We start from the raw sequence: 48,462 nt of genomic DNA on the forward strand, positions 1-48,462 counted from the left end.
CGAATGCGGCTGGCCATTCAACATCTACTCTGACTGATCCACCGCTTTCGCGAGCAGGCTCGCTCCCACGGTGGCCCAAAGCCCGACTGACAGACAGCAAAAAGGCGCCAAACTGGCGCCTTTTTGCTTTGTCGCGATTTAACGTCAGGCCATTTCGGCCGTGGTCTCGAACTCGAAGGTCAGTTCGCCGTCCTTGATGTCGATGTGCACTACACCGCCATGCTCGGCCAGTTCGCCAAAGAGAATCTCCTCCGCCAGCGGACGCTTGATCTTGTCCTGGATCAGGCGAGCCATGGGTCGAGCCCCCATCATTGCGTCGTAACCACCGGCCGCCAGCCAGCTGCGGGCAGCATCGGTGACTTCCAGCAGTACACGCTTGTCTTCCAGCTGCGCCTGAAGCTCGATAAGGAACTTGTCCACCACACTTTTGATAACTTCGTGACTGAGGCGACCAAACTGGATGATGGTGTCCAGACGGTTGCGGAACTCAGGCGTGAAGCTCTTCTTGATCACTTCCATCGCATCGGAAGAGTGATCCTGCAAGGTGAAGCCGATCGACGCACGCGCTGCGGTTTCGGCACCGGCGTTGGTCGTCATGATGACGATCACGTTACGGAAGTCCGCCTTGCGCCCGTTGTTATCGGTCAGCGTACCGTGGTCCATGACCTGCAACAGCAGGTTGAAGACTTCCGGATGCGCCTTCTCGATTTCATCGAGCAACAGCACACAATGCGGTTGCTTGGTGATGGCTTCGGTCAGCAGACCACCTTGGTCGAATCCGACATAACCTGGAGGCGCACCGATCAGACGCGACACTGTGTGGCGCTCCATGTACTCGGACATGTCGAATCGAACCAGCTCGACACCCAGCGCCTTGGCCAGCTGCCGCGCTGCTTCAGTCTTGCCGACACCGGTAGGACCGGCGAACAGGAACGAACCGACCGGCTTGTCTGGTGATTTGAGGCCGGCGCGGGACAGCTTGATTGCGGTCGCCAGGGAGTCAATTGCCGCATCCTGACCGAACACCGTCAGTTTCAGGTCACGCTCAAGGTTACGCAGCAGCTCCTTGTCGGAACTGGTGACGTGTTTTGGTGGAATCCGCGCAATTTTCGCGACGATATCCTCGACCTGAGCCACCTCGATGCGTTTTACGCGCTTCTCGATCGGTTGCAGACGCTGGAAGGCGCCCGCCTCGTCGATGACATCGATGGCCTTGTCCGGCATGTGCCGGTCATTGATGTAGCGCGAGGCCAGCTCGGCGGCGGCACGCAGGGCTTCGTCGCTGTATTCGATGTTGTGATGGGTCTCGAACCGCCCCTTCAGGCCGCGCAGAATACCGATGGTGTCTTCCACCGAAGGCTCTGTCACATCGACCTTCTGGAAGCGTCGGGCCAACGCACGATCCTTCTCGAAGATCCCGCGGAATTCCTGGAAGGTAGTCGAGCCGATGCAACGGATGTCGCCGGAGGACAGCAGCGGCTTGAGCAGGTTCGAGGCATCCATGACGCCACCGGACGCAGCACCCGCACCAATGATGGTGTGGATCTCGTCAATGAACAGAATCGCCTGCGGACGTTTTTTCAGCTCATTGAGCAACGCCTTGAAGCGCTTCTCGAAATCACCGCGATACTTGGTACCTGCAAGCAACGCCCCCAGATCCAAGGAGTAAACGACACTGTTGGACAGCAAGTCCGGCACCTGATTGTCGACAATGCGCTTGGCCAGGCCTTCGGCAATCGCGGTCTTACCCACGCCCGCCTCACCCACCAGCAGCGGATTGTTTTTGCGACGACGCGCCAGGATCTGCGCGACTCGCTCGACTTCCAGCTCGCGACCTACCAATGGGTCGATGCGACCCTGGCGCGCGAGTTCGTTGAGGTTACTGGCATATGCATCCAGAGGATTGCCTGAAGAAGAAGACTCACCGCCCTCGTCGTCCTGCATATCTTGCTCACCCTCGGAGTGATCACCGTGCCCAGGCACCTTGGAGATACCGTGGGCGATGTAATTGACGACATCGATACGGGCAACGCTCTGCTGTTTCAGCAGGAACACTGCCTGACTCTCTTGCTCACTGAAGATCGCGACCAGCACATTGGCACCAGTCACTTCGCGCTTGCCCGAGCTCTGTACATGAAACACAGCACGTTGCAGGACACGCTGGAAGCCCAGGGTTGGCTGGGTTTCACGATCCTCGTCATGCACGGGGATCAATGGCGTGGTGGAGTCAATGAACTCCTGCAGGTCATGCTTGAGTTTGTCGAGGTTGGCGCCGCACGCACGCAAAACGGTGGCGGCAGCCTCATTGTCCAATAGGGCCAGCAGGAGATGTTCGACGGTCATGAACTCATGACGCTTCGAACGGGCCTCCTTGAAGGCAAGATTGAGGGTGACTTCGAGCTCGCGGTTTAACATAGCTTCACCTCATACCCAAGTGTCCGGCGATTAACCGTCCTTCTCGATTTCACAGAGTAGCGGATGCTGGCTTTCCCTGGCGTACTGGTTGACCTGCATGGCCTTGGTCTCGGCGATGTCGCGGGTAAACACTCCACATACTGCCCGTCCTTCAGTGTGGACGGCCAGCATGACCTTGGTCGCCAGCTCGCGATTCAGGTTAAAAAACACCTCGAGCACTTCGACGACGAAATCCATCGGTGTGTAGTCATCATTAAACAAAACCACCTTGTACATCGGCGGCGCCTGTAAAGCAGGCTTAGCCTCCTGAACAGCAATGCCTGCGGAATCGTCGTCGTGTAAATCAGGGCGATCCTGATTGAATGTTAGTCGAATCTGGCTGATTGCATGCATGGAAAGAAAGGTTCGTCAGTTGTGCAAATACAGGGTGGGGGCGCTTCTTAACGATTTCAACTCCGACCGCCGGGTCACCTTGACTATCGGCAAAACGGTGTTACAACCAATAGAGCCCACAGTGGGTAAAAAAGGTCCGCGGAGTCAACTTTTTTCGAAGAAGTGGCTGCGGATGAACTGGATGATACTCCAGTGATGGAGTCTGTTGCAGAGGGAGTTGGGTATGTCATGCGGCAAGGTCAGCGGCAAGGTGAAATGGTTCAACAACGCCAAGGGTTACGGTTTCATCAATGAGGACGGCAAGACAGAAGACTTGTTTGCTCATTACTCGGCCATTCAAATGGAGGGTTATAAAACCCTGAAGGCCGGACAAGTTGTCGTATTCGAGATCATCCAGGGGCCAAAAGGCCTGCACGCCGTCAACATCGGCTCCCCTGTGGATGCTTCGAAAGCCACGACACCTGCCACGCAGCAGACCGTGACGGTTTAAACCGCACCGTCATCCAGTCATAAAAAAACCGCCCGACTCAATGATTTGAATCGGGCGGTTTTTGTACGGCTGTCGCTTGCTTACATGTGCTTGATCAACGCCTCACCGAACCCGGAAGACGAGACCAGCGTGGCGCCTTCCATCAGACGCTCGAAGTCATAGGTCACGGTCTTGGCCTTGATCGCGCCATTGGTGCCCTTGATGATCAGGTCCGCCGCCTCGGTCCAGCCCAGGTGACGCAACATCATCTCCGCCGAAAGAATCACCGACCCCGGGTTCACCTGGTCCTTGCCGGCATATTTCGGCGCGGTGCCATGGGTCGCCTCGAACATGGCCACAGTGTCGGACAGGTTGGCGCCTGGCGCGATACCGATACCGCCCACCTCGGCCGCCAGGGCGTCGGAAAGGTAGTCACCGTTGAGGTTCAGGGTTGCAATCACATCGTATTCGGCCGGGCGCAGCAGGATTTGCTGAAGCATGGCGTCGGCGATGGCGTCCTTGACGATGACTTCGCGACCGGTTTTCGGGTTTTTGAATTTCATCCATGGGCCGCCATCGAGCAGCTCGGCGCCGAATTCGTTCTTCGCCACTTCATAGCCCCAGTCCTTGAAGGCACCTTCGGTGAATTTCATGATGTTGCCCTTGTGTACGATGGTCAGCGACTTGCGGTCGTTGTCCACCACGTACTGCAGAGCCTTGCGCACAAGACGCTGGGTGCCTTCTTTCGAGACCGGCTTGATGCCGATGCCGCAGTCCTGATCGAAACGGATCTTGGTGACGCCCATTTCTTCTTTCAGGAACTTGATGACTTTATTGGCCTCAGGCGAGCCGGCTTTCCACTCGATACCGGCATAGATGTCTTCGGAGTTCTCGCGGAAGATCACCATGTCGACGTCGCCAGGCTTCTTCACCGGACTCGGCACACCGTCGAACCACACCACCGGACGCAGGCAAACATACAGGTCCAGCTGCTGGCGCAGGGCAACGTTGAGCGAACGGATACCGCCACCGACCGGGGTGGTCAGCGGCCCCTTGATGGAGACGACGTAATCTTTCACGGCATCCAGGGTTTCCTGAGGCAGCCAGGTGTCCTGGTCATAGACCTGGGTAGCCTTCTCACCGGCATAGACTTCCATCCAGGAAATCTTGCGCTTGCCCCCATAGGCCTTCTGTACAGCAGCATCAACCACTTTGATCATTACGGGACTGACGTCGACGCCAATGCCGTCGCCTTCGATGAACGGGATGATCGGATTGTCAGGAACATTGAGAGAATGGTCTGCATTGACGGTGATTTTGTCGCCGACGGCTGGAACCTGAATCTTCTTGTAACCCATGCTGAACTCCATCGATTGGATTGAACATCTGGCTTGGTTCGAGCGTAACCCAGTTAAATCAACGCGCAAACCCTATGTTCCATTCATCTGCCGCAAAGCCGTGAAACAGCTGCGCTACAAGCCTGAAAGCAAAGGGAAAAACGCCAAACTCCAGCACGACGAATGACCCTGCCCTCTCCTCGCCCCTGCGACCTTTAGACCAATGGACGAGAATCGAATCACATGAACCATCGGCAGATTGCCAGCTACCTATGTATAATGCCGCCCGCTGACCACAGGGTCACGACGGCCGACCTCTCCCTGCTACACAAATGTAGCCCGAGACTTTCCGCCCAAAAGCCGGCCTGTTATCGCAGTCCGACTGCTTGACGCTCTACTGATGCACCCAACATCACCGCGAAGAAACCTCGACATTCGGCTCATGGATGACTTTGAACGAACGCGCTTACCCGGCGCCCCTCGAGTTTCTGCGCACGCTTTAGCAAAGAAGAGAGAGTTAATCCGAATATGCCCAACCGCTCGAAGATCATCTATACCTTCACCGACGAAGCCCCAGCCCTCGCCACCTATTCACTGTTGCCTATCGTAGAGGCCTTCACCGCCTCGGCTGATATCGCCGTTGAAACCCGCGATATCTCTCTTGCAGGGCGCATCCTGGCCAGCTTCCCCGAGCAACTGGGCGACAAAGCCGTAGCCGACCACCTCGCCGAACTGGGCGACCTGGCCGTTACGCCTGAAGCCAACATCATCAAACTGCCGAACATCAGCGCCTCGGTTCCGCAACTGCAAGCCGCGATCAAAGAACTGCAAGCCCAGGGCTATGCACTGCCGGACTACCCGGAAACCGTGACCTGCGACACCGACAAAGAAGCCAAGGCCCGTTATGACAAGGTCAAGGGCAGCGCCGTAAACCCGGTTCTGCGTGAAGGCAACTCCGACCGCCGCGCCCCGCTGTCGGTCAAGAACTACGCGCGCAAGCACCCGCACAAAATGGGCGCCTGGGCTGCAGACTCCAAGTCCCACGTTGCGCACATGAGCACCGGCGACTTCTATGGCAGTGAAAAAGCCGCCCTGATCGACGCCGCTGGCGCCGTGAAGATCGAGCTGATCGCTAAAGACGGCACCGCTGCCGTCCTTAAAGAAAAAACCAGCGTTCAGGCCGGCGAGATCCTCGACTGCGCCGTGATGAGCAAAAACGCCCTGCGCGCCTTCATCGCCGCTGAAATCGAAAGCGCCAAGCAACAAGGCGTGCTGCTGTCGGTTCACCTCAAAGCCACCATGATGAAGGTCTCCGACCCGATCATGTTCGGCCAGATCGTCGCCGAGTTCTATAAAGACGCACTGGCCAAGCACGCTGACGTGCTGGCGCAGATCGGCTTCAACCTGAACAACGGCATCGGCGACCTGTACACCCGTATCAAGGCCCTGCCGGCCGAGCAGCAAGCGGCCATCGAAGCCGACATTCAAGCGGTGTACGCCGTTCGTCCGTCGCTGGCGATGGTCAACTCCGACAAGGGCATCACCAACCTGCACGTGCCAAGCGACGTCATCGTCGACGCCTCGATGCCAGCCATGATCCGCGACTCCGGCAAAATGTGGGGCACCGACGGCCAACTGCACGACACCAAGGCCGTGATCCCGGATCGCTGCTACGCCACCATCTACCAGGCAGTGATCGAAGACTGCAAGGCCAATGGCGCCTTCGACCCAACCACCATGGGCAGCGTGCCGAACGTTGGCCTGATGGCGAAGAAAGCCGAAGAATACGGCTCCCACGACAAGACCTTCCAGATCAAGGTCGACGGCGTGGTTCGCGTCACCGACAGCGATGGCACCCTGCTGATGGAGCAGGCTGTTGAAGCCGGCGACATCTTCCGCATGTGCCAGACCAAGGACGCGCCGATCCAGGACTGGGTCAAGCTGGCCGTCAACCGTGCCCGCGCAAGCGCTACCCCGGCCATTTTCTGGCTGGACCCGATGCGCGCCCACGACGGCGTGGTGATCGAGAAAGTTCAGGCTTACCTGAAGGATCACGACACTGCCGGCCTGGATATCCAGATCATGGCGCCGGTCGACGCCATGAAGTACACCCTGCAGCGCACCCGCGAAGGCAAGGACACCATCTCGGTGACCGGCAACGTACTGCGCGACTATCTGACCGACCTGTTCCCGATCATGGAACTGGGCACCAGCGCCAAGATGCTGTCGATCGTACCGCTGATGAACGGCGGTGGCCTGTTCGAAACCGGTGCCGGCGGTTCGGCTCCGAAGCACGTGCAGCAACTGCTGGAAGAGAACTTCCTGCGCTGGGATTCCCTGGGCGAGTTCCTGGCCCTGGCTGCCTCCCTTGAGCACTTGGGTGTGAACTACAACAACCCGAAAGCCCTGGTACTGTCCAAGACCCTGGACCAGGCCACCGGCCTGTTCCTGGACAACAACAAGTCGCCATCGCGTAAAGTCGGCAACATCGACAACCGCGGCAGCCACTTCTACCTGGCGCTGTACTGGGCCCAGGCCCTGGCCGCCCAGACCGAAGACACTGCACTGCAAGCGCAGTTCGCGACCCTGGCCAAGACCCTGACCGAGAACGAAGCAACCATCGTTGCCGAGCTCAACGCCGTCCAGGGCAAGCCAGTGGACATCGGCGGTTACTACCACGCCAATGCCGAGCTGATCAGCAAAGCCATGCGCCCGAGCGCCACGCTCAACGCGGCGATTGCTGCGCTGGTGTAAGGCTGTAAAGAAGCAAAGAAACCCCGGCCCCGTGCCGGGGTTTCTGTTTGTAGCAATACACCGACCACACCCCTGTAGGAGCCGGCTTGCTGGCGATTGCTGTTTATCATTCAACATATTGATCAGCTGACACACCGCGATCGCCAGCAAGCTGGCTCCTACAGGTTTCGCATTTTCAACATTTGAGGGCTATCTATGGACTGGCAACCCCACATCACCGTCGCCACCATCGTCGAGGACAACGGCCGCTTCCTGATGGTCGAGGAACACAAGGCCGGCCGTAACGTACTCAACCAGCCCGCCGGTCATCTGGATCCAGATGAAACCCTGACCGAAGCCGCCGTGCGCGAAACCCTCGAGGAAACCGGTTGGGACGTCGAGCCCACCGGCGTGCTAGGCATCTACCTCTATACCGCGCCGAGCAATGGCGTGACCTACCAACGGGTGTGCTTCATCGCCAAGCCCTTGAAACACAACCCCGATTATCAACTGGACGACGGCATCGTCGGCGCCCGCTGGCTGACCCGTGACGAATTGATGCAGCAGCGCGCAAACTGGCGCAGTGAGCTGATCATCCGCTGCATCGATGATTATCTGGACGGCAAACACTTCGGTCTCGATCTGATCCGACCTTCTCTTTAGCCTTGCGGGCCCGAGCCTGTTAGAATCGCGTCCTTTTTCAAGACACTCATTGAATCCCTATGCGTGATCCAGCCCCTTCTGACACACAAAAGAAGCGCGTCATTGTCGGCATGTCCGGCGGCGTGGACTCTTCCGTTTCCGCCCTCCTGCTGATCGAGCAGGGTTATGAGGTGGAAGGCCTGTTCATGAAGAACTGGGAAGAAGACGATGGAACGGAATACTGCACCGCCATGGATGACCTGGCGGACGCCCAGGCCGTGTGCGACAAGATTGGCATCAAGCTGCATACCGCCAATTTCGCCGCCGAGTACTGGGACAACGTGTTCGAGCACTTCCTGGCCGAATACAAGGCCGGTCGCACGCCGAACCCGGACATCCTGTGCAACCGCGAGATCAAGTTCAAGGCGTTCCTCGATTACGCCATGATGCTCGGCGCCGACCTGATCGCTACCGGCCACTACGTGCGTCGTCGCGACATCGACGGCCGCACCGAACTGCTCAAGGGCCTGGACCCAAACAAGGATCAGAGCTACTTCCTGCACGCGGTCGGCGGCGAGCAGATCGCCAAGACCCTGTTTCCGGTTGGCGAACTGGAAAAACCCCAGGTGCGGGCGATTGCCGAGAAATACGAACTGGCCACGGCGAAGAAAAAGGATTCCACCGGGATCTGCTTTATCGGCGAGCGCCGCTTCAGCGATTTCCTCAAGCAATACCTGCCGGCGCAACCGGGCGAGATCAAAACCACCGAAGGCGAAGTCATCGGCCGCCACCACGGCTTGATGTACCACACCATCGGCCAGCGCCAGGGCCTGGGCATCGGCGGCTTGAAAGATGCCGGCGAAGAGCCATGGTACGTGCTGATCAAAGACCTGGAACACAACGAGCTGATCGTTGGCCAGGGTAACGATCACCCATGGTTGTTCTCCCGCGCCCTGCTCGCTTCGGACATTTACTGGGTCAACCCGATCGACTTGAGCCAACCACGCAAACTGACCGCCAAGGTCCGCTACCGCCAGAGCGACCAGCCCTGCACCCTGGAAAAGACCGCCACCGGTTATCGTGCGACCTTCGATGACCCGCAACGCGCGGTCACTCCAGGCCAGTCCGTGGTGTTCTACGACGGTGAGATCTGCCTCGGTGGCGGTGTCATCGAAGTCGCAGAGCCCTGGACCAGCAAAGGTACATCTAAAGGCCAGCAACAATGAGCCCCGTTCAGGAGCAACTGACCGCACTGGGAGGCGTGTTTCTCGCCGCCGTGCTGGTCGACAGGATTGCCAAGACCGGCCAGACCAACGAGGCCGGCCTGACTTGCATGCTCGGCAGCCTGTTGATCCGAGACCCCAAGGACACCCTGGAAGTGTACGGCGGCGACGATATCAATCTGCGCGAAGGCTATCGCGCCTTGATCGGCGCCCTCGAACGCGACCCGAGCGCCCTGCAACGCGAACCGCTGCGTTACGCACTGGCCATGCTCGGCCTTGAACGCCAGCTGGCCAAGCGCAACGACATGCTCGACGTGATTGGCAAACGGCTGCCGCAGATCCAGTCCCAGGTCGAACACTTCGGTGCCGCGCACGAGAACGTGATCGCCGCGTGCGGCGCGCTGTACCAGGACACCTTGAGTACTTTGCGCCAACGCATCCAGGTTCACGGCGACATGCGCAACCTGCAGCAACCAAGCAATGCCTCGAAAATCCGCGCCCTGCTGCTGGCCGGCATTCGCTCGGCACGCCTCTGGCGGCAATTGGGCGGTCATCGCTGGCAGCTGGTGATCAGCCGCCGCAAATTGTTGAAAGAGCTTTACCCATTGATGCGTAACGAATAACTCGCATCGACGGAACCGAACTTAGCAATACGCGTAATACGCCGGTCAGTTGGCGACGGACCGGCGGATTTTTTCATGTATGATACGCGCCCCATTTCGTTGCCCGACTGTCCGAGAACACCCCATGCAGCTCTCTTCGCTCACTGCGGTTTCCCCTGTTGACGGCCGCTACGCCGGCAAAACCCAGGCCCTGCGCCCAATTTTCAGCGAGTACGGCCTGATCCGTGCCCGCGTTCTGGTTGAAGTGCGCTGGCTCCAGCGCCTGGCCGCTCACCCTGCCATCAGCGAAGTGCCGGCGTTCTCTGCCGAAGCCAACGCTGTACTCAACGCCCTGGCGGAAAACTTCTCTCTGGAACACGCCGAGCGCGTCAAAGAGATCGAGCGCACCACCAACCACGACGTCAAAGCCATCGAATACCTGCTCAAAGAGCAAGCGGCCAAGCTGCCGGAACTGGCCAAGGTCAGCGAATTCATCCACTTTGCCTGCACCAGCGAGGACATCAACAACCTGTCCCACGCCCTGATGCTGCGCGAAGGCCGTGATGACGTAATGCTTCCGCTGATGCGCCAGACCGCCAACGCCATCCGCGAACTGGCCCTGCGTTTCGCCGACGTTCCAATGCTGTCGCGCACCCACGGTCAACCAGCTTCACCCACTACCCTGGGCAAGGAACTGGCCAACGTGGTTTACCGCCTGGAGCGTCAGATCGCCCAGGTCGCCGCCGTTCCACTGCTGGGCAAGATCAACGGTGCTGTCGGCAACTACAACGCACACCTGTCGGCTTACCCTGAGATCGACTGGGAAGCCAACGCCCGCGCCTTCATCGAAGACGAGCTGGGCCTGGCCTTCAACCCGTACACCACGCAGATCGAACCCCACGACTACATTGCCGAGCTGTTCGACGCGATCGCCCGCTTCAACACCATCCTGATCGACTTCGACCGCGACATCTGGGGCTACATCTCCCTGGGCTATTTCAAACAGCGCACCATCGCTGGCGAAATCGGTTCGTCGACCATGCCGCACAAGGTCAACCCGATCGACTTCGAAAACTCCGAAGGCAACCTGGGCATCGCCAACGCACTGTTCCAGCACCTGGCGAGCAAGCTGCCGATCTCCCGCTGGCAGCGCGACCTGACTGACTCCACCGTACTGCGCAACCTCGGTGTCGGCTTCGCCCACTCCGTAATCGCGTACGAAGCGAGCCTCAAAGGCATCAGCAAGCTTGAGCTGAATGCGCAGAAGATCGCCGAAGACCTGGACGCCTGCTGGGAAGTATTGGCCGAGCCGATCCAGACCGTGATGCGCCGCTACAACATCGAGAACCCGTACGAGAAGCTGAAAGAATTGACGCGCGGCAAGGGCATCAGCCCGCAAGCGCTGCAAACTTTCATTGACGGCCTGGACATGCCTGCCGCCGCCAAGGCCGAGCTGAAACTGCTCACCCCGGCGAACTACATCGGTAACGCTGTAGCGCAAGCCAAGCGCATCTGATCGACTGCTTGACCCTTTCAAGACGCCCGGCCGCGCCGGGCGTTTTTATTCCCGTATGAAAAGTGCTTTTTTTCAATAGGTTACACATGAATCCTGACATCCCTCTTCAACTTTTGGGCGGCATCACGGCACGGGAATTCCTGCGCGACTACTGGCAGAAAAAACCACTGCTGATCCGCCAGGCGATTCCTGATTTCGAAAGCCCGATCGATGCCGACGAACTGGCTGGCCTGGCACTGGAAGAAGAAGTTGAATCGCGCCTGGTGATCGAGCACGGCGAGACCCCGTGGGAAATGCGCCGCGGCCCGTTTGCAGAGGACGAATTCAGCAAACTGCCCGAACGCGAGTGGACCCTGCTGGTTCAAGCCGTCGACCAATTCGTACCGGAAGTCGCCGAATTGCTTGAACACTTCCGCTTCCTGCCAAGCTGGCGCATCGACGACGTGATGATGAGCTTCGCCGCTCCGGGCGGCAGTGTTGGCCCGCACTTCGATAACTACGATGTATTCCTGCTGCAGGGTCACGGCAAGCGCAACTGGAAAATCGGCCAGATGTGCAACACCGACAGCCCACTCATGCAGCACGCGGACCTGCGCATCCTCGCCGACTTCGAAACCACCGACGAGTGGGTCCTGGAACCAGGCGACATGTTGTATCTGCCGCCGCGCCTGGCCCACTGGGGCGTGGCCGTCGATGACTGCCTGACCTATTCCGTGGGCTTCCGCGCCCCGAGCGCCGCTGAAGTGCTGACTCACTTCACCGACTTCCTCAGCCAGTTCCTGTCGGACGAAGAGCGCTACAGCGACGCCAACGCACTGCCTGCGACCGACCCACACCAGATTCAGCACGACGCCCTGGATCGCCTGAAAGGCCTGCTGGCCGAGCACATGGGCGACGAACGCCTGCTGCTGACCTGGTTTGGCCAGTTCATGACCGAGCCGCGCTACCCTGAGCTGGTGACGGGCCTGGAAGAAGTTGAAGAAGACGATTTCCTTGCCGCTCTCAAAGACGGCGCGATCCTGATCCGCAATCCAAGCGCACGCCTGGCCTGGTCCGAAGTCGATGATGACCTGCTGCTGTTCGCCAGCGGTCAAAGCCGCTACCTGCCGGGCAAACTGCGCGATCTGCTGAAAATGATCTGCGCCGCCGACGCATTGCACGTCGACAACCTCGGTTCGTGGATGAACGACGAGGACGGCCGCGGCCTGTTGTACGAACTGGTCAAACAGGGAAGCCTGGGGTTCGCCGACGATGAATAAAATTCACGTACGTGTCGCAGACTGGCAAAAGGACAACGCCGAGATCCGGCGCATTCGTGAAACGGTCTTTGTCGCCGAGCAATCCGTTCCACCTGAACTGGAATGGGATGCTGACGACATAACCGCCGTGCACTTCCTCGCCCTGGAAGGTGACTTTCCGATCGGCACTGCCCGCCTGCTGCCTGACGGCCATGTCGGCCGAGTGTCGGTACTCAAGGACTGGCGCGGATTGAAAGTCGGCGATGCACTGATGCACGCGGTGATCGACGAAGCCGAGAAACGTGGCCTCAAGCAGCAGATGCTCAGCGCCCAGGTACAGGCCACCGCGTTCTATGAGCGCCTTGGCTTTCACATGGTCAGCGAGGAATTCCTGGAAGCAGGGATTCCCCATGTCGATATGGTTCGCCATTCGGCTTAAACCCTGTGGCGAGGGAGCTTGCTCCCGTTGGACTGCGCAGCAGTCCTGAAAACCTTGGGGCCGCTACGCGACCCAGCGGGAGCAAGCTCCCTCGCCACAAAAGCTTAGAAGCACACCACAAAGCGCCCCGTCATTTTCCAATGCCGGGGCGTTTTGCTGTCTAGGATTCAACTTGCCCCAACCGGGGCCGACAAACTGGCACTATCAACACCTGTTGGAGCGAGCCTGCTCGCGATGATCGTCAACGAAAACGCTGGAAGCCTGATACCCCGCAGCGCTCTAACGACCATCGCAAGCAAGCTCGCTCCTACACAAACCATGAAGTCGGAGATAACGGATATGTCCCTACGCACCTTGCTCACCACACTGCTGGTGACCTGCAGTCTTTCGGTCATGGCAGCCACCGAAATCGTGCCACTGAACTACCACACCAGTGCCGACATGTTGCCGGTTGCGCAGGAGTTCATCGGCAAGGACGGTCAGGTCAGCGCCTACGGAAATCAACTCATCGTCAACGCTGATCAACGCAAGATCGACGAACTTAAGGCGCTTTTGAGCCAGCTCGATACCGCCCCCAAACGCCTGCTGATCACCGTCGACACCAATGAAAACAATGTTCAGGGTGACCAGGGTTATTCAGTGAACGGCGCCAAACCGAGCCAAACCCGCATCATCAGCCACAGCACCGATAGCCGCGATGGCGGCATCCAGCAAATCCAGGCCACCGATGGCATGCCAGCACTGATCCAGGTTGGCCAGAGCGTGCCAATCACCAGCAGCCAGAGCGATTCCTATGGCGGTTACAGCAGCCAGACCCAATACCGCAACGTCACCCAGGGCTTCTACGTCACTGCCAGCGTCACCGGCGAGATCGTTCATCTGTCGATCAGTACCAACCATGACCGAATGAGCCAGGAACGTCCCGATGTAGTGAACGTGCAAAGCACCGACACAACCGTCACCGGTCGCCTGGGCGAGTGGATCCTGCTGGCCGGGGTGAATGGCCAGACCCAGGCCGACAAACAGGGCGTGGCCCGCAGCTACTCAACTCAAAGCCGGAACGACATGACACTGCGAGTGAAAGTCGACACCTTGGACTGAGCCACCGAATACTGACTGGCAAGTCGTATTAGACCAAAGATGTAGTGCTTGAAAAAAAGCACTACAAAACGTTTGACGAGCCAAAAAAGCGAAGGCATGATGGCCTCGCTCCCGCTAATCAGGGGCCCTGGCAAGGGCCTTCGAAGCGATGTTCGCACCTACCCCGCGAACCGTTTCGTGTCTGTACCGCCCACAAGGTGTGTTTGACGAGGTTGTCGACTGGAACGAAGTTGTCCCGAGGGACGGAAGCGTCATTAGGTAACCCGGCACCACACTGATGTTCGTACCAAGGCCCACGACGCCCGAATGCGCCCGCAGTCCGCCTTTACCTGCTCACTTCCCCTCGAGCCCGTCGTTCACTCCGTCGCCTCCCCCGCCGAACCGACTTGAGCACCTGAGTCTCTGGTCAGCGAGCGCACGAATATTCCACCGCAGAACAACTTTTCATAAAGACGCGACGAGGTTTATCTCCATGGCACTGACACGCGAACAGCAAATTGCAGCCCTCGAAAAAGATTGGGCTGAAAACCCGCGCTGGAAAGGCGTGACACGCACTTACTCCGCTGCTGACGTCGTCCGTCTGCGTGGCTCGGTTCAACCTGAGCACACCTTTGCAAGAATGGGCGCCGAGAAGCTGTGGAACCTGGTCACCCAGGGTGCCAAGCCAGCCTTCCGTCCTGAGAAAGATTTCGTCAACTGCATGGGCGCCCTGACCGGCGGCCAGGCCGTACAACAAGTCAAAGCCGGCATCCAGGCGATCTACCTGTCGGGCTGGCAAGTGGCCGCGGACAACAACTCCGCCGAATCGATGTACCCGGACCAGTCGCTGTACCCGGTTGACTCGGTTCCAACCGTGGTCAAGCGCATCAACAACTCGTTCCGTCGTGCTGACCAGATCCAGTGGAAAGCCGGCAAGAATCCGGGCGATGAAGGCTACATCGACTACTTCGCGCCAATCGTGGCTGACGCAGAAGCCGGTTTCGGCGGTGTACTGAACGCCTACGAGCTGATGAAGAGCATGATCGAAGCGGGCGCCGCCGGCGTTCACTTCGAAGACCAACTGGCTTCCGTGAAAAAATGCGGCCACATGGGCGGCAAGGTACTGGTTCCTACCCAGGAAGCCGTACAGAAGCTGGTCGCTGCTCGCCTGGCGGCTGACGTTGCCGGCACCCCGACCATCATCCTGGCCCGCACCGACGCCAACGCAGCTGACCTGCTGACTTCGGACTGCGACCCGTACGACCAGCCATTCGTGACTGGCGAACGCACCCAGGAAGGCTTCTATAAAGTGCGCGCCGGCCTGGACCAGGCGATCGCTCGCGGCTTGGCCTACGCACCGTACGCCGATCTGATCTGGTGTGAAACCGCCAAACCGGACCTGGACGAAGCCCGTCGCTTCGCCGAAGCGATCAAAAAGGAATACCCGGACCAACTGCTGTCGTACAACTGCTCGCCTTCCTTCAACTGGAAGAAGAACCTGGACGACGCGACCATCGCCAAGTTCCAGCGCGAACTGTCCGCCATGGGTTACAAGCACCAGTTCATCACCCTGGCCGGCATTCACAACATGTGGCACAGCATGTTCAACCTGGCGCACGACTACGCCCGCAACGACATGACTGCCTACGTGAAGCTGCAAGAGCAGGAGTTCGCCGACGCCGCCAAGGGCTACACCTTCGTGGCTCACCAGCAGGAAGTGGGCACCGGCTACTTCGACGACATGACCACCGTGATTCAGGGCGGCTCGTCCTCGGTAACCGCGCTGACCGGTTCGACTGAAGAAGAACAGTTCCACTGATCGGCTTCGCTTGAGTCAACAGCCGTTGCGGACTGAATAGAAAGCTAACCGCAACGCTGCACATCTGACGCCCCGACTGGTTCGGGGCGTTTTTTTGCGCGGAATTTAGAGACCACCAAAGACCCTGTGGGAGCGGGCTTGCCCGCGATGGCGTCAGCACATCCAATATTGATGGCGACTGACAGATAGCTATCGCGGGCAAGCCCGCTCCCACAGGATAAGTGGCGGCTTCAAGGCAAAACACTGATCCAGAGCCGTATTCCTTTCAGGAAAATCCGCTAAAAAGAGCACCGCTTCTACTTGCAATAACCTACATATAAGACAACTTCCCAACTTCCCGCCGGATAAACAGTTTGAAAACCAAGCCAAACAATATTGATTATCATTTAGACGCAACTATGTTCGTTACATTCCCAACAAAACATATTTCCCGAAAAACCGGCTAATGCCCGCAACGCAAGGGCTACCGGGCTTTGCGAGCTCGCTATGTCCTTATTCCTATAAATAATTTCGCTATAGGAATTTTACTTGCAGGGTGTTTAGCCATAAAATCAGCGGGATTGATTGCTGCGACATATCGTCACTGCTTTGTTTCTTTTCAAGCTCAGAGACCCTTGCTCTCTGTTAAGGATTACCAGCATGCCCGAAGCGACAGGACTCATGGCCCACAACTGGGGCTTTGCCATTTTCCTTCTGGGCGTTGTCGGCCTCTGTGCCTTCATGCTCGGCGTCTCCAGCCTCCTCGGGTCAAAAGCCTGGGGCCGCAGCAAAAACGAACCGTTCGAGTCCGGCATGCTACCTACAGGTGGCGCCCGCTTGCGGCTCTCAGCCAAATTCTATCTGGTCGCGATGCTCTTCGTGATCTTCGATATCGAAGCCCTCTTTCTCTTTGCATGGTCTGTGTCCGTCCGCGAAAGCGGCTGGACCGGATTCGTCGAAGCTCTCGTTTTCATAGCAATTCTGTTGGCAGGTCTTGTCTACCTATTCCGAGTGGGCGCCCTTGACTGGGCACCGGAAGCTCGGCGCAAGCGGCAAGCGAAGCTGAAACAATGAGGCTTTGGCAATGCAATACAATCTCACCAGGATCGACCCCGATGCTCCTAACGAGCAGTATCCGATTGGCCAACGGGAAACCGTTTCCGATCCGTTAGAAGATCAAGTCCACAAAAACATCTTCATGGGCAAGCTCGAAGACGTGCTTAACGGCACGATCAACTGGGGGCGCAAGAACTCCCTGTGGCCGTATAACTTCGGTCTTTCGTGCTGCTACGTGGAAATGACCACCGCCTTCACGGCGCCCCACGACATCGCGCGCTTTGGCGCCGAGGTTATCCGGGCATCACCGCGCCAGGCGGATTTCATGGTTATCGCCGGTACCTGCTTCGTCAAGATGGCGCCGATCATCCAGCGTCTGTACGAGCAAATGCTCGAACCGAAGTGGGTCATCTCGATGGGCTCGTGTGCAAACTCCGGTGGCATGTACGACATCTACTCCGTCGTTCAAGGGGTGGACAAGTTCCTGCCCGTGGACGTGTACGTGCCTGGCTGCCCGCCTCGCCCTGAAGCTTTCCTGCAAGGCTTGATGCTGCTGCAGGAGTCGATTGGCCAGGAGCGTCGCCCACTTTCCTGGGTCGTTGGCGATCAAGGCGTGTATCGCGCCGAGATGCCTTCCGAGAAGGAAAAGCGCCGCGAACAGCGTATTCAGGTAACCAACCTGCGCAGCCCCGACGAAGTCTGATCCAGTTCCGCTGTTTCAAAGAAACGAAAAACTGGCTTCATTCTTTACGTTGACCGAAAGCGATAAATAACCATGACTACAGGCAGTGCTCTGTACATCCCGCCTTACAAGGCAGACGACCAGGATGTGGTCGTCGAACTGAACAACCGTTTTGGCCCCGAGGCGTTCACCGCCCAGCCTACCCGCACCGGCATGCCGGTGCTTTGGGTTGCCCGCGCCAAACTCGTCGAAGTCCTGACTTTCCTGCGCAACCTGCCCAAGCCGTACGTCATGCTCTATGACCTGCACGGCGTGGACGAGCGTCTGCGCACCAAGCGTCAAGGGCTGCCGAACGGCGTCGACTTCTCCGTGTTCTACCACTTGATGTCGATCGAACGTAATAGTGACGTCATGATCAAGGTCGCCTTGTCCGAGAGCGACCTCAGCTTGCCTTCCGTCACCAGCATCTGGCCGAACGCCAACTGGTACGAGCGCGAAGTCTGGGACATGTACGGCATCGACTTCAAAGGTCACCCGCACCTGTCGCGCATCATGATGCCGCCGACCTGGGAAGGTCACCCGCTGCGCAAGGACTTCCCGGCCCGTGCCACCGAGTTCGATCCGTTCAGCCTGACCCTGGCCAAGCAACAGCTCGAGGAAGAAGCCGCGCGCTTCAAGCCTGAAGACTGGGGCATGAAACGCTCCGGCCCGAACGAGGACTACATGTTCCTCAACCTCGGCCCGAACCACCCTTCGGCGCACGGTGCGTTCCGTATCATCCTGCAGCTGGACGGTGAAGAGATCGTCGACTGCGTACCGGACATCGGCTACCACCACCGTGGTGCCGAAAAAATGGCCGAGCGTCAGTCCTGGCACAGCTTCATTCCGTACACCGACCGTATCGACTACCTCGGCGGCGTGATGAACAACCTGCCGTACGTGCTCTCGGTCGAAAAGCTGGCCGGCATCAAGGTGCCAGAGAAGGTCGACGTCATCCGCATCATGATGGCCGAGTTCTTCCGGATCACCAGCCACCTGCTGTTCCTGGGTACCTACATCCAGGACGTCGGCGCCATGACTCCGGTGTTCTTCACCTTCACCGACCGTCAGCGCGCGTACACCGTGATCGAAGCCATCACCGGTTTCCGTCTGCACCCAGCCTGGTACCGCATTGGTGGCGTCGCCCACGACCTGCCGCGCGGCTGGGAAAAACTGGTCAAGGATTTCGTCGAGTGGATGCCAAAGCGTCTGGACGAATACCAGAAAGCCGCCCTGGACAACAGCATCCTGCGTGGCCGGACCATCGGCGTCGCCGACTACAACACCAAACAAGCCCTGGAATGGGGCGTCACCGGTGCCGGTCTGCGTTCCACCGGTTGCGACTTCGACCTGCGTAAAGCGCGTCCATACTCGGGCTACGAAAACTTCGAGTTCGAAGTGCCGCTGGCGGCCAATGGCGATGCCTACGACCGTTGCATCGTGCGCGTGGAAGAAATGCGCCAGAGCATCCGGATCATCGACCAGTGCCTGCGCAACATGCCGGAAGGCCCGTACAAGGCGGATCACCCGCTGACCACGCCGCCGCCGAAAGAGCGCACCCTGCAGCACATCGAAACCTTGATCACGCACTTCCTGCAAGTTTCGTGGGGCCCGGTCATGCCGGCCAACGAATCCTTCCAGATGATCGAAGCGACCAAGGGCATCAACAGTTATTACCTGACGAGCGATGGCGGCACCATGAGCTACCGCACCCGGATCCGTACCCCAAGCTTCGCCCACCTGCAGCAGATCCCTTCGGTGATCAAAGGCAGCATGGTCGCGGACTTGATCGCGTACCTGGGTAGTATCGATTTCGTTATGGCCGACGTGGACCGCTAAGCATGAACAGCACGCTTATCCAGACAGACCGTTTCACCCTGAGTGAAACCGAGCGCTCGGCCATCGAGCACGAGTTGCATCACTACGAAGACCCGCGCGCGGCGTCGATCGAAGCACTGAAGATCGTTCAGAAGGAACGCGGCTGGGTGCCGGACGGCGCCCTGTACGCCATCGGCGAAATCCTCGGCATCCCGGCCAGCGACGTTGAAGGCGTTGCGACCTTCTATAGTCAGATCTTCCGTCAACCGGTGGGTCGCCACATCATTCGCGTCTGCGACAGCATGGTCTGCTACATCGGTGGCCACGAGTCCGTGGTCAGCGAAATCCAGAGCAAGCTGGGCATCGGCCTGGGTCAAACCACCGCCGACGGTCGCTTCACCCTGCTGCCGGTCTGCTGCCTCGGCAACTGCGACAAGGCACCGGCACTGATGATCGATGACGACACGTTCGGTGATGTGCAGCCAGCTGGCGTTGCCAAATTGCTCGAGGGCTACGTATGACCCTGACTTCCTTCGGTCCTGCCAACCGCATCAAGCGTTCGGCCGAGACTCACCCGCTCACCTGGCGTCTGCGTGACGACGGCGAAGCCGTATGGCTCGACGAGTACCAGGCCAAGAACGGTTACGCCGCTGCGCGCAAGGCCTTCGCCGACATGGCTCAGGACGACATCGTCCAGACCGTGAAAGACTCCGGCCTCAAGGGCCGCGGCGGCGCAGGCTTCCCCACGGGCGTGAAGTGGGGCCTGATGCCGAAAGACGAATCCATCAACATCCGCTACCTGCTGTGCAACGCGGATGAAATGGAGCCCAACACCTGGAAAGACCGCATGCTGATGGAGCAACTGCCCCATCTGCTGATCGAAGGCATGCTGATCAGTGCCCGTGCACTGAAAACCTACCGTGGCTACATCTTCCTGCGTGGCGAATACACCACCGCCGCCAAGCACCTCAACCGTGCCGTGGAAGAAGCCAAGGCAGCCGGCCTTTTGGGCAAGAACATCCTGGGCAGCGGCTTCGACTTCGAGCTGTTCGTCCACACCGGCGCCGGGCGTTACATCTGCGGCGAAGAAACCGCACTGATCAACTCCCTCGAAGGCCGCCGCGCCAACCCGCGCTCCAAGCCGCCCTTCCCTGCCGCCGTTGGCGTGTGGGGCAAGCCGACCTGCGTGAACAACGTTGAAACCCTGTGCAACGTTCCGGCGATCATTGCCGACGGTGTGGACTGGTACAAATCGTTGGCGCGCGAAGGCAGCGAAGACATGGGCACCAAGCTCATGGGCTTCTCCGGCAAGGTCAAGAACCCAGGCCTGTGGGAACTGCCATTCGGCGTCACCGGTCGCGAGTTGTTCGAGGACTACGCCGGCGGCATGCGCGACGGCTACAAGCTGAAGGCTTGGCAGCCGGGCGGTGCCGGTACCGGCTTCCTGTTGCCGGAACACCTGGATGCACAAATGTACGCCGGCGGCATCGCCAAGGTGGGCACCCGTATGGGTACCGGCCTGGCCATGGCAGTGGACGACAGCATCAACATGGTGTCCCTGCTGCGCAACATGGAGCAGTTCTTCGCTCGCGAATCCTGTGGTTTCTGCACCCCGTGCCGTGATGGCTTGCCATGGAGCGTCAAGCTCCTGATGGCGATCGAGAACGGTCAAGGGCAAGCCGGCGACATCGAGACCCTGCTGGGTCTGGTGAACTTCCTCGGCCCGGGCAAGACCTTCTGTGCTCACGCACCGGGCGCCGTGGAGCCGTTGGGCAGCGCAATCAAATACTTCCGCCACGAGTTCGAAGCCGGCATCGCGCCTTCCAGCGCCGCCGTCCCGCCTCTGGCAAGGCCGATCGTAGTCGGCGCGTAAACGCTTTAAGAAGCGAAGGGTCCGTGCCCTTCGCTTTTCGTGCGATGACGCCCTTAGCGGCTGTGTTGATTCGCGCGGATAACAAGATTCCATTAGCCACGCCCGCTGACACCGGGCCAACGAAGAACTTTGAACCATGGCCACTATCCACGTAGACGGCAAAGCGCTCGAAGTCGACGGGGCAGACAACCTGTTACAGGCATGTCTGTCGCTAGGCCTCGATATTCCGTATTTCTGCTGGCACCCTGCCCTGGGCAGCGTTGGCGCTTGCCGCCAATGCGCGGTCAAGCAGTACACCGACGAAAACGACACCCGTGGTCGTATCGTCATGTCCTGCATGACCCCTGCCACCGACAACACCTGGATCTCCATCGACGATGAAGAATCCAAGGCCTTCCGCGCCAGTGTCGTTGAATGGCTGATGACCAACCACCCTCACGACTGCCCGGTCTGTGAGGAAGGCGGTCACTGCCACCTGCAAGACATGACGGTCATGACCGGCCACAACGAGCGCCGCTACCGCTTCACCAAGCGTACCCACCAGAACCAGCAACTGGGCCCGTTCATTTCCCATGAAATGAACCGCTGCATCGCTTGCTACCGTTGCGTGCGCTTCTATAAGGACTACGCCGGCGGCACCGATCTCGGCGTATTCGGCGCCCACGACAACGTGTACTTCGGTCGCGTTGAAGACGGCACCCTGGAAAGCGAATTCTCCGGCAACCTCACCGAGGTCTGCCCGACCGGTGTGTTCACCGACAAGACGCACTCCGAGCGCTACAACCGTAAATGGGACATGCAGTTCTCGCCGAGCATCTGCCATGGCTGCTCCAGCGGTTGCAACATCTCCCCGGGCGAGCGTTACGGCGAGCTGCGTCGCATCGAAAACCGTTACAACGGTTCGGTCAACCAGTACTTCCTGTGCGACCGTGGCCGTTTCGGCTATGGCTACGTCAACCGCAAGGACCGTCCGCGTCAGCCGCTGCTGGCCAACGGCGCCAAGCTGACCCTCGACGAAGCACTGGATAAAGCTGCCGATCTGCTGCGCGGTCGCAACATCGTCGGTATCGGTTCGCCACGCGCCAGCCTCGAAAGCAACTATGCGCTGCGCGAACTGGTCGGTGCCGAGCACTTCTACTCCGGTATCGAAGCCTCTGAGCTGGAGCGCATCCGCCTGGTGCTGCAAGTGCTCAAAGACAGCCCGCTGCCTGTGCCGAACATGCGCGACATCGAAGACCACGACGCCGTGTTCGTCCTCGGTGAAGACCTGACCCAGACCGCCGCCCGCATGGCCCTGGCCCTGCGTCAGTCGGTCAAGGGCAAAGCTGAAGACATGGCCGACGCCATGCGCGTCCAGCCTTGGCTCGACGCCGCGGTGAAGAACATCGGCCAGCACGCGCTGAACCCGCTGTTCATTGCCAGCCTGGCTGAAACCAAGCTCGACGACATCGCCGAAGAGTGCGTTCACGCCGCTCCCGACGACCTGGCCCGCATCGGTTTCGCCGTGGCTCACGCCCTCGACGCCAGCGCTCCAGCCGTTGAAGGCCTGGACGCCGAAGCCCTCGAGCTGGCCAAGCGCATCGCCGACGCCCTGCTCGCCGCCAAGCGCCCGCTGATCATCGCCGGTACGTCCCTGGGCTCCAAAGCCTTGATCGAAGCCGCCGCGAACATCGCCAAGGCCCTGAAGCTGCGCGAGAAGAACGGTTCCATCAGCCTGATCGTGCCGGAAGCCAACAGTCTTGGCCTGGCCATGCTCGGTGGCGAATCGGTCGACGCCGCGCTGCAAGCCGTGATCGACGGCAAGGCAGACGCCATCGTCGTGCTGGAAAACGATCTGTACACCCGTACCGACAAAGCCCGTGTCGATGCCGCCCTGACCGCCGCGAAAGTGGTGATCGTGGCTGACCATCAGAAGACCGCCACCAGCGATCGCGCGCACCTGGTCCTGCCAGCCGCCAGCTTCGCCGAAGGCGACGGTACCCTGGTCAGCCAGGAAGGCCGCGCCCAGCGCTTCTTCCAGGTGTTCGACCCACAATACATGGACGCCAGCATCCTGGTTCACGAAGGCTGGCGCTGGCTGCATGCCCTGCGTGCCACCCTGCTGAACAAGCCGATCGACTGGACGCAATTGGACCATGTCACCGCTGCCGTGGCTTCGAGCACCGCGCAACTGGCCGGCATCGTCGACGCCGCACCGTCCGCCGCGTTCCGCATCAAGGGCCTGAAACTGGCCCGCGAACCGCTGCGCTACTCCGGTCGTACCGCCATGCGCGCCGACATCAGCGTGCACGAACCGCGTACCCCGCAGGACAAGGACACCGCGTTCGCCTTCTCGATGGAAGGCTACTCGGGCTCCGCCGAACCGCGTCAGCAAGTGCCGTTCGCCTGGTCTCCGGGCTGGAACTCGCCACAAGCCTGGAACAAGTTCCAGGACGAAGTCGGCGGTCACATCCGCGCTGGCGACCCGGGCACCCGCCTGATCGAAAGCACCGGTGACTCGCTGAACTGGTTCGCCAGTGTTCCGCGTGCGTTCAACCCGGCTCCGGGCACCTGGCAGGCCGTGCCGTTCTTCCACCTGTTCGGCAGCGAAGAGAACTCTTCGAAAGCCGCGCCGGTTCAGGAACGTATTCCAGCCGCCTACGTCGCTTTGGCCAAATCCGAAGCCGACCGCCTGGGTGTCAACGACGGCGCCATGCTGAGTTTGAACGTGGCTGGCCAGACCCTGCGTCTGCCACTGCGCATCAACGAAGAACTGGGTGCCGGTCTGGTGGCATTGCCTGCGGGCATCGCCGGCATTCCGCCAGCGATCTTTGGCAAATCCGTTGACGGTCTGCAGGAGGCAGCGCAATGACCTTGTTCACTCCTGAAGTGATCGACATCATCATCGCGGTCCTCAAGGCCGTGGTGATCCTGCTCGCCGTGGTGATCTGCGGCGCCCTGCTCAGCTGGGTCGAGCGTCGTCTGCTCGCCCTCTGGCAGGACCGTTACGGTCCGAACCGTGTTGGTCCGTTCGGCGCGTTCCAGATCGCCGCCGACATGATCAAGATGTTCTTCAAGGAAGACTGGACCCCGCCGTTCGCCGACAAGATGATCTTCACCCTGGCACCGGTCGTCGCCATGAGCGCCCTGCTGATTGCCTTCGCGATTATCCCGATCACCCCGACCTGGGGCGTGGCGGACATCAACATCGGCATCCTGTTCTTCTTCGCCATGGCCGGTCTGTCGGTCTACGCGGTGCTGTTCGCCGGCTGGTCGAGCAACAACAAGTTCGCCCTGTTGGGCAGCTTGCGTGCCTCAGCACAGACCGTGTCGTACGAAGTGTTCATGGGCCTGTCGCTGATGGGCATCGTGATCCAGGTCGGCTCGTTCAACATGCGCGACATCGTTGAATATCAAGCGCAGAACCTGTGGTTCATCATTCCGCAGATCTTCGGTTTCCTGACCTTCTTCATCGCTGGCGTGGCCGTGACTCACCGTCACCCGTTCGACCAGCCGGAAGCGGAACAGGAACTGGCCGACGGTTACCACATTGAATACGCCGGCATGAAATGGGGCATGTTCTTCGTCGGCGAGTACATCGGCATCGTGTTGATTTCGGCGCTGCTGGTGACCTTGTTCTTCGGTGGCTGGCACGGTCCGTTCGGCATCCTGCCGCAGATCCCGTTCATCTGGTTCGCACTGAAAACCGGGTTCTTCATCATGATGTTCATCCTGTTGCGCGCCTCGATTCCGCGCCCACGTTATGACCAAGTGATGGATTTCAGCTGGAAATTCTGCCTGCCGCTGACCCTCGTCAACATGCTGGTGACCGCTGCGATCGTGTTGCTGAACACGCCCGCCGTCGCGGCTCAGTGAGGATAGAGAATCATGAAGTACATTTTTGACATCGTGCATGGCCTCTACACCCAGCTTCGCAGCCTGGTGATGATTTTCGGCCACGCTTTCCGCAAGCGCGACACGCTGCAGTACCCGGAAGAACCGGTCTATCTGCCGCCGCGCTACCGTGGCCGTATCGTCCTGACCCGCGACCCCGACGGCGAAGAGCGCTGCGTGGCCTGCAACCTGTGCGCCGTGGCTTGCCCGGTCGGTTGCATCTCGCTGCAGAAAGCTGAAACCGAAGACGGTCGCTGGTACCCGGACTTCTTCCGCATCAACTTCTCGCGCTGCATCTTCTGCGGCCTCTGCGAGGAAGCCTGCCCGACCACCGCGATCCAGCTGACGCCGGATTTCGAAATGGCCGAGTTCAAACGTCAGGACCTGGTGTACGAGAAAGAAGATCTGCTGATCTCCGGCCCCGGCAAAAACCCTGATTACAACTTCTATCGTGTTGCAGGTATGGCGATTGCCGGTAAGCCGAAGGGCTCCGCGCAGAACGAAGCCGAACCGATCAACGTGAAGAGCTTGCTGCCTTAAGGAAGAAAGATGGAATTCGCTTTCTATTTCGCATCGGGTATCGCGGTTGTGTCCACGCTTCGCGTGATCACCAACACCAACCCTGTGCACGCCCTGCTCTACCTGATCATTTCGCTGATCGCCGTGGCGATGACGTTCTTCGCCCTCGGCGCGCCGTTCGCCGGTGTTCTGGAAGTGATCGCCTACGCTGGCGCCATCATGGTGCTGTTCGTGTTCGTGGTGATGATGCTGAACCTGGGGCCCGCCTCGGTTCAGCAAGAGCGCGTCTGGCTCAAGCCCGGTATCTGGGGCGGCCCGGTCGCCCTCGCGGCTTTGCTGCTGGTTGAACTGCTGTATGTGCTGTTCTCCCACCAGACCGGCCAGGCCGTCGGCCACACCACCGTAGACGCCAAGGCCGTGGGCATCAGCCTGTTCGGTCCGTACCTGCTGGTGGTCGAACTCGCCTCGATGCTGCTGCTCGCCGCAGCCGTCACGGCGTTCCACTTGGGCCGCAACGAAGCCAAGGAGCAATGACGATGCCTGCTATCCCCATGGAGCATGGTCTGGCAGTCGCCGGCATCCTGTTCTGCCTCGGTCTGGTTGGCCTGATGGTCCGCCGCAACATTCTTTTCGTGCTGATGAGCCTGGAGGTCATGATGAATGCCTCCGCCCTGGCGTTCATCGTTGCCGGTAGCCGCTGGGCGCAGCCGGATGGACAGATCATGTTCATCCTGGTGATCAGCCTGGCAGCCGCCGAGGCCAGTATCGGCCTGGCGATCCTGTTGCAGCTGTACCGCCGCTTCCACACTCTCGATATCGACGCTGCCAGCGAGATGCGCGGATGAATCTTCTCTATCTGACTTTCGTATTCCCTCTCATTGGTTTCCTGCTGCTGTCGTTCTCCCGTGGACGCCTCTCGGAAAACCTTTCGGCGCTGATCGGCGTCGGTTCGGTCGGCCTGTCTGCCATCGTTGCGGCTTACGTGATCTGGCAATTCAACGTCGCGCCACCTGAAGGCGGCCACTACACCCAGGTGTTGTGGCAGTGGATGGCGGTGGAGGGCTTCAAGCCGAACTTCGCGCTGTACCTGGATGGTCTGTCCCTGACCATGCTCGGTGTAGTGGTCGGCGTGGGCTTCCTGATCCACCTGTTCGCGTCCTGGTACATGCGCGGTGAAGCCGGTTACTCGCGCTTCTTCGCCTACACCAACCTGTTTATCGCCAGCATGTTGTTCCTGGTGCTGGGCGATAACCTGTTGTTCCTGTACTTCGGCTGGGAAGGCGTGGGCCTGTGCTCGTACCTGTTGATCGGTTTCTACTACAGCAACCGCAACAACGGTAACGCCGCACTCAAAGCCTTCATCGTGACCCGCATCGGCGACGTGTTCATGGCCATCGGCCTGTTCATCCTGTTCGCCCAGCTGGGCACGCTGAACGTCCAGGAACTGCTGGTGCTGGCACCGCAGAAATTCCAGGCGGGCAACTTCTGGATGGTCATGGCCACCCTGATGCTGCTGGGTGGCGCTGTCGGTAAATCCGCGCAACTGCCGCTGCAAACCTGGCTGGCGGATGCGATGGCCGGCCCTACTCCGGTTTCCGCACTGATCCACGCGGCAACGATGGTAACGGCGGGTGTCTACCTGATCGCCCGTACCCACGGCCTGTTCACCCTGGCGCCGGAAATCCTGCATCTTGTAGGGATCGTCGGTGGCGTGACCCTCGTGCTGGCAGGTTTTGCAGCCCTGGTCCAGACCGACATCAAACGTATCCTCGCCTACTCGACCATGAGCCAGATCGGCTACATGTTCCTGGCCCTGGGCGTTGGCGCCTGGGATGGTGCGATTTTCCACCTGATGACCCACGCCTTCTTCAAGGCCCTGCTGTTCCTTGCCTCCGGTGCGGTGATCGTGGCCTGCCACCACGAGCAGGACATCTTCAAGATGGGTGGCCTGTGGAAGAAACTGCCTCTGGCCTACGCCAGCTTCATCGTCGGCGGCGCGGCCCTGGCGGCCCTGCCACTGGTGACCGCAGGCTTCTACTCCAAGGACGAAATCCTCTGGGAAGCGTTTGCCAGCGGTAACCACGGCCTGCTCTACGCCGGTCTGGTCGGTGCGTTCATGACCTCGCTGTACACCTTCCGCCTGATCTTCATCGCGTTCCACGGTGAAGCGAAGACCGAAGCCCACGCCGGTCACGGCATCGCTCACTGGCTGCCACTGTCGGTGCTGATCGTATTGTCTACCGCCATCGGCGCGATGATCGTTCCACCACTGCACGGTGTGCTGCCGGAAAGCGTTGGCCATGCCGGCGGCGAAGCCAAGCACAGCCTGGAAATCGCCTCGGGCGCCATCGCCCTGGCCGGTATCCTGCTGGCCGCCCTGCTGTTCCTCGGCAAGCGCCGCTTCGTGACCGCCATCGCCAACAGCGGTATCGGCCGCTTCCTGTCGGCCTGGTGGTTCGCTGCCTGGGGCTTCGACTGGATCTACGACAAACTGTTCGTCAAGCCATACCTGGCGATCAGCCACATCCTGCGCAAAGACCCGCTCGACCAGACCATCGGTCTGATCCCGCGCATGGCCAAAGGCGGTCACACCGCCCTGAGCCGTACCGAGACCGGTCAACTGCGTTGGTATGCCGCCTCGATGGCTGCTGGTGCCGTGCTGGTAATCGGCGCCGTCGTGCTGGTAGCGGTCTGATATGAACCTTGCGAACTTGCGAAAGGAATTGAGCCCGTCATGATTCTGCCTTGGCTAATCCTGATCCCCTTCATCGGCGGCCTGCTGTGCTGGATGGGTGAGCGCTTCGGCGCCACCCTCCCCCGCTGGATTGCGCTGATCACCATGTCCCTGCTGCTCGCCCTCGGCCTCTGGCTGTGGGCCCACGGCGACTATTCGTTTGCCCCGGCGCCTGGCGCCGATCCGACCTGGGTGCTGGAGTTCAAGCACATCTGGATCGAGCGCTTCGGCATCAGCGTGCACCTGGCCCTCGACGGCCTGTCGCTGCTGATGATCATGCTGACCGGTCTGCTGGGTGTCCTCTCGGTCCTCTGCTCGTGGAAAGAGATCCAGCGTCACGTGGGCTTCTTCCACCTGAACCTGATGTGGATCCTGGGCGGCGTCGTCGGCGTGTTCCTCGCCCTCGACCTGTTCATGTTCTTCTTCTTCTGGGAAATGATGCTGGTGCCGATGTACTTCCTCATCGCGCTCTGGGGTCACAGTTCTTCGGACGGCAAGAAAACCCGGATCTACGCGGCGACCAAGTTCTTCATCTTCACTCAGGCTTCCGGCCTGATCATGCTGGTGGCGATCCTGGGTCTGGTACTGGTCAACTTCAACGACACCGGCGTGATTACCTTCAACTACGCCGACCTGTTGAAAACCAAGATGTCGGCCGGCACCGAGTACATCCTGATGCTCGGCTTCTTCATCGCCTTCGCGGTGAAACTGCCGGTCGTACCGTTCCACTCCTGGTTGCCTGACGCTCACGCCCAGGCGCCGACCGCAGGTTCCGTCGACCTCGCCGGTATCTTGCTGAAAACCGCTGCCTACGGCCTGCTGCGTTTCGCCCTGCCGCTGTTCCCGAATGCGTCGGCCGAGTTCGCGCCGTTCGCCATGACCCTGGGTCTGATCGGGATCTTCTACGGTGCGTTCCTGGCGTTCGCGCAAACCGACATCAAGCGTCTGGTCGCCTTCTCCAGCGTATCCCACATGGGCTTCGTGCTGATCGGCATCTATTCCGGCAGCCAACTGGCGCTGCAGGGCGCGGTGATGCAGATGCTGGCCCACGGTCTGTCGGCCGCGGCACTCTTTATCCTCGCCGGTCAGTTGTACGAGCGCACCCACACCCGCGACATGCGCGAGATGGGTGGCCTGTGGTCGAAGATCGCTTACCTGCCGGCCCTCAGCCTGTTCTTCGCAGCCGCCTCCCTGGGTCTGCCGGGTACCGGTAACTTCGTCGGTGAGTTCCTGATCCTGATCGGCACCTTCCCGATCGCTCCATGGGTCACCATCATCGCCACGTCCGGCCTGGTGTTCGGTTCGGTCTACTCGCTGATCATGATCCACCGTGCGTACTTCGGTCCGGCCAAGTCGGACGCGGTGATGCATGGCATGGACGGTCGCGAAATGATCATGGTGGTCGGTCTGGCAGCACTGCTGATCTACATCGGCATCTACCCACAACCGTTCCTCGATACCTCTGCCGCTACGATGCATGGCGTGCAGCAATGGCTCGGCACCGCCTTCACTCAACTCGCTTCGGCCCGGTAAGAGCGCTATGGAATTCACGACTCAACACTTTATCGCGCTAGCGCCGCTGTTGATCACCAGCGCCACGATCATCGTGGTGATGCTGGCGATCGCCTGGCGCCGCAACCACTCCCAGACCTTCCTGCTGTCCGTGGCGGGTCTGAACCTGGCATTGCTGTCGATCCTCCCAGCCCTGAAAGTCGCGCCACTGGCCGTGACGCCATTGCTGCAGATCGACACCTTTGCTTGCCTGTACATGGCGCTGATCCTGGTCGCCACCCTCGCCTGTGTCACCCTCGCCCACGCCTACCTCGGCGACGGCGGTTCGGGTTACCCGGGCAACCGTGAAGAACTGTACCTGCTGATCCTGATGGCCGCCGCCGGTGGCCTGGTGCTGGTCAGCGCGCAACACCTGGCCGGCTTGTTCGTTGGTCTGGAGCTGCTCTCGGTACCGGTCTACGGCCTGGTGGCTTACGCCTTCTTCAACAAGCGCTCCCTGGAAGCCGGTATCAAGTACATGGTGCTGTCGGCTGCCGGTTCCGCGTTCCTGTTGTTCGGTATGGCCCTGCTCTACGCCGATGCCGGCTCCTTGAGCTTCGTCGGTATCGGCCAGGCCCTGGCGGCCACCGGCCTGCCAAGCTCCCTGGCGCAACTGGGCCTGGGCATGATGCTGATCGGTCTGGCGTTCAAGCTGTCGCTGGTACCGTTCCATCTCTGGACCCCGGACGTGTACGAAGGTGCTCCGGCACCGGTTGCCGCATTCCTGGCGACCGCTTCGAAAGTTGCCGTGTTTGCGGTGATGGTGCGTTTGTTCCAGATCTCCCCTGCTGCAAGCAGCGGTGTGCTGAGCAACGTGCTGACCATCATCGCCATCGCGTCGATCCTGTTCGGTAACCTGCTGGCCCTGACCCAGAGCAACCTCAAGCGTCTGCTGGGTTACTCGTCCATCGCCCACTTCGGTTACCTGCTGATCGCCCTGGTGGCGAGCAAGGGTCTGGCCGTGGAAGCCATCGGCGTGTACCTGGTCACCTACGTGATCACCAGCCTCGGCGCCTTCGGCGTGATCACCCTGATGTCCTCGCCGTACAACGGCCGTGACGCGGATGCCCTGTACGAATACCGCGGCCTGTTCTGGCGCCGTCCGTACCTGACCGCCGTACTGACCGTGATGATGCTGTCCCTGGCCGGTATCCCGCTGACCGCGGGCTTCATCGGCAAGTTCTATATCATCGCCACCGGTGTCGAGTCGCACCAATGGTGGCTGGTCGGCTCCCTGGTATTGGGCAGCGCCATCGGCGTGTTCTACTACCTGCGCGTCATGGTCACCCTGTACCTGATCGAACCGAACCTGCGTCGTCACGATGCGCAAATGCACTGGGAGCAAAAGGCAGGCGGCGTGATGCTGCTGGCTATCGCCGTAATGGCGTTCTTCCTTGGTCTGTATCCACAGCCGTTGTTGAACCTGGTTCAGCAATCGGGGTTGGCGGGTTGATTGTTTAGCGGTACTTGGTAGAAAACAGAAACGGCACCTTCGGGTGCCGTTTTTTGTTTTGGGGGTTTCAACGGCAAAAGATCGCAGCCTCCGGCAGCTCCTACGCTGGGAACGCATACTCCTTGTAGGAGCTGCCGGAGGCTGCGATCTTTTGCTCTTCACTGCCTACGCCCCTTCCGGAAAGCACTCGTATGGAGATCAGCATTACCCGACATCCGTCCATCACACCGAACGCTAAGGTAGGTAACGGACAAAAAGGAGGTCTCGATGAAACAAGAAACATTTGTAGCGATGTGCAGTGATGTGGAGCGATCGATCTATTCGCCAGCCTTTGTCGCTTCAAGATATTCTGGCTATATTTGTCCAGAATATGGGAGAGATAACATGATCATCGTTCCGTTGGCCGAGGCAAAAAACAATTTATCCAAACTCGTCGATGAAGCAGCAGCCGGAAAAATCATCACGATTGCCAAACATGGTCGCGCCCTTGCCTGCCTGGTACCGGTTGGAAAACCCTGCGGCCAACGTATCGGAGCGATGAAAGGCAAGCTCGCAATTCCCGAAGACTTTGATGCCTCATTGCCGGACGAAATGCTCGATGCGTTCGAGGGCATAAAGTCATGAGGTTGCTGCTCGATACGCATATTCTGCTTTGGACACTCAGCGACGACTCCAGACTATCTGGTAGAGCCAGAAAGCTCATAGAGAACGCTGCCGACATTTATGTCAGCGCGGCGACATTCTGGGAGATGGCGATCAAAGTCGGATTGGGAAAACTGAATGTTGATCTGGAAGAAATCCGCCAGTATTGCCTCGACAGCGGGTTCATCGAACTGCCGGTGACTTCAGAACATGCCATTGCAGTGAAAGACCTTGAACATCATCACCGTGATCCGTTTGACCGGCTCATAATTGCGACTGCGATGACAGAACCCATGAAGCTCCTTACCGCCGACCCATTGGTTGCCAAGTACACGGACTTAGCTGTTTTGGTTTGATTCTCCAGCGACGGTAAAACTTGAGCATTTGTTCGACCAACAAAAAACGGACAAAAACGGGGACAGTTTTATTTTCAAAAAAACAACGCTGCCCCTTTACTCAGTTATGGAGGTTCATTACTAACATGCCTTTGATTGCGGTGATCGCGGACTGTCCGCTCTTGGCCGTTTTCTTCCTATCACGAACATTGCTCGCACCCATCGCAGTCAATCACCCAGAGTCCAAAAACAGGAAAAACCAGCAGCCAACCTGTTTCCCTGAAACCGGATCGAGTCAACTAACAGGTACCTAGCTTATATCGCGCTGGCATCGTTCTCGTGTTCATCCGCAAATGCCATGAGCACTTCAAGATCGAGTACATCCAGTTTTATCTGGGCGATAAAGGCGGAGAAAGCCAGGTTGGCGGCGAGCAGGCGCAGGTCGCTGGCCCAGGCCGGTAGATGGGTGGGGCCCTTGAGCCAGCCGGACTCGAATAGCGGTGCCAGGCGTACGGTATCCGCCAGGCTGAGGCGTCCGGCAAACAGATGCCCCACCAGTTCCGGTCGATTGTCGCGGATCGCGATGCGCAGCAGGGTATGGACGCCCAGCAAACCGGTCAGGTAGGCGGCATCCTTGGTGAACGCTGAACCACCGCGCAGGTCGGCGCCACGGAAGACCCGCTGGGTTGAACGGAAGGACTCCTCTTGCGATTGGCCGGCGGCCAGAAAACCCTCGAAGACCTGTATGAAATCGGCACCGTCCAAGGCTTGCTGGACCGCGAGCACGCGCAGGGCCAGGCGACGCAGGCGGCTGATGTCCATGCTGCCCGTGAACAGTTCTGCCAGGGTGGCAATGCCTTCCTGGGTTTGGGTTGTGCGTGGCGCGCCCAGGCCCAGGCTTTTCAGATTGGGCTGGAGCGCGCCATTCTGTGCGGTCGCGGCATGCACAAAGGCCTCATGCTGCAATAACTGATTCTTGTCCAGTTCAGAGAACAGCGCTCCACTACGCAGACGTATGCGGCTTGACCCGGCGATCGCCTTGGCGGCCAGGGTCGGGTCGAGCACGACCGTGACCCGGCCCTCGCCGAAGAAACGGTCCAGTTCCGGCTGCATCCAGGCGGCGAAGGCCTCGGCCGGGATATCAGCCTGGGTCGGTGGAATCCGGGCTCCACCCAACAGGGCGTCGGTGGTGGTGAGAAAGAAACGGGCCGCGTCCAGCATGCTGAGTTTCTGCTTCGGATAATAGAAATCCGGGCGTCGGTACAACGCGGATGAATAGTGAGTAAAGTCGGGAGTACCGATCGCTCCCAGCATGCGTCCGGCCGTGGCATAGCTGCGCGCGGTCATGGCCAAGTAGTTCCCGGCGGGATGCCCTTGGTCACAACGCCCGATAAAAGCTTCCAGCGCGGCGATGTCGGCGCTGTGCTCACGGGGGCGCAGTTCGACTCTGGGTAATTCTGCTTTCCCATTGCGCCAATGCGCCAGGAACACTTCCTCGACGCCATCCGGCCAGGACAGGGCATCCAGTACGCGGATCTTGCGCGCCAAACCGGGTAGAGCGGCATCGAGTTCAGACAGGGGGGCGCTGCTCATGGAGTCTCCCTTCAAAGATGGAGGTTCTTTGAAAAAAGCTTAGCCGTTGCGACGCATTGCGTTGCAACGGGGCATGGGGGACTTTTTTGTTCACGAGCGACTGAAGCTGGCCGTTTTCTGCTTGCTGGTAAGACGGTTATCGAACTTGTGCTTTAGCGCAACAGATGCACTGCCAGGCCGACGAGCGCACAGGCCATCAACACCTGGATAACGCCACGCTTGAAGCGGAACAAGGCGACTGCCGCGGCAATGGCGATCAACGCAGACGGCCAGTCGAGCTGGCCACTGAAACCCTTCGGCCAAAGCACGTGATAGCCGAAGAAACACGCCAGATTGAGGATCACGCCGACCACTGCTGCCGTAATGGCGGTGAGCGGTGCGGTGAACTTGAGTTCGTTGTGGGTCGACTCCACCAGTGGGCCACCCGCAAGGATGAACAGAAATGAGGGAAGGAAGGTGAACCAGGTCACCAGAGCGGCGGCCAAAGCCCCTGCCAGAAATACGTGATCGGCACCGAATACTTGCAAGACATAAGCCCCGACAAAACCGACGAAAGCCACGACCATGATCAGTGGCCCAGGCGTGGTTTCACCCAGAGCCAAGCCGTCAATCATCTGTGTGGGTGTTAGCCAGCCGTAGTGACCGACCGCGCCCTGGTAGACATAGGGGAGTACCGCGTAGGCTCCGCCGAAGGTCAGCAGTGCGGCTTTGGTGAAGAACCAGCTCATTTGGGTCAAGGTGCCTTCCCAACCAAACAGGGCGGCCAGTATCCCCATTGGCAATGCCCATAGCGCCGCGCCGACGAGGGCGAGCGACATCAATTTCAACCCGCTGAACCGAGCATGCTCAGGGGGAGGAGTATCGTCATCGATCAAGGCCGGGCCAAAGGACTTTTGGGCGGCGCCATGGCCCCCGGTTCTGAACTTCTCGGGTGCCAGGCGGCCACCGGCATAGCCGATCAAAGCTGCACCCAGCACGATCAATGGGAAGGGGACATTGAAGGCAAAGATCGCGGTAAATGATGCCGCCGCTATGGCCCACAGCCAATTATTCTTCAACGCGCGCGAGCCGATCCGGTGTGCCGCCTGCACGACGATTGCTGTCACGGCGGGTTTGATTCCGTAGAAGAGCCCGGCCACCACGGGTACTTCGCCGAAAGCGATGTACATCCACGATAGAGCAATCAGGATAAACAGTGAGGGCAGTACAAACAGTGCGCCCGCGATGACTCCACCCCAGGTTCGATGCATCAACCAGCCTATGTAGGTCGCCAATTGCTGCGCCTCCGGCCCGGGCAGCAGCATGCAGTAGTTGAGGGCGTGCAGGAACCGGCGCTCGGAAATCCAGCGCCGTCGCTCCACCAGTTCCTGGTGCATGATCGAAATCTGCCCCGCGGGCCCGCCGAAACTGATGAAACCCAGCTTCAGCCAGAACCGGAACGCCTCACGCAAACTGATTGGCCCTGGCTTCGACAGTTCCTCTTGAACCACTGGCGACACAACCTTAGTCATTGGGGTGTTCCTCTTTCGCAAACGCGGCGAGCAGGCCGTCGAAGATGGCACTCGCCGCTGCCAGCAGTTGATCGTCGTCGGTAATGGTTTCGCGCAGTCCTGCCAGCACGCACTCGATACCGGCAGCCTCCTCCGGTTGGGCACCGCCGATATCGAGGTAGTGCACCAAGGCAGCCATGCGGTTCAGGTCGGACGCTTGAAGTGCAAAACTGGCTAGCAGGATTTCGAAGGTCACGCGGTCACCGACATGGCTGAAGGTCGCTTCATCGAAATCGAACCCCAAAGCATCTGCTGGACAGTCTGCTGGGCTGTTGAGCCAGAGGATCCGGGCCTGGGAGTCGATGAAGCGACGAATCAACCAGGCACAGGCCAGGCGATCAACCCATGGACGCTTGCGCGTCGCCCAGACACGGCCTTGATAGTCGTCGCGATTGAGTGCCGTCATGAGCTGATCGCGACTATGGGGTTCATCCGCCGATAACGCTCTGCTGACGGCGGTTTCGAGCGCCTGCAAGGCAGAGTCAAGTTGCTGCTTCGGCTTGCCGGGGAAGTAATCAATGCTGGAAAGCTGATCGTAGGATTTGCGCAGCTTGCGAATTTGTTTGGTGGTGGCCAATGCGTTTTCAGGATTGAGTTGTCCACGGCATTCTTCGATCTCTGCGCGCAGTTTGCTGTAGTCATCGCTACGGTCGAACAACCCGATAAAACGCTCACCTTGCGCATCGACCACCGGCAGGATGTAAGCAGTGCCATTGATGGAAAGGATGTCGCGTTCGACAGACATCAAGGCTTCGCGACAGACAGGGATGTCGGGCAGCAAGTAGGCACCATCGCGCAATACCGCCGCACCTGATGCCTTCAACGCACGCCAGGCCCTCATGCGCTCAGTGGCATTGGCAGTGGGTAAACCGAGAATCAGCGCCAGCCAAGTTTTCATGTAGAGTAAGATATTTAATATGTAGTTATCTTTACACTACTACTGATCCTGGCGATTGAAAAGCTTCCATTCAGAACCTGGGTATTGGCGAAGTTCACCAGCAGGCCGCGCCCGTTTTTTTCACCTGCGCTGCATCAACCACTGAAACAACCCGCTTTTCTTGATCTCGATGGGCTTTTGCATGACCACCGTCTCGCGGATTTCCTGGCGCTGGTCCTGCAAATTGCTCAGGGCGCTTCTCAATTCATCGAGATGCTGCAACTGATTGCCGAACACGTTTTTTTCGATACGAAACAACCGGCCACTGGTGATGCTGCGGAACTCTCCCCGTGACGGTTTATCGGCCAGTATCCCCTCCTCGCCCATGACTTCACCCGGCCCCATGCGTCCGGCTTCGACCAGTTTTTCGCCGTCGTGGATCGCCACCGAGACCACACCGGTGCTGATGATCTTCAGGCAGTCAGCCACTTCGCCGAATGCGAGGAGGACTTCGTCGGCCTGGTAGTCCACCGCGGTCATTTCGTCGGCCAGGCAGTCGCGCTCGTCGTTGCTCAGCGAACGGAAGATCCGCACGTCCTCGAGCAAGCGGCGCTGACGGTTCCAGCGCTGCTCTTCCAGGCCGGAGCCCCAGGTGACACCTGCTGCTTCGAGGTGGCGATGGGCGAGGTCGAACATCAGGTTGCACACTTCATTCTTGCTCTTGGCGGAAGCGATAAAGCCCTTGAGCTCGTACTCGGTGTGGTCCAGATGGGAGCTTTTGACCGAGACTTTGGCCGAGCGTGATTGCAGCAGTGCCCGGGTCCCGCGCAAGGTTTTTTCCAGGGCATCGATTGCCCGGCGCGGACGCACGTTGCTGGGCACGGCGATGATCACACTGATGCCGTTCACATCGTCGGGGCGGCTGAAGTTGATGATCCGCGCTTTTGCCGCCACCGAGTTGGGCACCACCGCAATGCCGCCCATGTCGGTCATCAGGTGAGTGGTGCGCCAATCGATCTCCACCACCGTGCCCGAGGTGCCATCGATGGAAATCCGGTCATTGAGTTGGTAAGGCTTGGTGGTGTTGAGCACGATCCCGGAAAACACGTCACTCAAGGTGCTTTGCAAGGCCAGGCCGACAATGATCGCCATCGCTCCGGAGGTCGCCAGCAACCCCTTGACCGGCAATTGCAGGACATACGCCGCGGCACCGACGATGGCGATCAGGAAGATCACGGCGCCCATCAGGTCGTAAAGCAGTCGAGCACTGTGCCCGGCCCGGGACATCAGGCCATAGCCGAGGATGATGGTCACCGTCCGGGCCGCGAACAGCCACCAGCCGATGCCCAGCACCGTGCCCATCAGGTTGAGGATGGCGTCCTCCGGCCACAGCGGCGGCTGCAACGGGCTGATGCCGGCGGCGGTCATGACCCAGCTGAAGGCGACGAAAATGACGATGCGCGCACACAAGCGCAGGTTGTGCCGCGAAACACCGATCAACTGCCAGGCGGCCAGGTCGATCAGGATCAGGATGACGCCGCAGATCAACGGGTGGGCCTGCAGGAAACTGAACATGGATGATGCTCTCCACAACCTTTATGCGCCTGTCCTTTGATGAGCAGGACCTGCGTGCGATCGCCGTCAGTACACAGATTAGTGTTGATGGGAGAAAAGCCGTGCAGGCCATCGCGGCAACCTGCAACCAGCCTTGTGCGTCCAACTGCCTCCTGCACTGTAAGTCGCTGGCCCGCGACAGGCACTCCTACCTCGGTGCTAACCGGTCATACCGGGGTATGACGGACCTGTCCCCACGTGCTAGGTCGCTGTCTCGAGGTAGGAGTGTTATTGCGAACCGCTCGATTTACGCTGGTCACCTCGAATAAATCCATTCATCGCGCCGATGCGCTGGCCCTGGGGACGGTTGTCATGAACGCATTGCAAAAGCTGTACATCGTCAGTCATCCGCTGCGCATCAGCCGCTATGGCGCGCACACCTCATTGTCGACCGCCGAGCGCGTGGAAATTATTGACGTGCTGACCGATACGCTGGGAACCGTGATGACCCTGCTGGCGCAATTCAAACGAGGGCAGCAAAAGCTGCACAACATCAGTTTCCTGCCGGTACAACAGATGTTTCACCGCATGGTACGGGCCAACACCGACTATGCCGATTTTCTCGTCGCGCGCATCACCGACCTGGGCGGCTACGCCGAAACCGCGGCGCTCTATCACCTTCATGACATTCGCGAGCCGCAGTGTTTTGCCGACTGCCTGACAGGGATTTCCCAAGGCACGCGCCGACTGCAGGCTGTCGAAGCCTTGCTGCGCGATTACCGTGAATGTGCCATTGACCACAAGGACAACGCCAGCAAACGCTTCTTTGAAGCATGCACGCGGCAAAACGCGCATTTCATCTGGTTGATCGAGGACAACCTGGCCCAGGAACAGCCTTGGTGAACGTTGTTGTAGAAGCTGTGTAGGAGCTGTGTAGGAGCTGTCGAGTGAAACGAGGCTGCGATCTTTTAAGAACAAAGATCAAAAGTTCAAAAAATCAAAAAATCGCAGCCTGCGGCAGCTCCCACACCCGAAAAACGATCATACATACGCAAGTATACTATTCCGCTTTTTTGGAGCGCGTATCTTGCAAATATGGCGGGCGCCAGTTTGCGCCACTCGCAATGACGCAAGGTTTTTACATGCCCAACGCACCTATTATTTCAGTTGTTGATGATGACGAACTTATTCTTATCTCACTGGACAGTTTATTGCGCTCTTACGGTTACACAGTAAACACCTACAACAGTGCCTACGCTTTTCTTGAATCCGACGGGCCTTGCCAAACCGACTGCTTGATTTCGGATATCCAGATGCCCGGCATGTGCGGCGTGACCCTGTACGAAGCGCTGGCGGCGAGAAACACCCATATTCCCACGCTGTTCATCACCGGAAAACCCGGTATGCCACCGACATTCAGCGCCAACGTGCGCAAACCCGCAGGTTATTTTGCCAAACCCTTCAACACACAGGCGCTAGTGGCCTGTATCGAAGCGGCCTTGAAACGACGGCTTTAATACTGACCGACTAACCAAATTTCCTTTAATACTTTGGTTTAACCTCCTCACACTTAAGTTTGTATAAATTATGCCATTGGCAGAGATGCGCCAAGGACATCAAACAAATAACATCTTCCCCAGCTGCTTTTCATTACTTCAAGCTCATTACTCTCACCTCATAACTAAATACTTAACGTGGATAAACCGTGCCATGCCAAAAAACAAACTGACTTCAATCAACGGCGCCCCTGTCGTCGATAACTTCAATATCCAGACCGCCGGCCCTCGGGGTCCCGCGTTGCTGCAGGATATATGGCTGCTGGAAAAGCTCGCCCACTTCGATCGCGAAGTGATTCCCGAGCGACGCATGCACGCCAAAGGCTCCGGCGCCTACGGCACCTTCACCGTGACCCACGATGTGACGCGCTACACCAAGGCTCGCCTGTTCTCGGAGGTAGGCAAGCAAACGCCGATCTTTACCCGCTTCTCGACCGTGGCCGGCGAACGCGGCGCTGCCGATGCCGAGCGTGATATCCGTGGTTTTGCCCTGAAGTTCTATACCGAACAAGGCAATTGGGATCTGGTGGGCAACAACACCCCGGTGTTCTTTTTCCGCGATCCGTTGCGTTTCCCGGACCTCAACCACGCGGTCAAGCGTGATCCACGCACCGGCATGCGCAGCGCGCAAAGCAACTGGGATTTCTGGACGTCACTGCCCGAAGCCCTGCACCAGGTGACCATTGTCATGAGCGAGCGCGGCATCCCGAGCAGTTATCGGCACATGCACGGCTTTGGCAGCCACACCTTCAGCTTGATCAACGCCAACAACGAACGGCACTGGGTCAAGTTCACCTTCAAGTCCCAACAAGGCATCCAGAACCTGAGCGATGAGCAGTCGCAGGCTCTGATTGGACAGGACCGGGAAAGCCATCATCGGGACCTGTACGAGAGCATCGAGGCGGGCAACTTCCCACGCTGGACTTTCTACATTCAGGTCATGACCGAAGAGCAGGCCCACGACCACGACGTCAACCCGTTCGACCTGACCAAGGTCTGGCCGCATAAGGACTACCCCTTGATCGAAGTGGGTTACTTCGAACTCAATCGCAACCCGGAAAACGTCTTCGCCGAAGTCGAACAAGCCGCGTTTTCCCCGTCGAACGTGGTACCCGGCATCGGTTTTTCACCCGACCGGATGTTGCAGGCGCGTCTGTTTGCCTACACAGATGCCGCACGTTATCGCCTGGGGGTCAACCATCACCAGATTCCAGTCAACGCCGCCCATTGCCCGGTGCACAGCTTCCATCGCGACGGTGCCATGCGCGTGGACGGAAACTACGGCGGGCAATTGGCTTATGTGCCCAACAGTGAGAACGCCTGGGCCGATCAACCGGACTTCAGCGAACCACCGCTGAAAATAGCCGGTGCTGCCGGGCATTGGGATCATCGCCTGGATGAAGACCATTTCGAACAGCCGGGCAACCTCTTCCGCCTGATGTCGGAGGCGGAAAAACAAGCCTTGTTCGAAAACACCGCGCGCTCGCTCAGTGGCGTTTCCCAGGAAGTGCAGCAACGGCATATCGCCCACTGCACGAAGGCCGATCCGTTTTATGGGGCGGGGGTTTCGAGGGCGTTGGCTGAGATCAATCGGTAAATCTCAACCCAATGTGGGAGCGAACTCGCTCCCACGCAGTGACCTGCACCTCAAGACCACCGGTATGACCGAGCGGTGGCGTGTGCGAAAGCCGAGCGTCGATGGCATCATCACCCGCTACGAAGGTTTCGATGCCGACGGCGAGCGGGTCATCCCGCTGTTCGGCGTGCGCAAGCCGGGCATCCAGGATGCGTGACGACTGGCGTGCCTTGGCCGAAACCGCCACCGTCCTGATCGACTAAGGAAGTCTTGCGATGCGAATCAAATCACTGCTGGCCTCGGCCTGCATGCTCCTGAGCCAGATGGCCGTGGCCGATGGCCTGCCCCAGCGCTGGGTTAGCGCCGGGGGCGCGTTCAGCGAATGGGTGGTTGCCCTGGGTGGCGAAAGCAAACTGGTGGGTGTCGACAGCACCAGCCAGTACCCGCGTTCGTTGCACAGCCTGCCGGGCATCGGCTATCAGCGGGCACTGGCGGCCGAAGGCATTCTGACGCTGAAACCGGACATTCTGGTGGGCAGTGCCGAAATGGGCCCGCCACCGGTGCTGGCGCAACTCAAGGCGGCCGGGGTGCGCATCGAGCTGTTGTCGGCCAAGCCCGATGTGCCTTCGCTGCAACACAACCTGACCGAACTCGGGCAACTGCTCGGCAAGCCGGCTGAAGCGCAGGCGCTGATGGCCGATTATCAGCAGCGCCTGGAACAACAAGCGGCATGGGTCAAACAGCTACAGCAGCAACATCCTGCTCCTCGGGTGTTGATGCTGCTCAGCCACTCCGGCGGCAATCTGCAAGCCGCCGGCAAGGACACGCTGGCGGCCTGGATGATCACTCAGGCCGGCGGGCAAAACCTCACCGAACACAACGGCTACAAGCCCGTGTCCAACGAGGCAATGCTGGCCCTGGACCCACAGGTGATCATCTTCGCCGGCGGCCGCCTTGAAGGGGATGCCGCGCGCGCTGCCCTGCTTGAGCAGAATCCGATCCTGGCGCAAACCCGTGCCGGTCGCGAAGGCCGGGTGCTGGTGATCGATCCGACGCTGCTGGTCGGCGGCCTGGGGCCACGGATTCCGGATGCGCTGGTCACCCTGTCGAAATCGTTCTATCCGTCGGCGCAAATCCAGACCGCTGAGGTCAGTCGATGACGGCTATCGTTCGGCCGCGACCGATGCTGATCACCCTGGGTCTGTTGTTGGTGCTGGTGTTCTGGTTGTCCCTGGCCCTCGGGCCGATCAGCTTACCGCTGGGCGATACCTTGCTGGCCGGGCTGCGCCTGCTGGGGCTGCCAGTGAATGGCGGCGACACGCAACAGGCCGAGCTGATCCTCGGCCAGATCCGCCTGCCGCGCAGTCTGCTCGGCATCGCGGTGGGTTCGGTTCTGGCGTTGTCCGGCGTGGCCATGCAGGGGTTGTTTCGCAATCCGTTGGCGGATCCGGGGCTGGTCGGCGTGTCCGGGGGCGCGGCACTGGGTGCGGCCATCGCCATTGTCGGCGGCAGTCTGTTCGGCGGTTTGCCGCCGGCCATCGAGCCGTACCTGCTGTCGGTGTGCGCCTTCGCCGGTGGCCTGATCGTCACGGCGGTGGTGTATCGATTCGGTCGCAGCAATGGCCAGACCAACGTCGCCACCATGCTGTTGGCGGGTGTGGCGATGACGGCCATGGCCGGCGCCGGTGTCGGCCTGTTCACTTACCTGGCCGATGACGCCACCTTGCGTACCCTGACCTTCTGGAACCTGGGCAGCCTCAATGGCGCCAGTTACCCGCGTCTGTGGCCGCTGTTGATCGTGGCGGTGGGCGTGGCACTGTGGTTGCCGCGCCGTGCGGCGGCGCTCAATGCGATGTTGCTGGGTGAATCGGAAGCGCGGCACCTGGGCTTCAATGTCGAACGGATCAAACTCGAGCTGGTGCTGTGCACGGCGCTGGGTGTCGGTGCCGCCGTGGCGGCGGCAGGCCTGATTGGCTTTATCGGCCTGGTGGTGCCGCACCTGATGCGGCTGCTGGTCGGTCCGGATCATCGGGTGTTGTTGCCGGCGTCCTATCTCGCCGGTGCCAGCCTGTTGTTGCTGGCCGATCTGGTCGCCCGCTTGCTGCTAGCGCCAGCGGAGTTGCCGATCGGTATCGTCACCGCGCTCATCGGTGCTCCCTTCTTCCTTTATCTGCTGGTGCGGGGGCGCTCCTGATGCTGCGGGCAAACAACTTGCTGGTCCGGCGCGGCAGTCGCACCGTACTGGCGAACATCGATATCGAATTGCGTGCCGGTGAAGTCCTTGGCGTGCTGGGGCCAAACGGCGCCGGTAAAAGTACCCTGCTCGCCGCCTTGTGCGATGAACTGCCGGCCCATGAAGGCACGGTCAGCCTCGATGAGCGCAAGCTCGCCGACTGGCCCGGTCAGGAGCGGGCCAAACGCTTGGCGGTACTGCCACAGAGTTCCAGTTTGAACTTCGCCTTTTCAGTCAACGAAGTGGTGGGCATGGGTCGTTTGCCCCATGCCAGCGGTCGCGTGCGCGATGCCGAAATCGTCGCCGAAGCCCTGGCCGCCGCCGACGCCCTGCACCTGGCCGGACGCAGCTATCTGGCGCTGTCCGGCGGCGAGCGCCAGCGCGTGCACCTGGCGCGGGTACTCGCGCAACTGTGGCCGGGCGCCGAGGGACAGACCCTGCTGCTCGACGAGCCGACCTCGATGCTCGACCCGCTGCACCAGCACACCATCCTGCAAGCGGTGCGCGATTTCGCCGGGCGCGGTGCGGCGGTGCTGGTAATCCTGCACGACCTCAACCTGGCGGCGCGTTATTGCGATCACCTGCTGCTGTTGCAGGACGGTCGCCCCCACGCCTACGGCACGCCGCAAGAAGTCCTGACCGCCGAAGCACTGCAGGCGGTGTATGGGCTGCAAGTGCTGATTCACCAACACCCGGAACGTGGCCACCCGTTGATTATCGCGCGCTGATTCAGACCCTCTCCTATCGTTACGAGCAAGAGGGCCACCATCCAATAAGGAAAACCGATGCGCATTCTGCTGTTATGCCTGTTCAGCCTGTTGGCGGCCTGCCAGTCCCATTACGTTTCGCCGCCTCCGGCAGCGATTGCTCCGCAAGGTCGGGATCATGCCGATCTGGGCGTGATTCGCGAACTCGCCACCGGGCGCACCCTGACACCGCAAGCGTTGGTTGAACGCTTGGCGGTGGCACCACGGGTGTTGATCGGTGAGCAACACGACAATCCCGATCACCACGCCTTGCAACTGTGGCTGCTGCGCGAGCTGGCCAGCCAGCGTCCGCAAGGCAGCTTGCTGATGGAAATGCTCAACCCTGATCAGCAGGCCAAGGTCGATGCAGCACAAGCTGCAACCCGCGCCGGTCAACCGCCGGCCGATCCATTTAAGGCGCTGTCCTGGCAAGCCAATTGGGATTGGGGCGTCTATGGCGCACTGGTCACCTACGCCCTGCGCCAACCTTACCCGCTGCTGTCGGCCAACCTGGATCGGGCGCAGATCATGCAGGTCTACAAACAGCGTCCGACGCTGAGCGGCGAAGCGTCCACCAGCCAAAAGGTGCAAGCGACTCTGCTGGAAGACATCCGCGAGTCCCATTGCGGTTTACTGCCTGAAGCGCAAATGCCGGCGATGCTCGCCGTGCAACAGCAGCGTGACCGGCGTATGGCAGAGCGTCTGTTGGCGGCACCGACACCTGCCGTGTTGCTGGCTGGGGCGTTCCATGTGCGCAAGGACCTTGGCGTGCCACTGCACCTGAAAGACCTTGGTGCTGGCGAGGGCAACGCGGTGCTGGTACTGGCCGAGGTGGGCAAGACCGTGACGGCTGAAAGCGCGGATTATGTGTGGTACACGGCGGCTCAGCCGACGCAGGATCACTGCGAGAAATTGCGTCGTTAGTTTTTGACCTTTGCCAGAGCTACTGAGCAGGGATTACGCGATCTCCTGTGGGAGCGCGCCTGCTCGCGAAGGCGGCATCACAATCAACGCACCTGGCCTTGATTCACCCTTGTCATGGCGCAGGAAAACTCTCCAGATAGGCCAACAAATCATCGATCTTCTCCTGATCGCTGATCCCCCAGAAGATCATCCGCGTACCCGACACCACCGACTTCGGTTCCTCGATATACGCCGCCAGTTTTTCCCGCGTCCAAACAATCCCGGCGTTTTTCATGGCGTCGGAGTACTGATAGTCGGTGGTGCTTCCCGAAACTCGCCCGACAATACCGTTGAGCTGCGGACCGAAAAAGGCCCGCGCGCCCTCTCCGACCTGATGGCATCCGCCGCACACCCGCTTGAACAGTTTCCCGCCCGCCTCTGCATCGCCTTGCGCGTTCGCCTGCGCGGCGAACAGACCTGCACCAAGGGTCAATACGAGGGTCATCACGGCCGTTTTGTTCATCGACAACTCCAGATCAGGCATTGCCCACCGCAAAAAATGGCCGCCATTTGATCATGACTCGGCCTCTTCCCGAAGCTTTTAAGGCACATGCCATGCCTGCCGTCCATCCCGCCAACCCGGCACGCTGCCAGCGCCCGCCTAGACTCACCTATCAATGCGTCTCGATCTCAAGACGCGTCGACTCACACCGTGTGTGGCATGCGTACCTGCCACCGCCCCCAATAGACGGAGGGACAATCATGAAAATTGTCGTCATCGGCGGTACAGGCTTGATCGGAACCCAGCTCTGCACGCTTCTGCGCGAGGGCGGGCATGAGGTGGTGCCGGCCTCGCCGAAATCAGGGGTCAACGCCGTCACCGGGGAAGGCTTGCAGGCCGCGTTGCAAGGTGCCGAGGTGGTGGTCGACGTCGCCAACTCACCTTCGTTCGAGGATTCCGCTGTACTCGAATTCTTCGAAAAATCCGGGCGCAACCTCGCCGCCGCCGAGAAGGCCGCCGGGGTCAAGCATCATGTCGCGCTGTCGGTCGTGGGCACGGAGCGAATGCTCGAAAGCGGTTACTTCCGCGCCAAAATGGCCCAGGAGGAACTGATCAAGAAGTCCGGGGTGCCCTTCACGATCCTGCGCGCCACGCAGTTTTTCGAATTCATCGGCGCCATTGTCCAATACAGCATGCAAGGCGAAACCGCTCGCTTGACCTCGGCGGCCCTGCAACCGGTGGCCTCGGCGGACGTTGCAGCGACGCTGGCGAAAATTGCCGTGGCAACGCCCACCGGCAAGACCGAAGAGCTGGCCGGTCCGGACAAGCAGCCACTGGTGTCATTCGCCAAAACCTATCTGCAGCACATCAAGGACCCGCGCGAAGTGATTACCGACGATAGCGCCGGCTACTACGGTGCGATTATCAACGACCAGTCACTGACCCCCGGTGCCAACCCCATCCTCGGCAAGATCCACTTCGATCAATGGCTCAAGAGCGCCAGCGTTTGACGCCAGCCTTCCCATTTCATCAGGAGCGTCCCATGCGAACCCCCGCCCTTCTCGCCCTGCTTGCCCTGTCATACACCGCCACCACGCCCGCTCTGGCTGCCGAAGCACCCCACCCGGTCGTCAAGGAAGTGTCGAAAACGGCACTGCCCGATTACCCCGGCAAGGAAATGCTGGTGCTCACTGTCGAATACCCGCCGGGAGGTGCTGATCCGGTGCATCGGCACGAAGCCCATGCGATGGTCTATGTGCTCGAAGGCTCTATCGTCATGGGGGTCAAGGGTGGCAAGGAAGTCACACTGATGCCCGGGCAGACCTTCCACGAAGGCCCCACTGACATCCACACCGTGGGCCGCAATGCCAGCCAGACCGAACCTGCCAAATTCGTCGTTTTCATATTGAAGGATCAGAACAAACCCGCCCTCATTCTGGAGAAATGATCCAATCCCTTTAGCGGTCAATGCTACCGACCCGTTGCTCTGCACAGACACGGGTCGGTCTCTCGTCGCGGCGTCCATACCTATGTATGACGCGCTCATACCTAGATGTCCAGCTGCGCAACCTATGCATAAGTGACGTGATTTTTGGGCCAATTATGATGCAGACATCGAATGTCGTGGCTGAAACGGCCTGCATTCATGCCTGCCAGGTTATCGCTTGAATAACCCCTCTGACCCAAAAGGTGAACATGATGAATACCCCACGCTATGCATTAGGGATCGCCCTTCTCTCGACCCTCGGTTTCATCGCAACCAATCTTCACGCCGCCGAAGCCGGCGCCGGAACGGCCGGCGGCAGCACTGCTGCGCATAACGCTGCCGACGGCGGCGCCGACCGCATCAAGGAAAGACAGCTGGCCGCCGACGGCGCTGATCGCCTGAAGGCGCGACAACTCGCCGAAGGCGGTTCCGATCGCCTGAAAGAGCGGCAATTGGCGGCGGACGGCGCTGATCGCTTGAAGGCGCGACAACTCGCCGAAGGCGGTTCCGATCGCCTGAAAGAACGGCAAGTGGCGGCGGACGGCGCTGATCGCCTGAAGGCGCGGCAACTCGCCGAAGGCGGTTCCGATCGCCTGAAAGAGCGGCAATTGGCGGCGGACGGGGCCGACCGGTTGAAACAAAACCGCGTTGCGGCGGGCGGTTACAACTCGATGCGCGGGACACGGGTGGCCGAAGGCGGATCCGACCGACTGCGGCAGAACCATTACGCCGACGGCAGCAACGGCTACGATGCCAGCTCCGACGTGATGCCCTATTTCTGCATGGAATGCCGCTAACCGACGACCGGGTCGGCACAGAAAACAAAAAATCCGGAGCCTGATTCAAGTCTCCGGATTTTTTTTTGGCGGTGATTACTGAACGCTTTTCAGTTTGATCACATCACCGGAAACCTTGGTGGTGTAACCGTTCAGAACCCACGCCCAGAACCAGCGCTCCTGCACCTGGGTGTTGATCATGGCATCGCCGCCCTTGGCCCTGATCGCTGCGTCCTGTGCCCGCACAAAACGGCTGTTCTGACGGATCGGGATCAAACCGAACAGCATCAGGCCGGTGGCGCTGGCTTCGCTGTGACCCAATACGGTGTACTGGTTGCTGTCGTAATGCTGGGTATTCATCGGGGCACCGCTGCAACCTGCCAACACCAGGCCAAACATTGCACCGGCAACAACTTTACTGAGGTATTTCACTGCACAACTCCATGAGAAAACGCCCGGGATCCATCTCTCGAGCGGCGCGTACTTTACCGAAAATAGTGGCACATAGATATCACCCGCAAAATCTAACAAAAACCTGTGGGGGGGGGGGGGGGGGGGGGGGGGGGGGGGGGGGGGGGGGGGGGGGGGGGGGGTGGGGGTGGGTGTGGGGGGGGGGGGGGGGGGGAGGGGGGGTGGGGGGGGGTGGGGGG

45 protein-coding genes and 1 pseudogene are annotated in these 48,462 nt (G+C 59.7%); 37 read left to right on the forward strand and 9 right to left on the reverse strand.

The annotated features are described in order from the left end of the window. Window positions 1-144 precede the first annotated feature (144 nt). Together clpA and clpS are read right to left on the reverse strand one after the other, a co-directional pair. Complete coding sequence (gene clpA / locus ACSFE6_RS17905) at window positions 145-2,415, reverse strand: ATP-dependent Clp protease ATP-binding subunit ClpA (protein ID WP_435428874.1); 2,271 nt, start codon at window positions 2,413-2,415, stop codon at window positions 145-147. A gap of 30 nt (window positions 2,416-2,445) precedes the next feature. Further along, entirely contained in the window at window positions 2,446-2,808 is a 363-nt protein-coding gene (gene clpS, locus ACSFE6_RS17910; RefSeq protein WP_015094394.1) for an ATP-dependent Clp protease adapter ClpS, read from the reverse strand. A gap of 223 nt (window positions 2,809-3,031) precedes the next feature. Between clpS and cspD the strand changes: the two genes are divergently transcribed. Beyond that, window positions 3,032-3,298, forward strand: coding sequence for a cold shock domain-containing protein CspD (gene cspD / locus ACSFE6_RS17915; RefSeq protein ID WP_435428875.1), 267 nt, complete (start codon window positions 3,032-3,034; stop codon window positions 3,296-3,298). An 80-nt stretch (window positions 3,299-3,378) separates the two neighbouring features. On the opposite strand, the gene icd is transcribed toward cspD, so the two are convergent. Beyond that, entirely contained in the window at window positions 3,379-4,635 is a 1,257-nt protein-coding gene (gene icd, locus ACSFE6_RS17920; protein WP_435428876.1) for an NADP-dependent isocitrate dehydrogenase, read from the reverse strand. Here icd and ACSFE6_RS17925 point away from each other — a divergent pair. From ACSFE6_RS17925 to ACSFE6_RS18045, 25 genes are all read left to right on the forward strand, one after another. Further along, window positions 4,634-4,801 (forward strand): hypothetical protein, encoded by a 168-nt coding sequence (locus ACSFE6_RS17925; RefSeq protein WP_435428877.1) that lies wholly within the window; start codon window positions 4,634-4,636, stop codon window positions 4,799-4,801. The two genes, icd and ACSFE6_RS17925, sit on opposite strands and share 2 nt — an antisense overlap. 341 nt (window positions 4,802-5,142) lie before the next feature. After that, the gene (locus ACSFE6_RS17930; protein WP_435428878.1) at window positions 5,143-7,368 is read left to right on the forward strand and encodes an NADP-dependent isocitrate dehydrogenase; all 2,226 of its coding nucleotides are present in this window, start codon (window positions 5,143-5,145) and stop codon (window positions 7,366-7,368) included. Window positions 7,369-7,563: 195 nt separating this feature from the next. Then, window positions 7,564-8,010 (forward strand): NUDIX hydrolase, encoded by a 447-nt coding sequence (locus tag ACSFE6_RS17935; protein ID WP_435428879.1) that lies wholly within the window; start codon window positions 7,564-7,566, stop codon window positions 8,008-8,010. 59 nt (window positions 8,011-8,069) lie between these two features. Then, window positions 8,070-9,215, forward strand: a complete 1,146-nt coding sequence (gene mnmA / locus ACSFE6_RS17940; protein ID WP_435428880.1) for a tRNA 2-thiouridine(34) synthase MnmA — start codon at window positions 8,070-8,072, stop codon at window positions 9,213-9,215. Further along, a complete protein-coding gene (gene hflD, locus ACSFE6_RS17945) occupies window positions 9,212-9,835 on the forward strand; it encodes a high frequency lysogenization protein HflD (RefSeq protein WP_435428881.1) in 624 nt (207 codons plus the stop codon). The genes mnmA and hflD overlap by 4 nt, the downstream gene beginning before the upstream one ends. Before the next feature lie 124 nt (window positions 9,836-9,959). Next, the gene (gene purB, locus ACSFE6_RS17950; RefSeq protein WP_435428882.1) at window positions 9,960-11,330 is read left to right on the forward strand and encodes an adenylosuccinate lyase; all 1,371 of its coding nucleotides are present in this window, start codon (window positions 9,960-9,962) and stop codon (window positions 11,328-11,330) included. A gap of 86 nt (window positions 11,331-11,416) precedes the next feature. Then, window positions 11,417-12,589, forward strand: coding sequence for a JmjC domain-containing protein (locus ACSFE6_RS17955; RefSeq protein WP_435428883.1), 1,173 nt, complete (start codon window positions 11,417-11,419; stop codon window positions 12,587-12,589). Then, window positions 12,582-13,007 carry a GNAT family N-acetyltransferase gene (locus ACSFE6_RS17960; RefSeq protein WP_435428884.1) on the forward strand — a complete coding sequence of 142 codons (426 nt, stop codon included), beginning with the start codon at window positions 12,582-12,584 and terminating at the stop codon, window positions 13,005-13,007. Before ACSFE6_RS17955 ends, ACSFE6_RS17960 begins: the two co-directional genes overlap by 8 nt. A gap of 339 nt (window positions 13,008-13,346) precedes the next feature. Continuing rightward, window positions 13,347-14,108, forward strand: coding sequence for a secretin N-terminal domain-containing protein (locus tag ACSFE6_RS17965; RefSeq protein ID WP_435428885.1), 762 nt, complete (start codon window positions 13,347-13,349; stop codon window positions 14,106-14,108). 472 nt (window positions 14,109-14,580) lie between these two features. Further along, a complete protein-coding gene (aceA, locus tag ACSFE6_RS17970) occupies window positions 14,581-15,906 on the forward strand; it encodes an isocitrate lyase (RefSeq protein WP_435428886.1) in 1,326 nt (441 codons plus the stop codon). A gap of 639 nt (window positions 15,907-16,545) precedes the next feature. Beyond that, window positions 16,546-16,959: an NADH-quinone oxidoreductase subunit A gene (locus ACSFE6_RS17975; protein ID WP_003223812.1), complete on the forward strand. Its 414-nt coding sequence runs from the start codon at window positions 16,546-16,548 to the stop codon at window positions 16,957-16,959. 10 nt (window positions 16,960-16,969) lie between these two features. After that, window positions 16,970-17,644, forward strand: coding sequence for a NuoB/complex I 20 kDa subunit family protein (locus ACSFE6_RS17980; protein WP_433740087.1), 675 nt, complete (start codon window positions 16,970-16,972; stop codon window positions 17,642-17,644). 72 nt (window positions 17,645-17,716) lie between these two features. Then, window positions 17,717-19,501, forward strand: a complete 1,785-nt coding sequence (gene nuoC, locus ACSFE6_RS17985; protein WP_433740085.1) for an NADH-quinone oxidoreductase subunit C/D — start codon at window positions 17,717-17,719, stop codon at window positions 19,499-19,501. 2 nt (window positions 19,502-19,503) lie between these two features. Beyond that, window positions 19,504-20,001, forward strand: a complete 498-nt coding sequence (gene nuoE / locus ACSFE6_RS17990; RefSeq protein ID WP_008020715.1) for an NADH-quinone oxidoreductase subunit NuoE — start codon at window positions 19,504-19,506, stop codon at window positions 19,999-20,001. Next, the gene (gene nuoF, locus ACSFE6_RS17995) at window positions 19,998-21,353 is read left to right on the forward strand and encodes an NADH-quinone oxidoreductase subunit NuoF (protein ID WP_435428887.1); all 1,356 of its coding nucleotides are present in this window, start codon (window positions 19,998-20,000) and stop codon (window positions 21,351-21,353) included. The genes nuoE and nuoF overlap by 4 nt, the downstream gene beginning before the upstream one ends. A 136-nt stretch (window positions 21,354-21,489) precedes the next feature. After that, window positions 21,490-24,204: an NADH-quinone oxidoreductase subunit NuoG gene (gene nuoG, locus ACSFE6_RS18000; RefSeq protein ID WP_435428888.1), complete on the forward strand. Its 2,715-nt coding sequence runs from the start codon at window positions 21,490-21,492 to the stop codon at window positions 24,202-24,204. Next, window positions 24,201-25,208: an NADH-quinone oxidoreductase subunit NuoH gene (gene nuoH, locus ACSFE6_RS18005; RefSeq protein WP_435428889.1), complete on the forward strand. Its 1,008-nt coding sequence runs from the start codon at window positions 24,201-24,203 to the stop codon at window positions 25,206-25,208. Before nuoG ends, nuoH begins: the two co-directional genes overlap by 4 nt. A gap of 12 nt (window positions 25,209-25,220) precedes the next feature. Then, window positions 25,221-25,766 (forward strand): NADH-quinone oxidoreductase subunit NuoI, encoded by a 546-nt coding sequence (nuoI, locus tag ACSFE6_RS18010; protein WP_178132024.1) that lies wholly within the window; start codon window positions 25,221-25,223, stop codon window positions 25,764-25,766. A gap of 9 nt (window positions 25,767-25,775) precedes the next feature. Further along, on the forward strand, window positions 25,776-26,279 hold the full coding sequence (gene nuoJ, locus ACSFE6_RS18015; RefSeq protein WP_096510117.1) for an NADH-quinone oxidoreductase subunit J: 504 nt from the start codon (window positions 25,776-25,778) through the stop codon (window positions 26,277-26,279). Window positions 26,280-26,281: 2 nt separating this feature from the next. Continuing rightward, window positions 26,282-26,590, forward strand: coding sequence for an NADH-quinone oxidoreductase subunit NuoK (gene nuoK / locus ACSFE6_RS18020; RefSeq protein WP_007946416.1), 309 nt, complete (start codon window positions 26,282-26,284; stop codon window positions 26,588-26,590). Continuing rightward, window positions 26,587-28,440, forward strand: a complete 1,854-nt coding sequence (nuoL, locus tag ACSFE6_RS18025; protein ID WP_435428890.1) for an NADH-quinone oxidoreductase subunit L — start codon at window positions 26,587-26,589, stop codon at window positions 28,438-28,440. Before nuoK ends, nuoL begins: the two co-directional genes overlap by 4 nt. 39 nt (window positions 28,441-28,479) lie before the next feature. Further along, entirely contained in the window at window positions 28,480-30,012 is a 1,533-nt protein-coding gene (nuoM, locus tag ACSFE6_RS18030; RefSeq protein ID WP_435428891.1) for an NADH-quinone oxidoreductase subunit M, read from the forward strand. Window positions 30,013-30,019: 7 nt separating this feature from the next. Continuing rightward, window positions 30,020-31,483 (forward strand): NADH-quinone oxidoreductase subunit NuoN, encoded by a 1,464-nt coding sequence (gene nuoN / locus ACSFE6_RS18035; protein ID WP_435428892.1) that lies wholly within the window; start codon window positions 30,020-30,022, stop codon window positions 31,481-31,483. Between the two features lie 267 nt (window positions 31,484-31,750). Further along, the gene (locus tag ACSFE6_RS18040) at window positions 31,751-32,107 is read left to right on the forward strand and encodes a type II toxin-antitoxin system Phd/YefM family antitoxin (protein ID WP_435428893.1); all 357 of its coding nucleotides are present in this window, start codon (window positions 31,751-31,753) and stop codon (window positions 32,105-32,107) included. Beyond that, window positions 32,104-32,481, forward strand: coding sequence for a type II toxin-antitoxin system VapC family toxin (locus ACSFE6_RS18045; protein WP_435428894.1), 378 nt, complete (start codon window positions 32,104-32,106; stop codon window positions 32,479-32,481). The genes ACSFE6_RS18040 and ACSFE6_RS18045 overlap by 4 nt, the downstream gene beginning before the upstream one ends. A gap of 294 nt (window positions 32,482-32,775) precedes the next feature. Here ACSFE6_RS18045 and ACSFE6_RS18050 read toward each other — a convergent pair whose 3' ends face one another. From ACSFE6_RS18050 to ACSFE6_RS18065, 4 genes are all read right to left on the reverse strand, one after another. Continuing rightward, a complete protein-coding gene (locus ACSFE6_RS18050) occupies window positions 32,776-34,053 on the reverse strand; it encodes a flavohemoglobin expression-modulating QEGLA motif protein (protein ID WP_435428895.1) in 1,278 nt (425 codons plus the stop codon). Window positions 34,054-34,205: 152 nt separating this feature from the next. Next, window positions 34,206-35,564 carry a chromate efflux transporter gene (gene chrA, locus ACSFE6_RS18055; RefSeq protein WP_435428896.1) on the reverse strand — a complete coding sequence of 453 codons (1,359 nt, stop codon included), beginning with the start codon at window positions 35,562-35,564 and terminating at the stop codon, window positions 34,206-34,208. Further along, window positions 35,557-36,501: a chromate resistance protein ChrB domain-containing protein gene (locus ACSFE6_RS18060; RefSeq protein ID WP_435428897.1), complete on the reverse strand. Its 945-nt coding sequence runs from the start codon at window positions 36,499-36,501 to the stop codon at window positions 35,557-35,559. Before ACSFE6_RS18060 ends, chrA begins: the two co-directional genes overlap by 8 nt. Window positions 36,502-36,621: 120 nt before the next feature. After that, window positions 36,622-38,055 carry a mechanosensitive ion channel domain-containing protein gene (locus tag ACSFE6_RS18065; protein WP_435428898.1) on the reverse strand — a complete coding sequence of 478 codons (1,434 nt, stop codon included), beginning with the start codon at window positions 38,053-38,055 and terminating at the stop codon, window positions 36,622-36,624. Between the two features lie 351 nt (window positions 38,056-38,406). Between ACSFE6_RS18065 and ACSFE6_RS18070 the strand changes: the two genes are divergently transcribed. From ACSFE6_RS18070 to ACSFE6_RS18105, 8 genes and pseudogenes are all read left to right on the forward strand, one after another. Continuing rightward, entirely contained in the window at window positions 38,407-38,937 is a 531-nt protein-coding gene (locus ACSFE6_RS18070; RefSeq protein ID WP_435428899.1) for a ferritin-like domain-containing protein, read from the forward strand. A gap of 44 nt (window positions 38,938-38,981) precedes the next feature. Further along, window positions 38,982-39,551, forward strand: coding sequence for a response regulator transcription factor (locus tag ACSFE6_RS18075; protein WP_435428900.1), 570 nt, complete (start codon window positions 38,982-38,984; stop codon window positions 39,549-39,551). Window positions 39,552-39,744: 193 nt separating this feature from the next. After that, on the forward strand, window positions 39,745-41,187 hold the full coding sequence (locus ACSFE6_RS18080; RefSeq protein WP_435428901.1) for a catalase: 1,443 nt from the start codon (window positions 39,745-39,747) through the stop codon (window positions 41,185-41,187). A 31-nt stretch (window positions 41,188-41,218) separates the two neighbouring features. Further along, window positions 41,219-41,429, forward strand: a pseudogene (locus ACSFE6_RS18085) (hemin-degrading factor); the annotation flags it as partial. 12 nt (window positions 41,430-41,441) lie between these two features. Continuing rightward, window positions 41,442-42,326 carry a heme/hemin ABC transporter substrate-binding protein gene (locus tag ACSFE6_RS18090; RefSeq protein ID WP_435428902.1) on the forward strand — a complete coding sequence of 295 codons (885 nt, stop codon included), beginning with the start codon at window positions 41,442-41,444 and terminating at the stop codon, window positions 42,324-42,326. Between the two features lie 50 nt (window positions 42,327-42,376). Then, window positions 42,377-43,360, forward strand: coding sequence for a FecCD family ABC transporter permease (locus tag ACSFE6_RS18095; protein WP_435428910.1), 984 nt, complete (start codon window positions 42,377-42,379; stop codon window positions 43,358-43,360). Then, a complete protein-coding gene (locus ACSFE6_RS18100) occupies window positions 43,360-44,127 on the forward strand; it encodes a heme ABC transporter ATP-binding protein (RefSeq protein ID WP_435428903.1) in 768 nt (255 codons plus the stop codon). Before ACSFE6_RS18095 ends, ACSFE6_RS18100 begins: the two co-directional genes overlap by 1 nt. Before the next feature lie 57 nt (window positions 44,128-44,184). Continuing rightward, a complete protein-coding gene (locus tag ACSFE6_RS18105) occupies window positions 44,185-45,069 on the forward strand; it encodes a ChaN family lipoprotein (protein WP_435428904.1) in 885 nt (294 codons plus the stop codon). Between the two features lie 112 nt (window positions 45,070-45,181). Here the strand turns inward: ACSFE6_RS18105 and ACSFE6_RS18110 are convergent, their stop codons facing one another. After that, window positions 45,182-45,571 carry a c-type cytochrome gene (locus tag ACSFE6_RS18110; RefSeq protein WP_435428905.1) on the reverse strand — a complete coding sequence of 130 codons (390 nt, stop codon included), beginning with the start codon at window positions 45,569-45,571 and terminating at the stop codon, window positions 45,182-45,184. Window positions 45,572-45,810: 239 nt separating this feature from the next. Here ACSFE6_RS18110 and ACSFE6_RS18115 point away from each other — a divergent pair, with 239 nt between their 5' ends. From ACSFE6_RS18115 to ACSFE6_RS18125, 3 genes are all read left to right on the forward strand, one after another. Beyond that, window positions 45,811-46,560, forward strand: coding sequence for an SDR family oxidoreductase (locus ACSFE6_RS18115; RefSeq protein ID WP_435428906.1), 750 nt, complete (start codon window positions 45,811-45,813; stop codon window positions 46,558-46,560). A 32-nt stretch (window positions 46,561-46,592) separates the two neighbouring features. Then, window positions 46,593-46,997, forward strand: coding sequence for a cupin domain-containing protein (locus ACSFE6_RS18120; protein WP_435428907.1), 405 nt, complete (start codon window positions 46,593-46,595; stop codon window positions 46,995-46,997). A 251-nt stretch (window positions 46,998-47,248) separates the two neighbouring features. Continuing rightward, entirely contained in the window at window positions 47,249-47,833 is a 585-nt protein-coding gene (locus tag ACSFE6_RS18125) for a phage infection protein (RefSeq protein WP_435428908.1), read from the forward strand. Between the two features lie 75 nt (window positions 47,834-47,908). Here ACSFE6_RS18125 and ACSFE6_RS18130 read toward each other — a convergent pair whose 3' ends face one another. Next, window positions 47,909-48,244 carry a hypothetical protein gene (locus ACSFE6_RS18130; protein WP_435428909.1) on the reverse strand — a complete coding sequence of 112 codons (336 nt, stop codon included), beginning with the start codon at window positions 48,242-48,244 and terminating at the stop codon, window positions 47,909-47,911. Window positions 48,245-48,462: the final 218 nt, after the last annotated feature.

The organism is Pseudomonas baetica (assembly GCF_051216495.1).
Lineage (GTDB): Bacteria > Pseudomonadota > Gammaproteobacteria > Pseudomonadales > Pseudomonadaceae > Aquipseudomonas > Aquipseudomonas baetica_B.

What these genes read in the sequence shown, in the direction of transcription:
- clpA (WP_435428874.1), bottom strand. Translation starts at nt 2,415, where the DNA reads ATGTTAAACCGCGAGCTCGAAGTCACCCTCAATCTTGCCTTCAAGGAG.
- clpS (WP_015094394.1), bottom strand. Translation starts at nt 2,808, where the DNA reads ATGCATGCAATCAGCCAGATTCGACTAACATTCAATCAGGATCGCCCT.
- cspD (WP_435428875.1), top strand. Translation starts at nt 3,032, where the DNA reads ATGTCATGCGGCAAGGTCAGCGGCAAGGTGAAATGGTTCAACAACGCC.
- ACSFE6_RS17925 (WP_435428877.1), top strand. Translation starts at nt 4,634, where the DNA reads ATGCTGAACTCCATCGATTGGATTGAACATCTGGCTTGGTTCGAGCGT.
- icd (WP_435428876.1), bottom strand. Translation starts at nt 4,635, where the DNA reads ATGGGTTACAAGAAGATTCAGGTTCCAGCCGTCGGCGACAAAATCACC.
- ACSFE6_RS17930 (WP_435428878.1), top strand. Translation starts at nt 5,143, where the DNA reads ATGCCCAACCGCTCGAAGATCATCTATACCTTCACCGACGAAGCCCCA.
- ACSFE6_RS17935 (WP_435428879.1), top strand. Translation starts at nt 7,564, where the DNA reads ATGGACTGGCAACCCCACATCACCGTCGCCACCATCGTCGAGGACAAC.
- mnmA (WP_435428880.1), top strand. Translation starts at nt 8,070, where the DNA reads ATGCGTGATCCAGCCCCTTCTGACACACAAAAGAAGCGCGTCATTGTC.
- hflD (WP_435428881.1), top strand. Translation starts at nt 9,212, where the DNA reads ATGAGCCCCGTTCAGGAGCAACTGACCGCACTGGGAGGCGTGTTTCTC.
- purB (WP_435428882.1), top strand. Translation starts at nt 9,960, where the DNA reads ATGCAGCTCTCTTCGCTCACTGCGGTTTCCCCTGTTGACGGCCGCTAC.
- ACSFE6_RS17955 (WP_435428883.1), top strand. Translation starts at nt 11,417, where the DNA reads ATGAATCCTGACATCCCTCTTCAACTTTTGGGCGGCATCACGGCACGG.
- ACSFE6_RS17960 (WP_435428884.1), top strand. Translation starts at nt 12,582, where the DNA reads ATGAATAAAATTCACGTACGTGTCGCAGACTGGCAAAAGGACAACGCC.
- ACSFE6_RS17965 (WP_435428885.1), top strand. Translation starts at nt 13,347, where the DNA reads ATGTCCCTACGCACCTTGCTCACCACACTGCTGGTGACCTGCAGTCTT.
- aceA (WP_435428886.1), top strand. Translation starts at nt 14,581, where the DNA reads ATGGCACTGACACGCGAACAGCAAATTGCAGCCCTCGAAAAAGATTGG.
- ACSFE6_RS17975 (WP_003223812.1), top strand. Translation starts at nt 16,546, where the DNA reads ATGCCCGAAGCGACAGGACTCATGGCCCACAACTGGGGCTTTGCCATT.
- ACSFE6_RS17980 (WP_433740087.1), top strand. Translation starts at nt 16,970, where the DNA reads ATGCAATACAATCTCACCAGGATCGACCCCGATGCTCCTAACGAGCAG.
- nuoC (WP_433740085.1), top strand. Translation starts at nt 17,717, where the DNA reads ATGACTACAGGCAGTGCTCTGTACATCCCGCCTTACAAGGCAGACGAC.
- nuoE (WP_008020715.1), top strand. Translation starts at nt 19,504, where the DNA reads ATGAACAGCACGCTTATCCAGACAGACCGTTTCACCCTGAGTGAAACC.
- nuoF (WP_435428887.1), top strand. Translation starts at nt 19,998, where the DNA reads ATGACCCTGACTTCCTTCGGTCCTGCCAACCGCATCAAGCGTTCGGCC.
- nuoG (WP_435428888.1), top strand. Translation starts at nt 21,490, where the DNA reads ATGGCCACTATCCACGTAGACGGCAAAGCGCTCGAAGTCGACGGGGCA.
- nuoH (WP_435428889.1), top strand. Translation starts at nt 24,201, where the DNA reads ATGACCTTGTTCACTCCTGAAGTGATCGACATCATCATCGCGGTCCTC.
- nuoI (WP_178132024.1), top strand. Translation starts at nt 25,221, where the DNA reads ATGAAGTACATTTTTGACATCGTGCATGGCCTCTACACCCAGCTTCGC.
- nuoJ (WP_096510117.1), top strand. Translation starts at nt 25,776, where the DNA reads ATGGAATTCGCTTTCTATTTCGCATCGGGTATCGCGGTTGTGTCCACG.
- nuoK (WP_007946416.1), top strand. Translation starts at nt 26,282, where the DNA reads ATGCCTGCTATCCCCATGGAGCATGGTCTGGCAGTCGCCGGCATCCTG.
- nuoL (WP_435428890.1), top strand. Translation starts at nt 26,587, where the DNA reads ATGAATCTTCTCTATCTGACTTTCGTATTCCCTCTCATTGGTTTCCTG.
- nuoM (WP_435428891.1), top strand. Translation starts at nt 28,480, where the DNA reads ATGATTCTGCCTTGGCTAATCCTGATCCCCTTCATCGGCGGCCTGCTG.
- nuoN (WP_435428892.1), top strand. Translation starts at nt 30,020, where the DNA reads ATGGAATTCACGACTCAACACTTTATCGCGCTAGCGCCGCTGTTGATC.
- ACSFE6_RS18040 (WP_435428893.1), top strand. Translation starts at nt 31,751, where the DNA reads ATGAAACAAGAAACATTTGTAGCGATGTGCAGTGATGTGGAGCGATCG.
- ACSFE6_RS18045 (WP_435428894.1), top strand. Translation starts at nt 32,104, where the DNA reads ATGAGGTTGCTGCTCGATACGCATATTCTGCTTTGGACACTCAGCGAC.
- ACSFE6_RS18050 (WP_435428895.1), bottom strand. Translation starts at nt 34,053, where the DNA reads ATGAGCAGCGCCCCCCTGTCTGAACTCGATGCCGCTCTACCCGGTTTG.
- chrA (WP_435428896.1), bottom strand. Translation starts at nt 35,564, where the DNA reads ATGACTAAGGTTGTGTCGCCAGTGGTTCAAGAGGAACTGTCGAAGCCA.
- ACSFE6_RS18060 (WP_435428897.1), bottom strand. Translation starts at nt 36,501, where the DNA reads ATGAAAACTTGGCTGGCGCTGATTCTCGGTTTACCCACTGCCAATGCC.
- ACSFE6_RS18065 (WP_435428898.1), bottom strand. Translation starts at nt 38,055, where the DNA reads ATGTTCAGTTTCCTGCAGGCCCACCCGTTGATCTGCGGCGTCATCCTG.
- ACSFE6_RS18070 (WP_435428899.1), top strand. Translation starts at nt 38,407, where the DNA reads ATGAACGCATTGCAAAAGCTGTACATCGTCAGTCATCCGCTGCGCATC.
- ACSFE6_RS18080 (WP_435428901.1), top strand. Translation starts at nt 39,745, where the DNA reads ATGCCAAAAAACAAACTGACTTCAATCAACGGCGCCCCTGTCGTCGAT.
- ACSFE6_RS18090 (WP_435428902.1), top strand. Translation starts at nt 41,442, where the DNA reads ATGCGAATCAAATCACTGCTGGCCTCGGCCTGCATGCTCCTGAGCCAG.
- ACSFE6_RS18100 (WP_435428903.1), top strand. Translation starts at nt 43,360, where the DNA reads ATGCTGCGGGCAAACAACTTGCTGGTCCGGCGCGGCAGTCGCACCGTA.
- ACSFE6_RS18105 (WP_435428904.1), top strand. Translation starts at nt 44,185, where the DNA reads ATGCGCATTCTGCTGTTATGCCTGTTCAGCCTGTTGGCGGCCTGCCAG.
- ACSFE6_RS18110 (WP_435428905.1), bottom strand. Translation starts at nt 45,571, where the DNA reads ATGAACAAAACGGCCGTGATGACCCTCGTATTGACCCTTGGTGCAGGT.
- ACSFE6_RS18115 (WP_435428906.1), top strand. Translation starts at nt 45,811, where the DNA reads ATGAAAATTGTCGTCATCGGCGGTACAGGCTTGATCGGAACCCAGCTC.
- ACSFE6_RS18120 (WP_435428907.1), top strand. Translation starts at nt 46,593, where the DNA reads ATGCGAACCCCCGCCCTTCTCGCCCTGCTTGCCCTGTCATACACCGCC.
- ACSFE6_RS18125 (WP_435428908.1), top strand. Translation starts at nt 47,249, where the DNA reads ATGAATACCCCACGCTATGCATTAGGGATCGCCCTTCTCTCGACCCTC.